At 69.2% G+C, this 53,449-nt stretch carries 44 protein-coding genes and 1 pseudogene; 21 read left to right on the top strand and 24 right to left on the bottom strand.

Annotated features, from left to right (window positions below):
• From HF203_RS16125 to HF203_RS13900, 3 genes are all read left to right on the top strand, one after another.
• Nucleotides 1–197 (top strand): hypothetical protein (locus HF203_RS16125; RefSeq protein WP_210424789.1); only part of this gene is annotated, 197 nt, incomplete at its 5' end.
• A 13-nt stretch (nt 198–210) separates the two neighbouring features.
• A complete protein-coding gene (gene bluB / locus HF203_RS13905; RefSeq protein WP_168670705.1) occupies nt 211–882 on the top strand; it encodes a 5,6-dimethylbenzimidazole synthase in 672 nt (223 codons plus the stop codon).
• An 8-nt stretch (nt 883–890) separates the two neighbouring features.
• The gene (locus HF203_RS13900) at nt 891–1,643 is read left to right on the top strand and encodes a cobalt-precorrin-6A reductase (RefSeq protein ID WP_343043930.1); all 753 of its coding nucleotides are present in this window, start codon (nt 891–893) and stop codon (nt 1,641–1,643) included.
• Nucleotides 1,644–1,711: 68 nt separating this feature from the next.
• On the opposite strand, the gene cobJ is transcribed toward HF203_RS13900, so the two are convergent.
• The 4 genes and pseudogenes from cobJ to HF203_RS13885 all read right to left on the bottom strand — a co-directional run bounded on the left by cobJ (nt 1,712) and on the right by HF203_RS13885 (nt 4,247).
• Complete coding sequence (gene cobJ, locus HF203_RS13895) at nt 1,712–2,527, bottom strand: precorrin-3B C(17)-methyltransferase (protein ID WP_425483210.1); 816 nt, start codon at nt 2,525–2,527, stop codon at nt 1,712–1,714.
• A pseudogene (locus tag HF203_RS16350) lies at nt 2,519–2,884 on the bottom strand (precorrin-3B C(17)-methyltransferase); the annotation flags it as partial. The pseudogene HF203_RS16350 and the gene cobJ, both read right to left, overlap by 9 nt.
• The gene (locus HF203_RS13890; protein WP_168670703.1) at nt 2,884–3,615 is read right to left on the bottom strand and encodes a precorrin-2 C(20)-methyltransferase; all 732 of its coding nucleotides are present in this window, start codon (nt 3,613–3,615) and stop codon (nt 2,884–2,886) included. The pseudogene HF203_RS16350 and the gene HF203_RS13890, both read right to left, overlap by 1 nt.
• 5 nt (nt 3,616–3,620) lie before the next feature.
• Complete coding sequence (locus tag HF203_RS13885) at nt 3,621–4,247, bottom strand: precorrin-8X methylmutase (protein WP_168670702.1); 627 nt, start codon at nt 4,245–4,247, stop codon at nt 3,621–3,623.
• 193 nt (nt 4,248–4,440) lie between these two features.
• Between HF203_RS13885 and cbiE the strand changes: the two genes are divergently transcribed.
• Nucleotides 4,441–5,688, top strand: coding sequence for a precorrin-6y C5,15-methyltransferase (decarboxylating) subunit CbiE (gene cbiE / locus HF203_RS13880; RefSeq protein WP_168670701.1), 1,248 nt, complete (start codon nt 4,441–4,443; stop codon nt 5,686–5,688).
• A gap of 50 nt (nt 5,689–5,738) precedes the next feature.
• A complete protein-coding gene (locus HF203_RS13875; protein WP_168670700.1) occupies nt 5,739–7,226 on the top strand; it encodes a GGDEF domain-containing protein in 1,488 nt (495 codons plus the stop codon).
• Here the strand turns inward: HF203_RS13875 and HF203_RS13870 are convergent.
• On the bottom strand, nt 7,145–8,467 hold the full coding sequence (locus HF203_RS13870) for a cobyrinic acid a,c-diamide synthase CobB (protein ID WP_168670699.1): 1,323 nt from the start codon (nt 8,465–8,467) through the stop codon (nt 7,145–7,147). The genes HF203_RS13875 and HF203_RS13870 overlap by 82 nt on opposite strands.
• Between HF203_RS13870 and HF203_RS13865 the strand changes: the two genes are divergently transcribed.
• A complete protein-coding gene (locus HF203_RS13865) occupies nt 8,466–8,864 on the top strand; it encodes a cobalamin biosynthesis protein (RefSeq protein ID WP_168670698.1) in 399 nt (132 codons plus the stop codon). The two genes, HF203_RS13870 and HF203_RS13865, sit on opposite strands and share 2 nt — an antisense overlap.
• A 17-nt stretch (nt 8,865–8,881) precedes the next feature.
• Here the strand turns inward: HF203_RS13865 and HF203_RS13860 are convergent, their stop codons facing one another.
• The 7 genes from HF203_RS13860 to prsT form a co-directional block, all read right to left on the bottom strand.
• Nucleotides 8,882–9,667: an ABC transporter ATP-binding protein gene (locus HF203_RS13860; RefSeq protein ID WP_168670696.1), complete on the bottom strand. Its 786-nt coding sequence runs from the start codon at nt 9,665–9,667 to the stop codon at nt 8,882–8,884.
• A complete protein-coding gene (locus HF203_RS13855) occupies nt 9,664–10,665 on the bottom strand; it encodes a FecCD family ABC transporter permease (RefSeq protein WP_168670694.1) in 1,002 nt (333 codons plus the stop codon). The genes HF203_RS13860 and HF203_RS13855 overlap by 4 nt, the downstream gene beginning before the upstream one ends.
• Nucleotides 10,665–11,537, bottom strand: a complete 873-nt coding sequence (locus HF203_RS13850; RefSeq protein ID WP_343043929.1) for an ABC transporter substrate-binding protein — start codon at nt 11,535–11,537, stop codon at nt 10,665–10,667. Before HF203_RS13850 ends, HF203_RS13855 begins: the two co-directional genes overlap by 1 nt.
• 8 nt (nt 11,538–11,545) lie before the next feature.
• Nucleotides 11,546–12,112 (bottom strand): bifunctional adenosylcobinamide kinase/adenosylcobinamide-phosphate guanylyltransferase, encoded by a 567-nt coding sequence (cobU, locus tag HF203_RS13845; protein WP_168670692.1) that lies wholly within the window; start codon nt 12,110–12,112, stop codon nt 11,546–11,548.
• Nucleotide 12,113: 1 nt separating this feature from the next.
• Entirely contained in the window at nt 12,114–15,878 is a 3,765-nt protein-coding gene (gene metH, locus HF203_RS13840; protein ID WP_168670690.1) for a methionine synthase, read from the bottom strand.
• Nucleotides 15,879–16,194: 316 nt separating this feature from the next.
• A complete protein-coding gene (locus HF203_RS13835) occupies nt 16,195–16,758 on the bottom strand; it encodes a GNAT family N-acetyltransferase (RefSeq protein ID WP_168670688.1) in 564 nt (187 codons plus the stop codon).
• Nucleotides 16,751–20,485: an XrtA/PEP-CTERM system TPR-repeat protein PrsT gene (prsT, locus tag HF203_RS13830; RefSeq protein ID WP_168670686.1), complete on the bottom strand. Its 3,735-nt coding sequence runs from the start codon at nt 20,483–20,485 to the stop codon at nt 16,751–16,753. Before prsT ends, HF203_RS13835 begins: the two co-directional genes overlap by 8 nt.
• 334 nt (nt 20,486–20,819) lie before the next feature.
• Between prsT and HF203_RS13825 the strand changes: the two genes are divergently transcribed.
• The 6 genes from HF203_RS13825 to HF203_RS13800 all read left to right on the top strand — a co-directional run bounded on the left by HF203_RS13825 (nt 20,820) and on the right by HF203_RS13800 (nt 29,359).
• A complete protein-coding gene (locus HF203_RS13825) occupies nt 20,820–21,692 on the top strand; it encodes a ThiF family adenylyltransferase (RefSeq protein WP_168670684.1) in 873 nt (290 codons plus the stop codon).
• A 79-nt stretch (nt 21,693–21,771) separates the two neighbouring features.
• Nucleotides 21,772–24,051 (top strand): efflux RND transporter permease subunit, encoded by a 2,280-nt coding sequence (locus HF203_RS13820; RefSeq protein WP_168670682.1) that lies wholly within the window; start codon nt 21,772–21,774, stop codon nt 24,049–24,051.
• A gap of 135 nt (nt 24,052–24,186) precedes the next feature.
• On the top strand, nt 24,187–25,020 hold the full coding sequence (locus HF203_RS13815) for an outer membrane lipoprotein-sorting protein (RefSeq protein ID WP_210424788.1): 834 nt from the start codon (nt 24,187–24,189) through the stop codon (nt 25,018–25,020).
• The gene (locus tag HF203_RS13810; protein ID WP_168670680.1) at nt 25,017–26,408 is read left to right on the top strand and encodes a hypothetical protein; all 1,392 of its coding nucleotides are present in this window, start codon (nt 25,017–25,019) and stop codon (nt 26,406–26,408) included. Before HF203_RS13815 ends, HF203_RS13810 begins: the two co-directional genes overlap by 4 nt.
• A gap of 191 nt (nt 26,409–26,599) precedes the next feature.
• Nucleotides 26,600–27,499, top strand: a complete 900-nt coding sequence (locus HF203_RS13805) for a PEP-CTERM sorting domain-containing protein (protein WP_168670678.1) — start codon at nt 26,600–26,602, stop codon at nt 27,497–27,499.
• A 957-nt stretch (nt 27,500–28,456) separates the two neighbouring features.
• Nucleotides 28,457–29,359 carry a PEP-CTERM sorting domain-containing protein gene (locus HF203_RS13800; RefSeq protein ID WP_168670670.1) on the top strand — a complete coding sequence of 301 codons (903 nt, stop codon included), beginning with the start codon at nt 28,457–28,459 and terminating at the stop codon, nt 29,357–29,359.
• A gap of 313 nt (nt 29,360–29,672) precedes the next feature.
• Here the strand turns inward: HF203_RS13800 and HF203_RS13795 are convergent, their stop codons facing one another.
• From HF203_RS13795 to nfsB, 3 genes are all read right to left on the bottom strand, one after another.
• The gene (locus tag HF203_RS13795) at nt 29,673–30,407 is read right to left on the bottom strand and encodes an LrgB family protein (protein WP_168670668.1); all 735 of its coding nucleotides are present in this window, start codon (nt 30,405–30,407) and stop codon (nt 29,673–29,675) included.
• Nucleotides 30,404–30,772 carry a CidA/LrgA family protein gene (locus HF203_RS13790; RefSeq protein ID WP_168670666.1) on the bottom strand — a complete coding sequence of 123 codons (369 nt, stop codon included), beginning with the start codon at nt 30,770–30,772 and terminating at the stop codon, nt 30,404–30,406. The genes HF203_RS13795 and HF203_RS13790 overlap by 4 nt, the downstream gene beginning before the upstream one ends.
• 234 nt (nt 30,773–31,006) lie before the next feature.
• Nucleotides 31,007–31,660 (bottom strand): oxygen-insensitive NAD(P)H nitroreductase, encoded by a 654-nt coding sequence (gene nfsB, locus HF203_RS13785; protein ID WP_168670664.1) that lies wholly within the window; start codon nt 31,658–31,660, stop codon nt 31,007–31,009.
• A gap of 322 nt (nt 31,661–31,982) precedes the next feature.
• Here nfsB and HF203_RS13780 point away from each other — a divergent pair, with 322 nt between their 5' ends.
• From HF203_RS13780 to HF203_RS13770, 3 genes are all read left to right on the top strand, one after another.
• A complete protein-coding gene (locus HF203_RS13780; RefSeq protein WP_168670662.1) occupies nt 31,983–33,596 on the top strand; it encodes a phospholipase effector Tle1 domain-containing protein in 1,614 nt (537 codons plus the stop codon).
• Nucleotides 33,597–33,604: 8 nt separating this feature from the next.
• Complete coding sequence (locus tag HF203_RS13775) at nt 33,605–34,159, top strand: GNAT family N-acetyltransferase (RefSeq protein ID WP_168670660.1); 555 nt, start codon at nt 33,605–33,607, stop codon at nt 34,157–34,159.
• Nucleotides 34,160–34,409: 250 nt separating this feature from the next.
• Nucleotides 34,410–35,669 (top strand): HD-GYP domain-containing protein, encoded by a 1,260-nt coding sequence (locus HF203_RS13770; RefSeq protein ID WP_168670658.1) that lies wholly within the window; start codon nt 34,410–34,412, stop codon nt 35,667–35,669.
• On the opposite strand, the gene HF203_RS13765 is transcribed toward HF203_RS13770, so the two are convergent.
• The 3 genes from HF203_RS13765 to bchE all read right to left on the bottom strand — a co-directional run bounded on the left by HF203_RS13765 (nt 35,666) and on the right by bchE (nt 39,350).
• On the bottom strand, nt 35,666–35,986 hold the full coding sequence (locus HF203_RS13765) for a cysteine-rich small domain-containing protein (RefSeq protein WP_168670656.1): 321 nt from the start codon (nt 35,984–35,986) through the stop codon (nt 35,666–35,668). The genes HF203_RS13770 and HF203_RS13765 overlap by 4 nt on opposite strands.
• A gap of 14 nt (nt 35,987–36,000) precedes the next feature.
• Nucleotides 36,001–37,569 carry a cobyric acid synthase gene (locus HF203_RS13760; protein WP_168670654.1) on the bottom strand — a complete coding sequence of 523 codons (1,569 nt, stop codon included), beginning with the start codon at nt 37,567–37,569 and terminating at the stop codon, nt 36,001–36,003.
• 140 nt (nt 37,570–37,709) lie between these two features.
• Nucleotides 37,710–39,350 (bottom strand): magnesium-protoporphyrin IX monomethyl ester anaerobic oxidative cyclase, encoded by a 1,641-nt coding sequence (gene bchE / locus HF203_RS13755; protein ID WP_168670653.1) that lies wholly within the window; start codon nt 39,348–39,350, stop codon nt 37,710–37,712.
• Nucleotides 39,351–39,873: 523 nt separating this feature from the next.
• Here bchE and cobF point away from each other — a divergent pair.
• Entirely contained in the window at nt 39,874–40,656 is a 783-nt protein-coding gene (gene cobF / locus HF203_RS13750) for a precorrin-6A synthase (deacetylating) (RefSeq protein ID WP_168670651.1), read from the top strand.
• Between the two features lie 63 nt (nt 40,657–40,719).
• The gene (locus tag HF203_RS13745; protein ID WP_168670649.1) at nt 40,720–41,157 is read left to right on the top strand and encodes a DsrE family protein; all 438 of its coding nucleotides are present in this window, start codon (nt 40,720–40,722) and stop codon (nt 41,155–41,157) included.
• On the opposite strand, the gene HF203_RS13740 is transcribed toward HF203_RS13745, so the two are convergent.
• Complete coding sequence (locus HF203_RS13740; protein ID WP_168670647.1) at nt 41,147–42,103, bottom strand: LysR family transcriptional regulator; 957 nt, start codon at nt 42,101–42,103, stop codon at nt 41,147–41,149. The two genes, HF203_RS13745 and HF203_RS13740, sit on opposite strands and share 11 nt — an antisense overlap.
• A 110-nt stretch (nt 42,104–42,213) precedes the next feature.
• Between HF203_RS13740 and metE the strand changes: the two genes are divergently transcribed.
• Nucleotides 42,214–44,505 (top strand): 5-methyltetrahydropteroyltriglutamate--homocysteine S-methyltransferase, encoded by a 2,292-nt coding sequence (metE, locus tag HF203_RS13735; RefSeq protein ID WP_168670645.1) that lies wholly within the window; start codon nt 42,214–42,216, stop codon nt 44,503–44,505.
• Nucleotides 44,506–44,645: 140 nt separating this feature from the next.
• Nucleotides 44,646–44,786 carry a hypothetical protein gene (locus tag HF203_RS13730; protein WP_160330969.1) on the top strand — a complete coding sequence of 47 codons (141 nt, stop codon included), beginning with the start codon at nt 44,646–44,648 and terminating at the stop codon, nt 44,784–44,786.
• Nucleotides 44,787–45,562: 776 nt separating this feature from the next.
• On the opposite strand, the gene HF203_RS13725 is transcribed toward HF203_RS13730, so the two are convergent.
• Entirely contained in the window at nt 45,563–47,878 is a 2,316-nt protein-coding gene (locus HF203_RS13725; RefSeq protein WP_168670643.1) for a heavy metal translocating P-type ATPase, read from the bottom strand.
• 88 nt (nt 47,879–47,966) lie between these two features.
• Between HF203_RS13725 and HF203_RS13720 the strand changes: the two genes are divergently transcribed.
• Both HF203_RS13720 and HF203_RS13715 read left to right on the top strand, forming a co-directional pair.
• A complete protein-coding gene (locus tag HF203_RS13720; RefSeq protein ID WP_168670641.1) occupies nt 47,967–48,383 on the top strand; it encodes a MerR family transcriptional regulator in 417 nt (138 codons plus the stop codon).
• Nucleotides 48,384–48,387: 4 nt separating this feature from the next.
• Nucleotides 48,388–49,023, top strand: coding sequence for an epoxyqueuosine reductase QueH (locus tag HF203_RS13715; protein WP_168670639.1), 636 nt, complete (start codon nt 48,388–48,390; stop codon nt 49,021–49,023).
• Nucleotides 49,024–49,095: 72 nt separating this feature from the next.
• On the opposite strand, the gene HF203_RS13710 is transcribed toward HF203_RS13715, so the two are convergent.
• The 4 genes from HF203_RS13710 to HF203_RS13695 are packed head-to-tail and all read right to left on the bottom strand — an operon-like array spanning nt 49,096 to nt 52,689.
• Nucleotides 49,096–49,998 carry an efflux RND transporter periplasmic adaptor subunit gene (locus tag HF203_RS13710; RefSeq protein ID WP_168670637.1) on the bottom strand — a complete coding sequence of 301 codons (903 nt, stop codon included), beginning with the start codon at nt 49,996–49,998 and terminating at the stop codon, nt 49,096–49,098.
• Nucleotides 49,995–50,204, bottom strand: coding sequence for a DUF1656 domain-containing protein (locus HF203_RS13705; RefSeq protein WP_168670636.1), 210 nt, complete (start codon nt 50,202–50,204; stop codon nt 49,995–49,997). The genes HF203_RS13710 and HF203_RS13705 overlap by 4 nt, the downstream gene beginning before the upstream one ends.
• Nucleotides 50,201–52,225, bottom strand: a complete 2,025-nt coding sequence (locus HF203_RS13700; protein ID WP_168670635.1) for an FUSC family protein — start codon at nt 52,223–52,225, stop codon at nt 50,201–50,203. The genes HF203_RS13705 and HF203_RS13700 overlap by 4 nt, the downstream gene beginning before the upstream one ends.
• A 5-nt stretch (nt 52,226–52,230) precedes the next feature.
• Nucleotides 52,231–52,689 (bottom strand): MarR family transcriptional regulator, encoded by a 459-nt coding sequence (locus HF203_RS13695; RefSeq protein ID WP_168670634.1) that lies wholly within the window; start codon nt 52,687–52,689, stop codon nt 52,231–52,233.
• Nucleotides 52,690–53,449 lie beyond the last annotated feature (760 nt).

Here is a 53,449-nt window from a genome sequence, read left to right as displayed (position 1 = left end):
GCTGCTGGCTGCTGGCTGCTGGCTGCTGGCTGCTGGCTGCTGGCTGCTGGCTGCTGGAAGCCACCGAACTGACCCATGCCCCTTGCGCGCCGGGATCGCGCGCGTCATCGCCGCACCAGCGCTCGACCCCGGGTATAATCCGCGCGCCGTACGGTCATCCAACCGTCATCCGGCCTCCCACCACCACAGCACGATAAGGAGGACAGAGCCTTGGCGCACAACCAATGGGCATTCACCGACAGCGAACGCGAGGCGGTCTACAAGGCGATCTTCTCGCGGCGCGACGTGCGCCGCGAGTTCCTCCCCGAGCCGGTCCCGGAGCCGGTGTTGCGCCGTCTGCTCGCCGCCGCCCATCACGCGCCGAGCGTCGGTTTCATGCAGCCCTGGGACTTCGTGGTGGTGCGCGACCGCGACACCCGCGCCGAGATCAAGGCGGCCTTCGCCCAGGCCCACGCCGAGGCCGCCGAGCAGTTCGACCCCGCATCGCGCGAGACCTACCGCGGTCTCAAGCTCGAGGGCATCCTCGAGGCGCCGCTGGGGATCTGCGTCACCTGCGACCGTAGCCGTCACGGCCCGGTGGTGATCGGGCGCACCGCCAACCCCGAGATGGACCTCTACAGCAGCGTCTGCGCCATCCAGAACCTGTGGCTCGCCGCGCGCGCCGAGGGCATCGGCGTCGGCTGGGTGAGCATCATCCACCATCAGCGGCTGCGCGAGATCCTCGCCATCCCCGAGGATATCGACGTGATTGCCTATCTCTGTGTCGGCTATGTGCGCTTCTTCCACGAGCGCCCCGAGCTGGAGAGCGCCGGCTGGCTCGAGCGCGCTGCGCTCGACGACCTGATCCACGAGGAACGCTGGCAGGGCGGGCAGGCACGATGAGGGCGACGGTGATCATCCTCGGTGGCACCACCGAGGGCTATGCGCTGGCCGAGGCGCTGGCCTCACGCCCCGGCGTGCGGGTCATCAGCTCGCTGGCCGGGCGCACCGACAACCCCAGGCTACCCGCCGGCGAGACCCGGGTCGGCGGCTTCGGCGGCGCCGAGGGGCTGGCCGACTTCCTGCTGACGGTCCAGGCCGATGCGGTGATCGACGCCACCCATCCCTTCGCCGCTGCGATGGGCTGGAACGCCCACGTCGGCTGTGCCGCCGCCGCGGTACCGCTGCTACGTATCGAGCGCCCGGCGTGGCAGCCGCAGCCCGGCGACCAGTGGTTCGAGGCCGACGACTGGGAGGGCGCGCGCGCGCGCCTGTTGGCGCGCGGCGCGCGACGCGTGCTGCTCGCGCTCGGTCGCCAGGAACTCGCGCCCTTCGCCGGGCTCGACGACATCCACTTCCTGATCCGCGCGGTCAGCGCACCCGATCCCATGCCGCCCTTCGCCGACGCCGAGCTGCTGCTCGCGCGCGGCCCCTTCGGCCTGGAGGACGAACGCGCCCTGCTCGCCGAGCACCGCATCGACACCATCGTCTGCAAGAACAGCGGCGGCACCGCCACCGCGGCCAAGCTCACCGCGGCGCGCGAGCGCGGTATCGAGGTGGTGATGCGCCGCCGACCGCCGCGCCCGCAACGCCCCACGGTGGCGCGGGTCGACGAGGCACTCGCCTGGCTCGAACGCAAGCTCGACCACCCGCCCGAGCACTGAGCGGTCACTGCAGGCGATCGTGTGGAGGCAGACGCCGCCCGCAGTGGCGACATCTGCCGTCGGCAGGTTCAGTCCTGCTCGGCCGGTTGCGGATACCAGCGCGGGGTATAGACCCAGTCGCGACCCTCGGGGGCGCTGAAGTGGCGGGTCTGGGAGGAGCCGACGATCACCACGGTGCGCATGTCGACCGCTTGCGGGTCGAGCGCGCCCAGGGTGGTCACCCGCACCCGCTCGGCGGGACGCCCGACGTCGCGACCGAGCACCACCGGGGTGTCGGCGTCACGCACCCCGCGCAGCACCGCCAGCGCCTCACCGAGCTGCCAGGGCCGCGCCCGCGAGATCGGGTTGTAGCAGGCGATCACCAGGTCGGCGCGGGCGGCCAGCTCCAGCCGGTGGACGATCTGCGACCACGGCTTGAGGTTGTCGGAGAGCGAGATGATGCAGAAGTCGTGACCGAGCGGCGCGCCGATGCGTGCGGCAGCGGCCTGCGCCGCCGAGATCCCCGGCACCACCGCCAGCTCCACCGCGTGCCAGGCCGGCTCGGCGTGCACCTCGAGCGCCTCGAGCACCGCCGTGGCCATGGCGAAGATGCCGGGATCGCCGGAGGAGACCACCACCACATGGCGCCCCTCGGCGGCCAGCGCGAAGGCGGCGCGGGCGCGATCCATCTCGCAGCGATTGTCCGAACCGTGGATGACCTGATCGGCGCGGAAGGGACCGGCCATCTCGACATAGGTGTTGTAGCCGATGATGTCCTGCGCCTGTTCGAGTTCGAGCCGCGCCGCCGGGGCCATCAGCGCGCGCGACCCCGGGCCTAGCCCGACCACCGCGAGCCGCCCCGGACGTGGACATGGCGACTCGACGGCGGTGACCGCCGCGCGCACCCCGAGCACCTCGGCAACGCGCCCGGCTAGGGCGTCGGCGCCACGCGTGGCGCCGAGTAACGGCACCACCGCCGAGCCGTCCTCGGCGACCACCACCACCGCGCCGGCGTGATCGCCACGGGCATCGAGTAGCGGCGCCAGGGTCACGGCCACGGCACCGACCTCGCCGAGCACCACGCACGGCAACCCGGCGCGATAGCACTCACGCAGCGCCTCGTCGCAGCCTAGCTCGGACTCGGTCGAGAACGCGCACGGGTGCGGGTTGATGTCGTCACAGGCGGCGGCAATGCGCGCGGCCGTCACTCGTCCCTGCGCGCTCGTGGCCAGCAGCAGCGGTCCCTGTTCGATTCGTTCCATCATGCCCCCTGCCAGCGTTCGCCGGGAATCAACACCATCGAGAAGTACGGTACCTGCTCGGGCTCGACCTCGGCAAAGGGACGCACCCGCTCGCCGTCCATGGTGGCGCGCTCGACATAGCGCGCGCGCTCGGCGATGCCGAGGCGCTCGAGCACCCGGCGCAGCTTGGCGAAGTTGCTGCCGAGCTTCATGATCGCCGCGGCCTCGACCCCGGCAAGCCGCGCCTCCAGTTCCGCCTCGGGGAGGGTGGCGGCGATCACCTGCAGCGACTGGTCGCGATAGACCAGCGGGGTGCGCAGCACCGAGGCGCTGGCCATCACCGAGCAGATGCCGGGCACCACCTCGACCGGATAGCGCTCGGCGAGGCGGTCATGCAGGTACATGAAGGCGCCGTAGAAGAAGGGATCGCCCTCGCAGGCGACGGCGACATCGCGCCCGGCGTCGAGGTGATCGGCGATGCGCGCGGCCGACTCGTCGTAGAAGGCGCGCATCACCCCCTCGTAGTCGTAGGGCGGCGGCGGGCGTTTGCCGGTCACCGGATAGACCAGCGCCAGGCGCTCCTGGGTCTCGCAGAGGTGTGGCTCAATGGTGGCGAGCGCGTTGCCGCGCTTGCCCTTGCCGATGTAGTAGGCCACCACGGGCGCGGTGCGCAGCAGGCGCAGCGCCTTGAGGGTGAGCAGTTCAGGATCGCCCGGGCCGATGCCCAGGCCGAGTAGACGGCCCTTGCCCATGTCGTTCACTCGTGCTCGCTGCCAAGGGCGTTGACCGCCGCCACCGCCATGGCGCTGCCGCCCCGCCGTCCGCGCAGGGCGATGTAGGGCACGCCGCGACTGTCGGCGGCGAGCGCCTCCTTGGACTCGGCGGCGCCGACGAAGCCGACCGGGAAGCCGAGGATCAGCGCCGGGCGCGGCGCGCCCGCATCGAGCATCTCGAACAGACGGAACAGTGCCGTCGGGGCATTGCCCACCACCACCACGGCCCCCTCCAGGTGCGGGCGCCACAGCTCCAGCGCGGCGGCGGTGCGGGTGTTGCCCAGCTCGCGCGCCAGCTCCGGCACGCGCGGGTCGTGAAGGGTGCAGATGATCGGGTTGTCGGCCGGCATCCGCGCCCGGGTGATGCCCTCGGAGACCATGCGACTGTCGCAGAGGATGGGGGCACCGCCCTGGAGCGCGGCGCGCCCGGCGCGCCCGGCGCCCTCTGAGAACAGCAGGTCCTCGACCACGTCGGGCATGCCACACGCATGGACCACGCGCACCGCGACCTTCTCGAGGTCGGCGGGGATGCGTGAGAGGTTCGCCTCGGCACGGATGATGGCGAAGGACTGGCGGTAGATGTCGTGGGCGTCGCGGTTGTATTCGATCATCGCAAATCTCTATCGAGCGGCAAGACGGGAGGGGCCGGAACCGCTCAGGGTCCCGGCGAACAAGCCATGGCCGAGGGTGGTCTGCCTGGGGGAAGAGGAAGGCATGTTCAGCAAAAGATTGATTATAATGCCTGCGCCAGCGGGCGGCCACTCCAGCGCCGCCGCACATCCACCCCGACCGACCGAGCCCGCGATGACCGACCCGACCCTCGCTTCCCCCTCCCCCACCAGCCCCTGGCTGACCGTCGTTGGCATCGGCGAGGAGGGCCTCGCCGGGCTCGGCGAGGCAGCGCGTGCGGCGATCGCCGGGGCCGAGGTGATCTTCGGCGGCGCGCGTCACCTCGGCCTGATCGAGCCGCGACCGGGGCAGGCGCTGCGCCCCTGGCCCAGCCCCTTCAGCGACGCCTATCCCCAGCTCGAGGCGCTGCGCGGACGAGCGGTCTGCGTGCTCGCCAGCGGCGACCCCATGTTCTACGGTGCGGGATCGAGCCTCGCGGCACGCTTCGGCGCCGCGGCGCTGCGGGTACTGCCGGCGCCCTCCTCGATCTCGCTCGCCGCCGCCCGACTCGGCTGGGCGCTGCACGAGATCACCGTGGTGCCCGCGCACGGTCGGCCGCTCGCCCGGGTCAACCTGCACCTCGCCCCGGGGGCGCGGCTGCTGGTGCTCTCGGCCGACGGCGCCACCCCTGCCGCGCTCGCCGCCGAGCTGGTGGCGCGCGGCTATGGCGAGAGCCAGCTGACGGTGTTCGAGCACCTCGGCGGTCCGGCCGAGCGCAGCCTGCAGGGGCGCGCCACCGATTGGTCGATCGAGCAGTGCGCCCGGCTCAACCTGATCGCGCTGGAGTGTCGCCCCGAGGCCGGCCGGCAATCGTACTCACGCCGCAGCGCGCTGCCCGACGTAGCCTTCGCCAACGACGGCCAGCTCACCAAGCGCGACGTGCGTGCCGCCACTCTGGCACGGCTCGCACCGCTGCCCGGCGAGTTGCTGTGGGACGTCGGCGCCGGCAGCGGTTCGATCAGCATCGAGTGGCTGCGCGCCGAGCCGACGGCGCGCGCCATCGCCATCGAGGCCGACGCAGGGCGGCAGGCGCTGATCGCCGCCAACCGCGAGGCGCTCGGGGTGCCGGACCTGGTGCTGGTGGCCGGGCGCGCGCCCGAGGCGCTCGACGGATTGGCCGCGCCGGATGCGATCTTCATCGGCGGCGGCCTGACCCGCGCCGGGGTCGCCGAGCGCTGCTGGGCGGCGCTCAAGCCCGGCGGGCGGCTGGTGGCCAATGCCGTCACCCTGCAGAGCGAGGCCTTCTTGGTCGAGCTGCGCGGACGCATCGGCGGCGAGCTGACCCGGCTCTCGGTGGCCCACGCCAGCCCACTCGGCGCCTTCGACGGTTGGCGCACGGCGATGCCGGTGACCCTGTTGAGCGCCGTCAAACCCGAGCAATGATCGACACCGGCCGCACCCGCCGGGTCCTGCCAGCGACCGCCTGAGTTCGGATGCGACACCGTCAGAACATCCACAACATTTATGCCATCGTCGGGTTCGCCGTGGCCCTGCTGGGCGCCAACTTCTACCTGCTGGGGATGCAGCCACTGATCCAGCATCTATGGACGATCCACGACGAGCGCATCGCCTTCCAGCTGCGCGAGAGCAGCGCACTGATCGGCAACATCCTCAGCGATCAGCGCAACATCGCCCGCCAGGTCGCCAGCCGCAGCGCCATCCGCCAGCGCCAGACGGCCTATCTGCGGGGCGAGATCGGCCGTGAGGCGCTGATCGATTTCAGCCGCGCCAAACTCGCCGATGCCGTCGCCGCACACCAGGACCTGATCTCGGTGACACGCTACGCCCCCGACGGCAGCCACCTCTACAGCGCCGGGACCCAAGCGCCAGCACGATACGCGACCAGCTGCGCCAAGCGGTCAGGCAAACAGGTCCACCTCCTCGCCGCCGACTCCAGACAACACCAGCTCTACTACTGCTCACCGCTGTTCGACCGTCACGCCCAGTACATCGGCACCGATCTACTGATCATGCGCGATCACCGACTGCACCAGGCCGTCGACCGCCAGGGTCGGCCGGCGATGGGACTGGCGCTGGCCTTCGGCACCAACACCGCTGGCTACTGGTCGACCAGCGACACCACCGCACCCATGGCAGAGGCACTGCGGCGCGCGCGCACCGGCGAGGCCCTACCCCCAGGCTTCACACTCGCCCAGCGCCGTCTCGCCGACGACCCGCGTTGGCGCGTGCTGGTGGTCGTCGACGAGGTGCAGCACAACCGCCCGATCGAGCGCCAGACCCTACCGCTGCTGCTGGCCATCCTGGCCTCGACGGCGGCGATCTATCTGCTCACTGTCATCACCCTGCGTCCGATCATCGCCGCGCTGCTCGAACAGAAGGCACTGCTTGCCCGCTCGCGCTGCGACGCGCTCACCGGGGCCTTCAACCATGGCCACATGCAAGAGGTGCTTGACCTGGAGCTGGCGCGCACCGCGCGCTATGAACGCCCACTATCGCTCATCCTGCTCGACATCGACCACTTCAAGCAGGTCAACGATCGTCATGGTCACCAGGCCGGTGACCAAGTACTGCGCACCCTCACCGAGCGCTGTCGCGAGGCGATCCGCCAGACCGATCTACTCGCACGCTACGGCGGCGAAGAGTTCCTGATCATCCTCCCCGAGACCGGCCGGACCCAGGCGATGACGCTCGCCGAGCGGTTGCGCCGACACATCGCCCGGGGCGCGTTCCCGATCCCCGGCGACAGCCTGCACATCACCATCAGTCTCGGGGTCGTCAGCACCGAGGGGCAGACCGAGGCAGTCGACAAATACAACCTGATCGAGGCCGTCGACCGCGCGCTCTATCGCAGCAAGCGCGAGGGCCGCGACCAGGCCAGCTACGGCGCCATCGTCTCCACCGCACCGCCCGCATCGGGGAGAAAGAGCGCTGCAGCCTCGCGCGGTGAAGAAGGGAAATAGAGATGCAGGTAGCTCGCACGGATCGGGCCGTGACGATAGAAGGGCTCGCCCTCGGCGCCATCGCGCTGCCGGGTGCCAAAGGCCGCCGGCGCAGGCGCGCCCTGCATCGTCGAGTGATGGAAGCTATGACCGCGCAGCCCGCCGAGCGCCTGCATCCCCAGCCCGGCGAGACGCTGCTGCATCCGCCCCTCGCCCGGCAACAGCGCGGCGAGCCGGGCACCCTGACCGGCCTTGTCGACCAACCGCTCGAGCAGATAGAGCATGCCGCCGCACTCGGCGTAGAGCGGCCTCCCGGCCTCGACATGGGCGCGCAGCGCCCGGTGCATAGCCCGGTTGGCAGCGAGCCGGTCGAGGTGCAGCTCCGGGTAGCCGCCGGGCAGATAGACGGCATCGGCCTCCACCCCGGCATCGACCAGCGGCGAGAAGAAGACAAGCTCGGCGCCCAGCGTCTCCAGCAGGCGCAGGTTGTCGGCATAAAGGAAGGAGAAGGCCGCATCGCGCGCCACCGCGATCCGGCGCCCGGCGAGCAGCCGGGGCGGCGGATCGAGCGCCGCCGGGGCATGGAAGGCGACCGGTTCGGGCAGGCGCGCCAGGGCGCTGTCGGCGATCTGCTCGGCGGCGGCGTCGAGACGACGCTCGAGATCCGCGATCTCGGCGGCCTGCACCAGTCCCAGGTGACGGCTCGGCAGCGCCGCCTCGGCCAGGCGCGGCAGCGCGCCGAGGAAGGGCACGGTCGCGGGCATCCCGGCGGCGATCATCTCGGCGTGACGGGCGCTGGCGACCTGGTTGGCCGCGACCCCGGCAAAGCGCAGCCCGGGGCGGTAACTCGCCAGCCCCAGCGCCAGCGCGCCGAAGGTCTGGCCCATGCCGCGGGCGTCGATCAGCGCCGCCACCGGCAGCCCGAAGCACGCAGCCAGGTCGGCGCCCGAGGGGGTGCCGTCGAACAGCCCCATCGCGCCCTCGACCAGGATCAGGTCGGAGGCGCCGGCGGCGGCATGGAGCTTGGCCTTGCATGCCGCCTCGCCGACCATCCACAGATCGAGCGGCTCGACCTCGGCACCACTGGCGCGGGCGTGGATCATCGGGTCGAGGAAGTCCGGTCCGATCTTGAACACCCGCACCCGCCTGCCCTGACGACGATGATGACGTGCCAGCGCGGCGACCAGGGTGGTCTTGCCCTGCCCCGAGGAGCAGGCGCTGAGGAAGAGTGCGGGACAGTGGTGGACGGGGGCGTTCGACATGGCTGAATCCGGACGGGCGATCACGATCGGGGTGGGTTTCCAGCGCGGCGTGGCGCGCGCGAGCCTGGAGTCTGCCATCGACGCCGCGCTCGGGCCACTCGGCGCGATCGAGGTGCGTGCCCTCGCCAGCCTCGAACACAAGTGCGCCGAGCCAGCGCTACGCGCGCTCGCCGCCGCGCGCGGCTGGCCGCTGCTCGGCCTCGCGGCCGCACAACTGGCCGAGATCGAGGTGCCAAACGGCTCGGCCCGAGTGGCCAACGCGGTGGCCACCCCGAGCGTGGCCGAGGCCGCCGCGCTGTACGCCGCAGGCGGCACACGCTTGCTGCTGCCGCGCCAGATCTACCGCGACCCTGCCAGCAAGGCAATTACCCTAGCCATCGCCGCCAGCACCGACTGAGCACACAGGACGACCACTCAATCGGTCTCGACACACCGCCACGGGATGAGATAACGCTCGCCCTGGTGGCTGCCGCCCAGCACCTCGATGCCATAGGCCGTACGTAGCTTGGCCGCATCGAGCACCTGCTCGGGCCGTCCCTGCGCCAGCACCTGCCCCTGGTGGAGCAGCAGCAGGCGATCGCAGAAGCGGCTGGCCAGGGTGAGGTCGTGGAGCACCAGCACCACCCCGGCACCGCGTGTGCAGTGCGCGCGCAACAGCTCCATGATACGTAGCTGGTGACGCGGATCGGCGGCGGCGATCGGCTCGTCGGCGAGCAGCAGCGGCGCCTCGACGGCGAGCGCGCGCGCCAGCCTGGCGCGCGCGCGCTCACCGCCGGAGAGGGTGTCGAGCCGGCGCTCGCGCAGCGCCTCGACCTCGGCGGCGTCGAGTGCGCGCTCGACGGCCTCGCGATCACGCGCCGCCGAGGCCCCGCCCCAGCCGCCGGACTGCCAGGGATGGCGCCCGAGCGCGACCAGGTCGGCTACCGAGGTCGGCCAGCGCACCCCGTCGTCCTGACCGAGATAGGCCAACCGCCGCGCCCGCTGGCGCGCCGACAGCCGCGCCAGCGAATCACCGTCGAGCCACACCGCACCGCGATGCGGCAGCAATTGGGCGATCGCCTTGACCAGGGTGCTCTTGCCCGAGCCGTTAGGACCGACCACCCCGAGCAGCTCGCCGGCCTCCAGGGCGAGCGCGACCTCGCGCAGCAGCACCCGCGCGCCGACCCGGACCTCCAGCCCCTCCACCCTCAGCAGGCTCATCCCGGCGCCCCCCGCGAGCGCAGCACCAGCGCCAGGAAGAAGGGCGCGCCGACCAGCGCGGTGACCACCCCGAGCATCAGCTCGCGCGGGGTGTCGAGCAGGCGCAGCGCGATGTCGGCGACCAACACCAGCAGCGCGCCGCCGAGCGCGCTCGGCACCAGCAGTGCGCCGGGACGGTGATGCACCAACCGACGCAGCAGGTGCGGCACCACCAGGCCAACGAAGCCGATGGTACCGCTCACCGCCACGGTCGAGCCCACTGCCAGCGCCGCGCCGAGCACGATCAGCCCGCGCAGCCGCGCCAGGTCGACCCCCAGGCTCGCCGCCTCGGCCTCGCCGAGGGCGAGCACCTCCAGCGCCGGCGCGGTGGCCAGCAGCAGCATGAGCCCCACCACCACGAAGGGCAGCGCCAGCAGCACGTCGTCGAAGCTGCGGTCGCTGATCGAGCCGAGCAGCCAGAGCACGATGTCCTGGACGTTGGCCGGGTTGGGCGCGAGGTTGAGCGCCAGCGAGGTCAGCGCCCCGGCGAGCGCCGAGAGCGCCACCCCGGCGAGGATCAGTGTCAGGTTACTGGCACCACGCCGGGTGAGCAGATAGAGCGCCAGGGTGGCGAGCAGCGCGAACAGCATCGCCGCTCCCGGCAACAACCACAGGCTGATGGCGGTGACGCCGAAGTGGAGGGTGAGCACGGCACCGAGCCCGGCGCTCGCCGAGATCCCCAGCAGCCCCGGCTCGGCCAGCGGGTTGCGCAACAGCCCCTGGAGCGCGGCGCCGGTGGCCCCCAGCGCGGCGCCGACCAGCCAGGCCAGCACCACCCGGGGCAGACGGATCTGCTGCACGATCAATCGCTGCTCCTCGCTGCCGGTACCGAATAGCCCGGCGAGCACCTCACCCGGCGTGAGCGGCGCGGCGCCGAAGCCGAGCGAGAGCAGGCTGGCGAGCGCGAGCAGCGCCAACAGCGCGAGGTTCAGCGACCAGGGCGCGAACAGCCGGCGCATCACCGCCCCACCCCGCCATCGACTGGCAACGCCTCGACCGCAGCGACGATGGCCTCGGCCGCCTCGACCAGCTCCAGCCCGCCGCAGCCCCAGGCATCGCCCGGCACCCGCACCGCAGGGATGCGCGCGAGTTGCTCGCGAAACAGCGGGTGACGGGCATAGGTCGAGGCGCTCGGCGGCTGGCGACGATCGAAATAGCCGAGCAGGAAGAGATCCGGCGGATTGCTCACCAGCCGCTCCAACGGGAAGCGCCCCCAACCGTGGTGCCCGGCCTCGGCGGCGAGGTTGACCAGCCCGAGATGACGCATCAGCCCGTCGACATAGGTCCCGGCCCCGGCGCTGCCGCCGCTCGGGCGCAGATAGAGCGCTCGCCGACCGGCGAGCCGGCCGGCGAGCGCGCGCATCCGCCCGCGCGCCTCGGCGACGAGCGCGGCCCCGGCCCCGGCGCGCCCGATCGCCTCGGCGACCGCGCGCGCCGTCTCCAGGGAGTCGTCCCAGTCACGCGGATAGGGCAGCTCGATCAGCCGTACCCCGCGCTCGGCGAGCAGCCCGGCGTGGCGTCGTCCGCCCCAGCCACTGTAGACCAGGGCGGTGTCGGGCTTGAGATGGAGCAACTCCTCGACGCGCCCCCGATTGCCGGGATAACGCTCGGCGAGCGCCGCGCGCGGCGAGCCCGCACGCTGGCTCTGTACCGAGACCGAGCAGATCTGCCGGGGCGCGGCGATGCTCAGCAGTAACAGGTCGGCACAGAGATCGGTGCTGGCCACGCTCGGCGCGACAGGGGCGGCGGCGAGCGGCGCGCGCCAGCAGAGCAACAGCGTCAGCAGCACGCACCACGCCACCCGGCGAGGGATGGAGAGGACAATGGACACCGCGTCGCTCAGTCGATGGGGATGCCGAGCCGAGAGAGGTCGATGGCATGGCCGGCGCTGACCAGATAGCTCGCCGCGCAACGCGGCCCGAGCTGACGGGTCAAGGCGCCGAGCCGGTCGCGAAACAGCCGCCCCTGCGGGTGGGCCGGGATCACCCCCCAGCCGGTCTCCTCGGCGACCAGGATCACCGGCGCACGGGTGCGCCCGAGCTGTTCGAGCAGATGCTCGACCTCGGCCTGCCAGGCCGCGGTGTCGACCTCGAGCAGATTGGCCACCCAGGTCCCGAGCGAATCGACCAGCAGGCAATGCCCGGCACGGTCGTGCTCGGCCAGGGCCGCGACCAGCGCGGTGGGGGCCTCACAGGTCTGCCACTCGGCCGGACGACGTGCGCGATGCGCGTCGATCCGCGTGTTCCATTCGGCATCATCGGGGTCCAGACGCGCGGTGGCGACATAGGTCACCGCGAGCCCGGAGTCGCGGGCCAGGCGTTCGGCCCATTCACTCTTGCCACTGCGCGCCGGGCCTGTGACCAGGATGGCGCCAGTACGGGTCAGGGGGGGATTGGTCTTGCTCATCCTAGCTATCATACCCCAGCACCGGCGAGAGCCAGCGTTCGACCTCCTCGAGCGTCATCCCCTTGCGCGCGGCATAGTCCTCGACCTGATCCTTCTGCACCCGGCCGACACCGAAGTAGCGCGACTCGGGGTGCGAGAGATACCAGCCCGAGACCGCCGCCGTCGGCCACATCGCATAGTTCTCGGTGAGGCTGAGATCGATGCGCCGCTCCGGCTCGAGCAGCTGCCACAGGGTGCCCTTCTCGGTGTGATCGGGACAGGCGGCGTACCCCGGCGCCGGACGGATGCCACGATAGCGCTCGGCGATCAGCGCGGCGTTGTCGAGGTCCTCGTCCGGGGCATAGCCCCAGAAGCGGGTGCGCACCAGCTGGTGCAGCCGCTCGGCGAAGGCCTCGGCCAGCCGGTCGGCCAACGCCTTGAGCATGATCGCGCTGTAGTCGTCGTGATCGGCCGCGAAGCGTTCGAGGTGCGGTTCGATACCGTGCCCGGTCGAGACCGCGAAGGCGCCGAGATAGTCGGCCCGACCCGAGTCGTGCGGGGCCAGATAGTCGCTCAGACAGAGATTCGGCTGGGTGCCGTCCTGGGCGCGCAGCATCTGCTGGCGCAGGTGGTGGAGCACCACCTCGGGCTCGCCGCGCGCCTCGTCGGCATAGAGCGCGATGTCGTCCTCGCCCCAGGCGTTGGCGGGGAAGAAGCCGAACACGCAGCGCGCGCGCAGCCAGCGCTCGCGTACCAGTTGGTCGAGGAAGGGCAACGCCTCGGCATAGAGCGCGCTCGCCTCCTTGCCGACGACCTCGTCCTCGAGGATCGCCGGGAACTTGCCGGCCAGCTCCCAGGCCTTGAAGAAGGGCGTCCAGTCGATGCAGCCGACCAGGTCGGCGAGCGGATAGTCCTCGATCACCGCGATCACCGCGTCGCCGACGCGCTCCAGACGCAGGTCGAGCCCCTCGGGGGCGGTGAACGCGGGATCGAGCAGCGCCGGGCGCGGCGGCTGGTAGGCCGCCCAGTCGAGCGCGAGGCGGTTGGTGCGTGCCGCCTCGATCGGCATCGCCTTGCGCGCCGTGCGCTTGCCCTCACGCTCGGTGCGCACCCGGGCGTACTCCTCGCGGATGCCGGCGACATAGCCCTCGCGCAGCCCCTCGCTGAGCAGGCTGGCGGCGACACCGACGGCACGCGAGGCATCGGGGACATAGATCACCGGGGCCTCACGCTGCGGGGCGATCTTGATTGCGGTGTGGAGCTTGGAGGTGGTCGCGCCACCGATCAGCAGCGGCATCTCCATACCCTGACGCTCCAGCTCCTTGGCCACGTGCACCATCTCGTCGAGCGAGGGGGTGATCAGCCCCGACAGCCCGATGATGTCGACCCGCTCCTCGCGGGCGCGCTGGAGGATGGTCTCGGCCGGGACCATGACGCCGATGTCGATCACCTCGTAGTTGTTGCACTGCAACACCACGCCGACGATGTTCTTGCCGATGTCGTGCACGTCGCCCTTGACCGTGGCCATCAGGATACGACCGTTGTGCTGCTCCTCGGCGCCGGAGGCGGCGCGCTCGGCCTCGAGGTAGGGGAACAGATAGGCCACCGCCTTCTTCATCACCCGCGCCGACTTGACCACCTGCGGCAGGAACATCTTGCCGGCGCCGAACAGGTCGCCGACGTGGTTCATGCCCGCCATCAGCGGTCCCTCGATGACGTCCAGTGGCCGCCCCAGGGCCTGACGCGCCGCCTCGGTGTCCTCGTCGATGTACTCGGTGATGCCCTTGACCAGGGCATGCTCCAGGCGCTTCTCCACCGGCCAGCTGCGCCACTCCTGATCCTGCTGGCGCGACTCGCCGTTGCCACCGCCGCCGGCCTGGTAGTCGGGGGCGATGTCGAGCAGCCGCTCGGTGCCGTCGGCGCGGCGGTTGAGGATGACGTCCTCGACCGCCTCACGTAGCGCCTCGGGCAGGTCGTCGTAGATCGCCAACTGGCCGGCGTTGACGATGCCCATGTCCATCCCGGCGCGGATGGCGTGATAGAGGAAGACGGCGTGGATCGCCTCGCGCACCGGGTTGTTGCCGCGGAAGGAGAAGGAGACGTTGGACACGCCCCCGGAGATCTTGGCGTGCGGCAGGGTGCGCTTGATCTCGGCCACCGCCTCGATGAAGTCGACGGCGTAGTTGTCGTGCTCCTCGATACCGGTGGCGACGGCGAAGATGTTGGGGTCGAAGATGATGTCCTCGGCCGGGAAGCCGACCTGCTCGGTGAGCAGCCGGTAGGCACGGGTACAGATCTCGATCTTGCGCGCGCGGGTGTCGGCCTGACCGACCTCGTCGAAGGCCATCACGATCACCGCCGCGCCGTAGCGCCGGCACAGCCGCGCCTGGTGGAGGAACTTCTCCTCACCCTCCTTGAGCGAGATCGAGTTGACGATCGGCTTGCCCTGGACGCATTTCAGCCCGGTCTCGATCACCTCCCACTTGGAGGAGTCGACCATCACCGGCACCCGGGCGATGTCGGGCTCGGCGGCGACCAGGTTGAGGAAGCGACGCATCGCCGCGACCGCGTCGAGCAGGCCCTCGTCCATGTTGACGTCGATCACCTGGGCGCCGTTCTCGACCTGTTCGAGCGCCACGCTCAGTGCGGTGTCGTAGTCCTCTTCCTTGATCAGCCGACGGAAGCGCGCCGAGCCGGTGACATTGGTACGCTCGCCGACGTTGACGAACAGCCCATCGGCGCCGATGTTGAGCGGTTCGAGCCCAGAGAGCCGACAGGCCGGGGCGATCTCGGGACGGCGCCGCGGCGTGAGCCCGGCGACCGCCGCGGCGATCGCGCGGATGTGCTCCGGGGTGGTGCCGCAGCAACCGCCGACGATGTTGAGAAAGCCGCTGCGCGCCCACTCCGAGACCTGCTCGGCCATGGTCTCGGGATCGAGGTCGTAGCCGCCGAGTTCGTTGGGCAGCCCGGCGTTGGGATGGGCCGAGACATGGCACTCGGCGATGCGCGAGAGTTCCTCGACATAGGGGCGCAGCTCGCTCGGGCCGAGCGCGCAATTGAGCCCGATCGAGAGCGGCTCGGCGTGACGCAGCGAATTGTAGAAGGCCTCGGTGGTCTGACCGGTGAGGGTGCGCCCGGACTGGTCGGTGATGGTGCCCGAGAGCATGATCGGGCGCTCCACCCCGTCCTCGTCGAACACCTGACGCACCGCGAACACTGCGGCCTTGGCGTTGAGGGTGTCGAAGATGGTCTCGATCAGGATCAGGTCCGCCCCGCCCTCGATCAGCCCGCGGGTCGACTCGGCATAGGCCGCCACCAGGGTGTCGAAGTCGATGTTGCGCTTGCCCGGATCGTTGACGTCGGGCGAGATCGAGGCGGTGCGGTTGGTCGGGCCGAGCACACCGGCGACGAAGCGCGGACGCTCCGGGGTCGAACAGGCGTCGGCGGCGCGACGCGCCAGTCGCGCCGCCTCGACGTTGATCTCACGGGCGAGCGACTCCATGGCGTAGTCGGCCATGGCCACCCGGGTGGCGTTGAAGGTGTTGGTCTCGATGATGTCGGCACCGGCCTCGAGATAGGCGCGATGGATGCCGACGATGACCTCGGGCTGGGTGAGCACCAGCAGATCGTTGTTGCCCTTGAGGTCGCAGGACCAATCGGCGAAGCGCTCGCCACGATAGTCGGCCTCGGTGAGACCATGCCGCTGGATCATGGTGCCCATGGCACCGTCGAGGATCAGGATCGAGCGCTCGAGACGCTCGCGGATGAGGGCATTGGATTCGGTCATGGGTGCTCGCGGATATGCAGTGGGAACGCGCGCCGGCTCATCGCGTGTCCCGGCACCCGCAGTGGCGGGACCGACCCCTAACGCGACGCCGCACGGACGTCCGCTGTTGATGTCCATCCCGGACCTGCGGACCGCTCCATCCGCATCCGGGGTGGAGGCCCATACGGCGCGACGGCCGTCGAGAGGAGCCCGGCATGATGCACGCGTGGTGTTCGTTACCGGGCCAGTCGGTGAAGACCCAAGGGGTCCGGGACACTCGTAGGCGAGGGCCAGACGATACCAGAAAACCGAGGGGAGTTCCGCACTCGCACCAAGCTCAGACGAGTGGCTTCCACAGCCAGATATCAGCATACCCCGTGCCGCTATCGGGCACGATCCCCACGATCCGATAACCGCATCGTTGATAGAAGACGAAGGGGTGACGTTTCAGGCTGCGCAGCACGCGCAGCTGCTCACAGAGATCGAAGGTCGCCGCCGGCACACCGGACAGACTCGTCTCGCCCCCCTCGTCGTCGGCCCCCAGCAGGATCGCGCCGATCCCGCGCGCGGCAGCATGACGCTCCAGGTGGGCGAGGAGCCTGCGCCCGACCCCGCGCCCCTGCGCCGAGGGGCGTACCACCAATGGTTGCAGCTCCCAGGTGTGCTCGTACAACGGCCTGAGCCCGACCCAGCCGAGCAATTCGTCGGCGTTGGCCAGGCCGAGGCACAACCACCCCTCGGTCAGACACTCGTCCACCTCGGCGCGTGCCGCCGCCGGCGTCGACCAGCACGCCACCCCACGCGGGGCGAGCGCCTCGCGCAGCACCTCGGCGGCCTGCTCGCACCAGCCCCGGGTCGAGCCAATCTCGACCAGCCGTTCGGCGGCGGCGAGGTCAGCCATCGCCCAATCCTTGCAACAGCGCCTCGGCCTGCCCGCGCTCGGCAAAGTCCTCGGTGTCCTGCAGCAGCGCCTGGAGCAACACCCGGGCCTCATCGATTTCCCCGGCCGTTTCGAGGATGCGTGCCTTGTGGAAACGCATGGTGGCATCGTCCGGCGCGCTGGCCAGCGCCTGGTCGATCAACGCGCGCGCCTCGTCGAGTTCGCCGGCGCGCCACAGCAACACCGCCAGGGTATCGGCGATCGGCGCGGCCTCGGGGGCGAGTTGGTGGGCGCGTCGGGCGAGGCTCAGGGCGCGCGCCGGCGCCTGCTCCTGAAGCAGCCAGGCGAGGTTGTTGAGCGCGACGAGGTTATCGGGCTGGGCCTCGAGCACCTGTTCGAATTGCGCAATCGCCGCCTCGGGCCGTTGCAGCTCATCGAGATAGAGCTGGGCGAGCACGAAACGCGACTCGACGTCGTCGGGGTGGGCGTCGAGCCAGCGCAGCATGGTCGCGACCGCCTCATCGGAGGTGCCGGCGGCCAACTGCGCCTGGACCAAGCGCCGCAGATTGACCCCGGACGGGGCGCGTTCGAGCAGCTTGCCGAAGCGCTGCTGCGCCACCGCATACTCTCCCTGGCGCAGCGCCAGACGGCCCTCGAGCGCGAGCACATCGGGGTGCTCGGCGCCGAGTAAGACGCGCAGCTCGGCGATGCGCTCGGCGGCCCGCTCGGGCTTGCCGGTGACGATCGCATACTGCGCCAACCCGCTGAGCGCCGGCACCGACTCGGGGTCGAGTTCGAGCGCCGCCTCGAGCGCACGCGCCATCCGCCGCGGTGCGTCGAGACCGGCCTCGGCAAAGGCGAGCGCGACGAACGACTTGGCCGTCGGCGCCAACCCAGTGAGCCGCTGAAGACTGGCACGGGCCTCTTGATAGCGCCCCAGCGCAAGCTCGGCCTCGCCGCTCAGGGCCAGCAGGTTGAGGTCATCGGGATGGGCCTCGCGTACCGGGTCGAGCACCGCCAGTGCCGCAGCCGGATCGCCCGCACGCAGCGCGAAGGCGGCGAGATAGAGCCGTGGCTGGAGCAGTGTTGGGTTGGCCGCCACGGCGCGCTCGAGATAGTCCTGCGCGGTGGCGCCATCGTCGCGCAGCTGGGCCACCCGTGCCAGCCCGACCAGGGGAGCGATGGCCTCGGGGTGGGTCTGATGGGCCGCTTCGAACAACCGCTGCGCCTGCGCCAGGTCGTCCCCGGCCAGCGCCAGCTCGGCCAGCCCGGCGCTGGCCGCGACATTGCCGGGGTCGTGTTCGAGCGCCAGACGCCAGGCGTGCGTGGCGGCCGCGTCGCGCCCGAGCTGCTGCAGCAACTCTCCCACCAGCACATGACCACGCGCCGCCTCGGGCTGCTGCGCCGCCAGCCGCTCGGCCGCCGCCAGCGCGGCCTCGGGATCACCGCCGCGCAGATACCCGGAGATCAGCTGCTCGGCCGCCCGCCAGCGCGGACCTTCCGGCGCGATGACACCATCCCCGGACCCGAGCAGCCGGGTGAAGGCGGCCTGCGCCGCGGCGCCATTGCCTTGGAGCTGCGCCACCCGCCCGGTGAGCAGGAGGGTGTCGGGGTGATCGACGCCGAGCTGCGTGGCCAGCGCGCGCAGCCAGCGCTCGGCGGCCACGACATCGCGCTCGACGATGGCCAACTGCACTAAGCCCCGCAGTGCCGGCACGAATTCGGCATCGAGCTGTTGGGCCTGCCGCAGCGACTCACCGGCACCGGCCAGATCGTCGACGCCGAGCTGTGCCGAGGCCAGCGAGACCAGGACCCGCGGATCATCCGGGGTGAGCCGGCCGAGTCGTTCGAGGGTGGCGATGGCGCCAGCGTAGCGCTGCAGCGCCAGCTCGGCACCGGCGAGCAGGCGCAACACTCGGGGGTCCTCCGGGAAGTCCTGGCGCGCTGCGGTGGCGGTCCGCAACGCCTGCTCGGGCTCGGCGATGCGCAGGTGGTAGGCGGCGAGATAGAGCTGCGGCTCCAGGGCATCCGGGGCGCTCGCGCGCGCGCGCTGCAGATATTCGGCGGCGGCGTCGAGATCGTCCTCGGCGACGGCCAACTTGGCCAAGGCGACGAGTAGCTGCACGCTGTCGGGACGATGACCGAGCCCCTGCTCGAGCTGCGCGCGCGCCCCGGCCAGATCCCCCGCCCCCAGCCGGATCATCGCCAGCCCGTTGAGCGCGGCGAGGTTGTGCGGCTCGCGTTCGAGGGCGGCGCGCAACACCTCGTTGGCGGCCGCCGGCTCCTGGCGGCGCAGATGCACGGCGCCGAGTAGCACCAGCGCACGTACCGAGTCGGGTTCGCGATCGCGATAGTCACGCGCGGCCTCGAGCGCGGCGTCCAGGTCGCCACCGCGCAACAGCCCCAGGATCAGCTGCTCGCTGGCGTCGCTGAACTCGGGATCGCGCGCAATCGCCTCCTGCAACGCCTGCAGCCCCTCATTAGCATCGCCCTGATCGAGCAACGCGGCACCGAGCCGGGCATTGACCACGGCCGACTCCGGGATCTCGGCCTTGACCTGGCGCAGGTAGTCGACCCCCTCGTCGCGTTTGCCCTGGCGCATCAGCGCCGAGGCCAACAGGTCCATCATCGCGATGTCCCCGGGGCGTTGTTCGAGGACCTGTCGCGCCTGGCGCTCGGCCCCCGGGGCATCCCCCAAACGCAGCAGCGCGGTTGCCAACAGACGGCGCGCGGCCAGGTCATCGGGACGTTCGGAGACGGCACGTTGGAGATGGATCTGCGCCAGCTCAGGCTCGTTCAGGGCAAGCCGGGTGGCGCCGGCGAGATAGAGCGCCGGGGCAAAATCGGGGCTGGCACCGAGGGCGGCATCGAGCGACTCGATGGCGCTGGCGAAGTCACGATTGCTGTAGTCGAGCATCCCCTGCGCATAGTCGACCAACGGGCTGTCCTTGAGCAATCGGCGCAACCGGTCAATGTCGGCCTGCGCGACCTCGAATTTGCCGGCCTGGATACGCACATAGGTTCGCCCGAGCTGCGCCCGGATCCGCTCGGTGGGGGCCGAGAGCGCCTTGCCGTAGGCCGCCTCGGCCGCGTCCAGGTCGCCGGCATCGCGTGCCAGCTCGGCCAACAGCACCCAGGCCCCAGCGGCGACCGCCGGGTCCTCGGCACTACTCGCCTGCTCGGCCAGGGCGCGCGCGGCGTCGATCTCCGCGGCCTCGAGGAGGACCCTGGCCATCGCCAACTGGGCCCGTGGCGAGGTCTGATCGGCGGCGAGCGCCGCCTCCGCCCGAGTCGCCGCACCCTCGTCGTCACCGGCCAGCAACGCGGCCTGCGACTGGATGGCCAACAGCTCGGCACGCAACGCATCACTGGCCTGCTCGGGGATGGTCAGCGCCTCGATGCGCGCATGCTCGCCCTCGCTCAACCAGGCCAGCGCCAGCCAGGGCTGCAGGCTCAGCGGCTCGGCGCCGAGGCGTTGGGCGCGCTCGAACGCCTGGCGGGCCGCCGCCACATCCCCCAGACGCAGCAGGGCACGGCCCAACAGGGCGCGCGCCTCGGCATTCTGCGGCTGGTCCTGCAGCAGGTTCTTGAAGGCGATGACGGCGGCGCGCCATTCACCCTCGGCGAGCGCGGTCTGGCCCTCGGCCATGAGTTCATCGGCAGAACGCCCGGCCTCACAGCCGGCCCCGAGCGGGGCCAGGATCAGGGCGATCAACCACCACTTCCGCAATACCGTCGAACGCGTCATCGCTCTCCCCCAACGACCGAATTCAATGGGATGGATCGCGCCTCGCTGCCCCCCCCGGAATATATCGCGAGGCACAAAAAAACACGAAACGACAAACAATCCATAGGGCGCCAATCATCCTGGATCGGCCTAACGAACTCAACACGGGCGCTTGAAAAAACCCTCGAAACCACGACCCTGGAGACGCAACCCTCTGTAAAAATAGCCACAAAGCACTCGTGGAATCTGCAGGAGCACGGCAGGGCAAAGGTGACCGCCACTATCTCCAGAGCGCAAAATGCATGAGCGCACGCACACGCGTCATGCACGAAAAGACACCCGAGCCGAGATCACCATGCCCCGACACGACTTCCACTTTGACACTGCCTTCAGCCGCAACATCGGCTGGCTGACCCCTCAGGAGCAACAGCACTTCCGTCATCGACGGATCGCCATCGCCGGACTCGGCGGAGTCGGCGGCAGCCATCTGCTGACGCTCACGCGGCTGGGGGTGGGCGCCTTCAACATCTCCGATTTCGACACCTTCGGTCTGGTCAACTTCAACCGTCAGGCCGGGGCATCGCTGCGCTCGATCGATCGTCCCAAAATCGACGTCGTCGCCGAGATGGCGCTCGACATCAACCCGGAACTCGATCTCCGCACCTTCCCCGATGGGGTCAGCACCGATAACGTCGACGCCTTCCTCGACGGCGCCGACATCTATGTCGACGGCCTCGACTACTTCGCCGTCACCGCTCGTCGCCAGGTCTTCGCCGCCTGTGCGCGACGCGCGATCCCGGCGGTCACCGCCGCGCCACTCGGCATGGGTGCGGCGGTACTGGTGTTCGTGCCCGAGGGGATGAGCTTCGAGGACTATTTCCAGCTCGAGGGCAGGAACGAGGACGAGCAACTGATCCGCTTCCTCCTCGGGCTGTCGCCGGCGATGCTCCAGCGCAGTTATCTAGTCGCCCCCGAGGCGGTGGACTTCGACCACCATCTCGGCCCCTCGACACCGATGGCCTGCGAGCTCTGCGCCGGCATCGCCGCGACCCAGGTCCTCAAGCTGCTCACCGGGCGTGGGCGGGTGATCACCGCTCCCCGGGCGCTGCACTTCGACGCCTACCGCAACAAGCTCAGCATCACCTGGCGTCCCGGCGGCAACCGCAACCCGCTGCAGCGGCTCGGCTTAGCCATCGCCAAATATCAGTTGCAACGAATGCGCGCTTGAAACGGATGCGCGGCGCCGTATCCTGCAGCCGCAGACGCCGGCGCGCGTCAGACATCGACCAAGGAACAAGGACACCGGTATGACCGTCGCTCGTCTCTCCGGGGTGCTCGCACTCACGCTGCTGCTGTTGCTCGGTGCAATCTCGGGCGCCCTGCTCTCCAGGATCCATCTCGACAACGCCCCCGAGGCCTACTTCCCGAGCGATGCCCCGGCGGTACGCTTCGAGTCCAGGCTGCGCGAGGACTTCCCCCCGGACCAGGTGCTGATCGCCCTGTTCGAGGGCGACGACCTGTTCAGCGACGCCGCGCTCCAGCCCTTGTTCGGACTGGTCGAGGCGCTCGAGCGCAACCCCAAGGTCGAGCGCGTACTGGCCGTCTCCAGCGTCGACCACATCGGCGCCGCCGCTGAAGGCTTCGTCGTCGAGCCGCTCCTCGACGACGACATCGCCGCCGGACTCGACAGCGAGCAACGGCGCCAGCGGGTACTCGACGACCGACTCGCCGCCTCCTACCTGGTCGCCGACGACGGCCAGGCGATGGCGCTGATCGTGCGCCCGATCGAACTCGGCGACAGTCTGCAGCGCCTTGCCCTCGAGCGCGACACCCGCGCGGCCATCGCCGCAGCCGGGCTGGAGGGGCGACTGACGGCCCTCGCCGGACAGGTGGCGCTCGATGTCGCGCAGTTGCGGGCGATGATCCGCGACACCCTGACCTTCGTGCCGGCGACCATGGGGCTCGGCCTGCTGATCATCTGGCTGTTGTTTCGGCGGGTGCTGGCGGTCGCGGTCAGTGCCCTGGTGATCGCCGTGGTGGTCAATCTCACCGTCGCGCTGCTGGTGCTCGCCGGCAAGCCCTATACCCTGGTCTCGGCGATCCTGCCGCCGCTGATGTCGGCGCTGACCATCGCCTCGCTGATCCACTGGCTCAATGCCCTCAGTCAGGCGGCACAGCGCGGATTGAGCGGACCGGCACGGGTCGACTGGGCGCGCCGCCGGGTCGCCCGCCCCACCCTGTTCACCGCCCTGACCACCGCCGCCGGACTGGCCTCGCTCGGCTTCAGCTCGATCCAGCCGATTGCCGCCTTCGGCCTGGTCGCGGCGGCGGGGATGCTGGCGCAGAGCGCGATCGTGATCGGGCTGGTGCCACCGATCTTTGCGCGCTGGGACCGGGGCAGCTGGCACAGCGGCCACGCGCTGCGCCCGCTCGATCATGCCGTCGCCTGGCTGCGTCACCTCGGCATGCGTCACGCCGGTTGGGTGCTGGCCATCGCCGCCCTGGTACTGGCGCTGGGGGTCCCGCAGATCTGGCGCATCCACACCGAGACCGACATGCTGCGCTTCTTCCCCGAGGCGCACCCCATCACCCAGGCCAACACTCGTATCCAGGACCGACTGATCGGCACCACCACCCTGGAACTGGTGTTCCATGTCGGCGCACGCGATGCGTTCAAGCGCCCCGAGCACCTGGCGGTGATCGACACCGTTCAGGACTGGCTCGAAGACCAACCCGAGGTCAGCCATACCCTATCGATGGTCGACCTGATCGAGGAGATGCACTGGGGCTTCCACGACGAACGCGCTGACTACCGCACCTTGCCCCGAGATCCCCGGCTGATCGCCCAATATCTCTTCATCTACGACGGCACCGATCTCTACGAGTTGGTCGACCGGGAGTTCGCACGCACCCGCTTGACGCTCAATCTCGACATCCGTGGCGCGCGCGCGATCAATGCCTTCATCGCGCGGACCGAGGCACACCTTGCCGATCTCGACCTGCAGGACATGGAGGTGCGGGTGGCCGGCTTCGGCCGATTGTTCGCCGATCAGGAACAGCTGCTGATCGATGGTCAGATCCGCGGCCTGGCCGCCGCCGTGGTGCTGATCTCGCTGTTCATGCTGGCGATGTGGCGCCGCCCCGGCGACGCCGCGCTGTGCATGGTGCCGAATCTGGCCCCGATCCTGTTGATCTTCATCGCCATGGGGGTGCTCGGGATCTGGCTCGACATGGCCACCGCGATGATCGCCAGCGTCACCGCCGGCATCGCCATCGACGATACCATCCACCTCTTCCATGCCTATCGTCGCCACCTCGCCGCGCACGGCTCGCGGGTGTGGGCACTGGCCCGCGCCTATCAACACACCGGTCGCGCGGTGGTGGCCACCACACTGATCCTGTGCGGCCAGTTCCTGTTGCTCGGCACCTCGGCATTCGTGCCGACGCGTGAGTTCGGCCTGCTCACCGCCGTCGGCCTGCTCACCGCGCTGGTCTTCGATCTGCTGCTCTTGCCGGCATTACTGATCGCCGTCGGCCGATTGCGCGATCACCGCCACCGTGTCCGACCGCACTGGACAAGGCACTGAAACCCAAAGCAGACTAGCCGCAACGCAGGCGAGAACGAACACATTAAGCGGACGACATCGTGTTCGGCCCGGCGGCACACCAGGTCCGCGCGGCCCCCTGCACACCGCCGGGCCAAGCCTGAAACGAGGATGCCTATGCCTTTCCCATCGCGCCCTCTCCCGCGCCGCGCGCCATTCTGGCGAGTCCTATTACCGCTCGCGCTGACCTGCGCCACCCTGGGACCAGCTCAGGCCGACCCCGAGGGGACGCGCCTCGCCCAGCAGGTCTACGACCGCCCCGATGGGCGCGACCTCACCACCCGCGGCACCATGGTGCTGCAGGAGCGCGGCCACGCCCCGCGCACCCGCGAGATGTTTATCTACCGTCGCGACCAGGGCGGCGGCGAGGTCTCCACCCTGATCCGCTTCACCGCGCCGGGCGACATCGCCGACACTGGGTTGTTGACCATCGACCATCGCGCCGGCGAGAGCGATCAATGGGTCTACCTACCCGCGCTCGGCAAGCCCAGGCGTATCCCCGCCGCCCGCCAGGGCGGGCGCTTCGTCGGCTCCGACCTGTTCTACGAGGACCTGCGCGATCGCCGCGTCGCCCTCGACGAGCACCGCTGGCTGCGTCAGGAGACCTACGAGGGGGTCAAGACCGAGGTGCTCGAGAGCACCCCGGTCGACCCCGCCAACTCGGTCTATGGCAAGCGGCTGAGCTGGATCCACCCCGAGGCGCGGGTGGCGCTGCGCATCGACTTCTTCCGTCCCGGCCAGAACCAACCCTTCAAGCGCTTCACCGCCCGCCGGCTGGAACGCATTCAGGGCTACTGGACGGTGACCGACAGCCTCATGACCGATCTCGGCAGCGGCCACCAGACACGGATGACCAGCACCCTCACCCGCTATGACCGCGGGCTCGACCCGGTGCTGTTCTCGCGCCGCGCGCTCGAGGACCCGGCGTTCGAGTCCAGGTTCCGGCCATGAGTCCCCGCGTCCTCGCACCGCTGCTGCTCGCGCTCGCCGCAGCCCCCATCCAGGCGCAGGAGGTGCTGATCATCGGCACGCCCGAGCCGCCGGCCACGACGCTGCCCGAGCCAGCGGCCACGACCGAGCAGGACGGGCTGCAACTTGGTGTCGATCGGCTGTGGACCGAGTTCGGCGCCTTCACCGAGGGCGAAGCGCGCGCGGCCACCAACGTCCATTTCACCGGGGTGGTCGCCGCCGCGTGGCGCCCGGCGCCGGCCTGGACGCTGCGCGCGGCACTGCGTCTCGATGCCGATGCCCAGTCCGGCGCCGACCGGTTGCGCGCGCTCGCGCTCGACTACGACGAGAGCTATCTGCGCTACAGCAACCCGCAGCGACGCCTCACCCTCGGTGCCCAGACCGTGCTCTGGGGGCGGGTCGACGAGATCCCGCCGACCGACCGGCTCTCGGTGCAGGACATCAGCCGCTTCGCCATCGACGAACTCGACGACCGCCGCCGTGCCGTGCCGCTGCTGCGCTGGGAGGAGTTCGGCACAGACCACAAGCTCGACCTGGTGGTGATCCCAGAATTCCGCCCCGCCGAGTTGCCCGACGACGACAGCGTCTGGTACCCGGTCGACCGTGACCAGGGACGACTGCTGGGTATCCGCCCCGATCCACTGCTCGCGGCCCTGGTGCGCGGCGCCAGCACGGGCGACGATCGCCCCGGCGGCGCCGGCGCCGGTCTGCGCTTCAGCCAGAGTCTGAGCGGTCTCGACTACGCCCTCACCGTGCAGCACACCCGTCACTCACTGCCCTACTACGAACTCGACCCGGCGGTGCGTCGTGCGCTGCTCGCCGGCGCCGATGTCGCCAGCGCGCTCGCCGCCGGCGGCGAGCGCCCGACCTTCCTCGGGCGTCACCCTTACACCACCATCCTCGGCGGTGACCTCGGGGTGGTGATCGGCGGCGCCACGCTGCGCCTCGAGGCCGCCTGGCTCAGCGACGTCCCGGTGACCACCCGTGACCTGCGTCTCGACACCGTCGCCGGGCTCGACTGGGTGGCCGGGATCGAGTTCTACCCGGGCGACGCCGACACCCGCGTCAACCTGCAACTGGCCGGGCGTCACCTGCTCGACGCGCCACCGGTGATCGACTGGGTCGACACCCTCAGCCTCAACGGCCAGCTCGAGAGCGAGTGGGGCCAGGGTCGCTGGCGCGGTCGGCTGCGTTTCGCCGCCGGACTCAACCGCCACGACCTCTATCTCAACCCCGAGATCGCCTACATCGCCCGCGAGCCCCACGAGTTCTATCTCGGCGCGCACTACTTCGACGGCGAGGACGGCACCTTCGGCGGTTTCTATGCCGACGATACCCTCATCGCCACCGGCTGGCGGGTGCGTTACTGAGCCCAATGCCGTCGAAGCGTTTTACACATCCTCATCCTCGCGCCACTCGACACCTAAAGATGAAAACCCAAGATACTGAAAAACAATAATAAAAAAAGTTGGCTCAAGATCTGCAACTAGACCGTCGAGGACAACTCCAGCACCGGATGCTGCCAACCACATACCGACAGCAACCTCGCAGGAGTGGACGCATGAAGACCTTGACGATCTCCCTGGCCGTGGCCAGCGCCCTGAGTGCCAACGTCGCCACCGCCAACCTGATGTACCTCAACCTCCCCGACAACAGCTACGACGCTGGACGCTTCATCGGCGCGCCCGATGCCGACACCACGACAGGGATCTTCTCCGAGTTCGGCTACAATCAGCTGCTCGCGACCTCGATCTACGACTTCACCGACGGCACCATCCTCGGGTCCTTCTTCGATACCAACGACCCGGCCACCCTCGCGGCCTACGGCATCCCCACCTCCGGCACCGCGTTCGATGGCATCACCACCGTTGACCTGACGATGCCGGACTGCCCCAACGGTCAGTGCGACATCGACGCGCTCAGCCCCCTGGTCCCGCCACTCGGCACCGACAACGAGGGCTATCTGCAAACCTGGGACATGCAGATCGAATACACCTTCTTCGGTGACCTGGGGGCCAGCGGTCCCACCTATAGCGGTGGCACCTTCGACGTCTACTTCAACGACCTCGTCGACGACACCAACGACCGATTGATCCTCACCGGCGACCTCACCGGCTCACTGCTGACAGGTGCCAACCTCGATCTGTTCTTCGACATCACCTTCGTCGAGGACGACTTCCTCTTCATCCAGAACGACAAGGGCGTCTTCTTCGACGCCTACGACCAACTTCTGGCAGGCGGCACCCCCAGACTGGTGCTCGACACCAACGTCAACCCGCCGGTCCCGACCAGCGACGAACTCCTGCTCGTCGCCGGCCCGAGCGGTCCTGCCGCCATCCGCCAGACCACGCTCGACGGTTCGGTCACCGGCACCATCCCCGAGCCCACGATCCTCGGTCTGCTCGGCATCGGCCTGCTCGGCATCGGCTTTGCCGGCACCCGACGTCGCCAACACGGCTGAGCACCGGCCCGGCGTCTCACTGAACCGACGGCGGCCCCAGGCCGCCGTCGGCGTTTGGGTAACCCCAGCAGCCAGCAGCCAGCAGCCAGCAGCCAGCAGCCAGCAGCCAGCAGCCAGCAGCCAGCAGCCAGCAGCCAGCAGCCAGCAGCCAGCAGATTGAACCGCAAAGGCGCGAAGGGCGCGAAGGGATTCGATGTTGCTCGACGCTCACCGTTGCAGGCTCTCTCGGCGTCTAGCTGCCAGTCGCCAGCGATCAGCTTCCCGCCTCCAGTCGGCGAGGCTGGTGTGCAGGATCGGCGATTGACGGGCAAGACGATATCTTCGCGGTTCAACCCGCTGGCGGCCGCCTGGTGGCGATCTTGGGTTGCCCGTCCTGGAGTCCCGAGGATTCGTCGATCGGTGGTGTATGGGCAACCCAACCGACGGGCTGAAGGCTGGTCGCTGAAGGCTCTTCTCCCCTTTGCGCGCTTCGTGTCTTCGCGGTTCAACCCGCTGGCGGCCGCCTGGTGGCGATGTTGGGTTGCCTGTCCTGGAGTCCCGAGGATTCGTCGATCGGTGATGTATGGGCAACCCAACCTACGGGCTGGAGGCTGGTCGCTGAAGGCTTTTCTCCCCTTTGCGCGCTTCGTGTCTTCGCGGTTCAAACCAGCTTCCAGCCTCCAGTCGGCGAGGCTGGTGTTGCATGATCGTCGATTGACAGGCAAGACGGTATCTTGGCGGTTCAATCCTTCCGGCTGGCGGCCGACAAGCCCTGTCGAAAAACTTTACGCCTGGGACGGACGGCGTCAGGAAAAAGGCTTCTGAGACCGTTAACAATCTGAAAAAAATGGATAAAACAATCACGGCTCAACACTTGCTTAAAGCCATATCGAGGCCACCTGTCGTGACACCCGAGACAGCCGACACCGACAGCACCTCGACCATGAGCTCATAGCAACCTCGCAGGGAGAGAGCCCCATGAAGCGCTTGACGACCTCGCTGGCAGTCGCCGCCATGCTCGGCGCCACTGTCGCCAGCGCCAGCCCGATGTACATCAACCTTCCTTCCAACAGCTACGACGACGGACGCCGCAACGGCGGCCTCGACCCCGACACCAGCACCGGCATCTTCGAGGAGTTCGGTTATAACCAGCTGTTCGCCACCTCGATCTACGACTACTCCGACAACAGCGTGTTCGGGTCCTTCTTCGACACCAACGATCCGGCCACGCTCGCCAGCTACGGCATCCCCGCCTCGGGCACCTCGCTCGACGGCTCCAAGGAGGTCGATCTGGTCCTGCCCGATTGTCCGCGCGGCCAGTGCGACATCGACGCACTGAGCCCGCTGGTCCCGCCGCTCGGCTCCGACAACGAAGGCTTCCTGCAGACCTGGGACCTGCAGGTCGAATACACCTTCTTCGGCGACCTCAGCGCCAGCGGACCCAGCTATCACAGCGGCACCTTCGACGTCTACTTCAACGACCTCGACGACGACACCAACGATCGACTGGTCTTCAGCGGTGAACTCACCGGTTCAGTACTGAGCGGGGCCAACCTGGATCTATTCTTCGACATCACCTTCGTGGTGGACGATTTCCTCTTCATCCAGAACGAGAACGGCGTCTTCTTCGACGCCCACGACAAGCTCGCCGCCGGCGGCACCCCGCGCCTGGTGCTCGACACCAATGTCAACCCGCCGATCCCGACCCCAGACGAGCTGCTCTTAGTCAGTGCGCCGAACGGCGATGGCGCCGTGGTGCGCCAGACCACACTCGACGGCTCGATCACCGGCACCATCCCCGAGCCGGCAACCCTCGGGCTGCTCGGCGCCGGCCTGCTCGGCATCGGCTTCGCCAGCACCCGCCGGCGCAAGCACGCCTGACCTCCCGACACCACTTCGACCAGCATGATCCGACGGCGGCCTCCGGGCCGCCGTCGGCGTTTGGGGCACCAGCAAACAGCAGATGGTGAGCCACCAAGACCCAAGGCACGCAACGGGATTCGATGTTGCTCGGCGCCCACCGCTGCACCCCATTGCGGACCCCCTCGGCTCTAGCCACCAGCGGGCCCATGCAAGCGCCAGCGGCTGATGTCTTGGGCCAACGGCGGGAGGAAGAACACCCACTGCTAGGCTAGTTGTTTTCCCTTCGCGTCCTTCGCGACTTGGCGGTTCAATCCGCTGGTCGCCCCACACCCTACATCCCGAGCAGAGCCAAGCCGCGTGGCAGCAACGGCAACAGCAAGGCGGTGAGCACCGCCGAGAGGCCCATCGCCAGACCCGCCATCGCGCCCTCACGATGACCGAGCTGAAAGGCCCGGGCGGTGCCCATGCCGTGCGCCGCGGTCCCCAGCGCGACCCCGATCACCGCCGGGTCGCGGATCCCGATCCCACGCAGCAGCCCGACCCCGAACAGCGCCCCGATCAACCCGGTGAGCACCACCAGGGCGGCGGTCAACGCCGGGATACCACCGAGCTTCTCGGCGATCCCCATGGCCACCGGCGTAGTCACCGACTTGGGCGCGAGTGAGAGCAGCACTGCATGATCGGCGCCGAAGAGCGCCGCCAGCCCCACCGCGCTGACGATCGCCACCACCGCGCCAACGATCAGTGCAACGGCAATCGGCAGCGCCAGCACGTGCAGCTCGGCCCGCAAGCGATAGAGCGGGATGGCCAGGGCAACGGTCGCCGGCCCCAGCAGGAAGTGGATGAACTGGGCACCGTCGAAGTACTGCGCATAGGGGGTGTGGGTGAGCTGTAACAGCGCGATCAGGATGGCAATGGTCAAGACCACCGGATTGAGCAAGGCCATCCCACCACACCAGACCTGGAGCCGGCGCGCGCCGAGCCAAACCAGCAGGGTGAGGGTGAGCCAGAACAGCGGACGCGCGGCGAGATAGACCCACAGGGTCTCGAGCGGGATCTCGGTCACGACCGCCCCCGAACCGCACGCACCCGGCGCACCAGCCACAGGGTGACCTGCATGGCCAGGGCGGTGGCCACCAGGGCAATCAGGGTCCCGAGCAACAGCGCCGCCCCCAGCGCCTGCCAATGGGCACGCAGCAACGCCCAGTGGACCATCACCCCGACCCCCGCGGGGATGAACAGCAGCGGCAGATGGGCGAGCAACCCGTCAGCGGCCTCGGCCACGGGTACCGAGACACCGCCGCGCACCAGCAACCACAGGAACAGCAACAGCATCCCCAGCACCGGGCCGGGAAGTGGTAGGTCAAACAGCAGGACGATGCTCTCGCCGAGCAGCTGGCAGGTCAGGATCAGGGTCAGGGCCTGAATCATCGTGGTGGAAGATCTCGATCAGGACAAGCGTTGACGAAGCGATCGGGCCCCGGATCGGGACCCGATCATCAGCGGATCAAGGCCGGGGTGACGGCCCCCAGCACCCTGGCCCCGCCCGAGGTCTGGGGCACCAGACACGAGACGATGGCGTACGGGTGCCTGCGGCAGTCGGCCCCAGACGCCGAACCCTTTTACAGCACATCGACAAGGGGTGAAGGACCTCGCCCGGCGCGCTCAGAGTTCGCTGAAGAGCGTCTGCTCGGGCAGGCGCGACTTCGGCAGTCCGGCGTTGAAATCGGCCTCGGCGCGATAGCCGAGCGCGACCAGCACCACCGCACTCAGGCCCTGCTCACGCAACCCCAGTTCGGTATCGAGTACGGCCCGATCGAAACCCTCGATCGGACAGGCATCGAGTCCCAGGGTGGCGGCGCCGAGCAGGAGCGAACCGAGCGCCAGATAGACCTGCTTCTCGGCCCAGTGATCGAGATCGCCCAGCTCATCGCGATGGAGCCCGACGTAGAAGCCTCGGGTGGCGCGCTGACGGGCCTCGGCCTCGGCATCGACGAAACGCCCATCGGCGCGCTCCTGCGCCAGCAGTCGTTCGAGATGGGCCTCGTCGATCTCGGTACGGGCGCAGAGGACGATCACGTGCGAGGCATCGACGATCTTGGGCGTGTTGTAGGTGTGCCCGGCCTCGGTGGAGCGGCTCACCCGCGCCTTGCCGGCCTCGGTGGCGGCGATGACGAAGTGCCAGGGCTGCGAGTTGACCGACGACGGGGCATGACGCAGCAGGGCCCGCAGGGCCTTGATCTCGGCCTCGGGGATGCGGCGCGAGGCATCGAAGGCCTTGGCGGCATGACGGGTCTGGGCGTAATCGGCAATGTTCATCGATATCGAGCACGCGCGCGGGCGTGCCTCCTGGAGCAGGGTCAACAACAGACACCGCGCATCAACGGCGAGGCGGCGCACCGCCGGCCCCCTCCCCGGCACATCGCACCCACCGGGGCGGGCGGACGGGCCGGGCACGAGGATCCGGAATCGGCGAAGGCTACCAGATCCATCACCGACACGGCGACACCTCACCGGCGCGTGCGCCAGCGCCTCCCAGCGCATCGCGACCGGGCAGCGGCTTACCGCATACTCGGCGTGTATCAAAACCCCGCAAAGAATATGCTTTCAGGTCCCGACGGACACACCCTGCGAGCACTCCATGAAACGACTCATCGTTTGCTGCGACGGCACCTGGCAAGACCTCGAATCCGACTACCCCACCAATGTCGTCCAACTCGCCCAGGCGACTCAGCCACGAGGCGGCGCCCCGGAGACCGATCAGTTGGTCTATTACGACGAGGGCCTCGGCGCCGAGGGCGGGGTCGGCATGATCACCCGTGAACTCACCGCAGTGATCGGCGGGGCCTTCGGGCGTGGCATCGACAAGAACATCATGGACGCCTACCGCTTCCTGGTCCTCAACTACCGCGCGGGCGACGAGATCTATCTGTTCGGGTTCAGCCGGGGGGCCTACACGGTACGCAGCCTCGCCGGCTTTATCGGCGCCGCCGGCCTGCTCCAGCGCCAGCAGTTGCGCCATATCCGTGAGGCCTATGAGTTCTATCGCGACCCCGAGGCCGATAGCGCCGAGGTCGAACGCTACCGCCACCTGCGCGCACAACACGCCCCGCCACCGGCCCCCATCCGCCTGCTCGGCTGCTGGGACACGGTCGGCAGCCTCGGCTTCCCCGACATCATCCCTGGGCTGACCCTCGACCGCGCGCTCAATCGCCGCTACCGCTTCCACAACAACCGTATCGGCGCACACGTCGAGCACGTCGCCCATGCCGTCGCACTCGACGAGGCCCGGGCGCAATTCATGGTCACCCTCGCCGACGCCGAGGACCCGATCCGGACCCAGGTTCGTGAGACCTGGTTCCCGGGCGATCATGGCTGCATCGGTGGCGGCTGCTTCGAGAAGCGCGGGCTCTCGAGCATCGCCCTGCGCTGGATGCTCGAACAGGCCGCCGATCTCGGGCTCGGGATCGACACCGCGGGCATTGAGGTCGATGTCAGCGGCCACTTCAAGCGTCCCGGCCCGATCATCGAGGGTCTGGCCCCGGCGGACCCGAGCATCTTCGTCGACGACAGCGTCTCACCACCCTATACCCCCGCCGCGCGCACGCCCCTGCAACTCCATCACGACACCCGGCCCCGGCTGCGCGCCCACGCCCCGCAGCAATCTCTCGACCTCCACCCCTGCGTCGCCCAGCGCTGGCGCGACTGCGCCTGGTGGCGTCCGGCCCCACTGGCCCCGCTCACAGACAGGCTCGATCGCTGGGCCGAGGACAATCCCAACCCCCAGGCCGAGCTGCCGGCTGACGGCCGACTCACGCCCGGCCAGGGGGTCGAGATCGAGGTCGACGCCCGCACCCGCAATCTCGCCCAACAGCCCTGGCGACTCCACCTCGAGGCCGGCGCGCGCTACCGCATCGCGCTCGCCCCGACCCAGGTGTGGCAGGACGGCACCCTACCGCCCTGCTCGGCCGACGGTTGGGACCGCGATGATCTGCACGGCCTGCGCCGGCTGAGCGCACCGCTGGTGCGCTTGATCGAGCACCAACGCCAGCACCCCGAGGCACGCTGGTTCGAGCTGGTCGGGGAGATCCACGAGCAGGATGGTACCCGCCACCCCTTCCGCCTCGGCGCCTTCCCGCCGCCGATCATCCAGCCGCCGGCCAGCGGTGAGCTGCTGTGCTATGCCAACGACGTGCAGGAACATTACGACAACAACGCCGGTCGAATTCGACTCAGCATCCAGCGTCTGGAGTGAACGAGGAGATGGATCGAACCGCGTCCAGCACGATCAACACCATCAGGGTCAGACGCGCCAAGCGCAGTGACATCGCCCTACTCGCCGAGATTCAGGGGGCTGCAGTGCGGCGGGGGTGCACGGCCTGTTATCGCGCCGAGACCCTGAGCGCCTGGAGCGCCTGCCTGACCCCGGCACGCTATCGCAAGGCGATGGCCGACTATACCTTCATGATCGCCGAGGACGTCGTCGACGCCCGGGCGCTCGGCTTCTCCGCCTGGCGCCATCGGTTCGAACGCGCCTGCACCGAACTTGCTGCACTCTATGTCCACCCCGACAACGGCAAGCACGGCGTCGGACGCCGGCTGCTGCTGGCGATGGAACACAGCGCCCAGATCAACGGCAGCAGCCGCATCGAACTCGACGCCACCTTCAATGCCGCTCCCTTCTACGCCCGTCACGGCTATCACGTCCTCCACCACCACTGGTGCCGAGAGCCGGAGGAAGACGTCGCGGTGAAGGTCATCCGGATGGCGCGCCCACTCCCCAACGATGGCGTCATGGCCGCCTGCACAGCAGGCTGAGCGAGCCCGGCGGACCGCGTCGCTGGCGGCGCGGTCCGCCCCACCGACGAGCGAGTATCTGACCGAGCCCATGCTCCCGCCCTGAAACCGCCCCTATCGGTTTGTCTCCACCAGCCGCCCGCAGTGGTAAGATGGGGTGGCTACCCCCGCTCGGGGTGCAGTGACGGCAAGATGCCGCCCCGCTCAAGCCAACACGACACGGATGCCCAGTGCCCCGCCTCGCCCCACAACCCGCGCCCAAGTCCCGACCATGAGGGTCGACGAGTCGGTCTATATCCGCCGCCTCGCCGAACTGGGCGAGTCGCACGAGGTCGCCGCCAGCGCCGACATCCGCGCCGCCAACGGCGCCAAGCTGCTACGCCGCGGCGCCCGCATCGACCGCGCCGTGCTCGAACGGCTGCTGCGCCAGAAGCTCCTCGAACCGATCGATCACACCACCCGAGTGGCCGAGCGGATCGAGCGCACCACCCTCATCGAGGACGCACAACGACTGCTCGAACGCGACCAGCCGCTGCGCGTCCTCGTCACCGCCCTCGGCGGCGCTCACCACGATCCCACCCAGATCCCAGCACAGCTCGATCTCCCCGGGGTGCTCGGCAACAAGCTCGGTGTCGCCCGCCCGCTCTACCCGGAGCTGTTCGAGCACAGTGTCGCCACCCTACTCACGGCCGTCGCCCTGGCCACCGCCTGCGGGTTCGAGCCGCGCGATCAGGCACGACTGGCGTTGGCCGCACTCTGTCACGACATCGGCATCCTCCATCTCGAGGCCGCCGCCCTAGCCCCCTCTCAGCCACTGCGCCCCGAGCACTGGAGCCAGTTCTATGCCCACCCAAGGATCGGCGCACTGATCCTCGAGGGCGAACCCCACACCCGAGGCCGGGTCGCCCGAGCGGTACTCGAGCACCACGAACGACTCGACGGCAGCGGCTATCCCCATGGCCGCGGGCACAACGCCCTGAGCCGACTCGGCACCCTACTCGCCTTCACCGAGTTCGTGGTCTCCACCACCCAGCGCCTCGGCATGCACGACATGCTCACCATCGCCAAGACCCAGGGCACCGGATTCGGCCGGGCGCTGATCGGACGACTGATCGCGGCGATGCGCGAACAGATCGGACAGCTCCCGCTCCCGCCGCCGCAGTTCGAGGCCGAGCACCTGCTCGAGGCCCTCGACGCGCTCTGGGCGGTACTCGATCCACCGCCGGGCGCCCCCGGGCTGGTCGTCGCCAAGCTCGCCGAGATCAGGCTGATGCTGGTCCGTGCCGGACTCGCCCCCGGCGCTATGGGCTCGGATCTCGAACTGCTCGGCGACGACCACCGGGTCCGACTCGAACAGGAGCAGCTGCTGCGCGAGGCGCTGTTCAGGCTGCGGCGACTGCGCCTGGAGACACTACGACGGGCCGGCGCCCGTTCGGCGCCACTCGAGACCTGGGTCCGTCACTCCGGTGAGGTCCTGATCGCGGTTCGCCAGGCACTGCAGGGCGTGGCACCACCGGCACTCGCCGGCTAGCGCTCGGAGCGAGTCCGGCGCCGCTGCGGCTGACCATCCCAGGGACGGGGATCATCGAGCCACTTCTGGATGAACGACCAGGCGGGATGATAGCCCTCGTGCGGCAGGCGGCAGGCGGTGCAGTCCTTGCGCCGGTTGCCGTGACGGTCGGTGTAGATGCGATAGGGGCCGGGACAGTCGTAGGCGATCAACGGGCAGTAGCAGAACAGACAGTTGAACGTTCGCCGCACCCCGGGGTGACAGGGGTAGAAGGGGCAGTCGTGGTTGGTGAAACCCTTGAAGGACGGGTTGTCGGTCAGCTCCTTGGGTTCGGTCACGATGCCCCTCCGCCTCAGCGCGCCAGTGTCAGCAGGGCGTCGAGATCGAGGTTGGCCTCGCAGTGATCGGCCAGGGCGTCGAGCGCGGCCTCGATGCGTGCCTCGAAGTCGATCCGCGCGGCCTGGGCGCCAACCTGGTCGAGCCAGTGGGCGCGGAACGCGTCACCAGCGAAGAGGCCGTGGACATAACCGCCCATCACCCGCCCGTCGGCGCTGATCGCGCCCTCGGCGCGCACCCCGCCCTGGCCATCGTCGAGCATCAGCCAGGGGCGTTCGAGCCCGGCCCCGGCGGTGCGCCCCATGTGCATCTCGTAGCCGGTGAGGCGACAGCCGCTGCGCTGATCGTGGCCATCGATCTCGACCAGACGCTTGTCGCCGCCGATCTCGGTCTCGATATCGAGCAGCCCGAGCCCGGGGGTCTCGCCCGGCTCGCCCTCGATACCCTGGGGGTCACGCACCACGCGCCCGAGCATCTGGTAGCCGGCGCACAGCCCCACCACCCGGCCGCCACGGCGCACATGGGCGATGATGTCGACATCCCAGCCCTCGCGGCGCAGACAGTCGAGGTCGGCGCGGGTGGCCTTGGAGCCGGGCAGGATCACCACGTCGGTCTCGGCGGGGATCGCCTCGCCGGGCTGGATCCAGCGCAGGTTGACGCTCGGCTCGGCGGCCAGCGGGTCCATGTCGTCGAAGTTGGCCACCCGCGACAGCCGCGGGATGGCGACGTTGAGCACGCCGCCGCTGGTCTCGGCCGGGCGCTCGAGCGCCAGCGAGTCCTCGGCGGGCAACCGCCCCGCCCCCTCGAACCAGCGCAGCACGCCCCGGAAGGGCCAGCCGGTGATCTCGGTGATGGTCTCGCAGGCCGGTTCGAACAGCGAGAAGTCGCCGCGGAACTTGTTGACGATGTAGCCCACCACCCGCTCGCGGTCGGCCTCATCGAGCAGCAGCCAGGTGCCGACCAGCGAGGCCATGGTGCCGCCCTTGTCGAGGTCGCCGAGCACCACCACCGGCACCTCGGCGCGCTCGGCGAAGTGCATGTTGGTGATGTCGCAGTCGCGCAGATAGACCTCGGCGCCGCTGCCGGCGCCCTCGACCAGCACCAGATCGGCCTCGGCACAGAGCCGCTCGAAGCTGTCGAGCACCGCCGGCATCAGCCCCTGGCGCATCTCGTGGTAGACCCGCGCCGGACAGTTGCCGAGCGAGCGCCCACGCAGCACCACCTGGGAGCCGACGTTGCTCTGCGGCTTGAGCAACACCGGGTTCATGTGGATCGAGGGCGCGACCCCGCAGGCGCGCGCCTGCAGCGCCTGGGCACGACCGATCTCGCCGCGCGGCTGCTCGCCGTCGACTTCGGGGGCGGCATCGGTGTCGGTGGTGACCGCCGCGTTGTTGCTCATGTTCTGCGCCTTGAACGGGCGCACCACCAGACCACGGCGGGCATAGGCGCGGCACAGGCCGGCGACCAGCATGCTCTTGCCGACATCCGAGGCGGTGCCCTGGATCATCAGCGTGCGGGCACGGCGCGGACCACTGTCGCGCAGCGGAGGGAGGTCGATCTTGATCGTCGGTGCAGAATCGGTCATGCGATGAATCTCGGAACGACACGGCCCGCATTCGCCATCCGACGAAGCGGGCCGATGCAATCAGAACGGGGGGTTGAGCGAGGCGCCGCGCAGCGGGCGAGGCCCGGCACGCAGTGCCCCGACTCGGGGCAGATCGCCGATCAAGCGTTCTCGTACTGCTTGATCTGCTCCTCGGTCATCTGCTGATCACCACCACCACAGGCCTTGGGCCCGGCACAGGCCTGGGGCGCGGCACCGGTGGCCGCCACCGCCGGGCGCTTGGCCGGCGGTGCCTTCTTCCAGGCATTGTGATCCGGCTCGACGATCTTCGCCTTGCTCTTGTCGTAGTCGAACTTGATCAGCTTTTTGAACATCGGCCCCCAGTAGTTCTGCTTACCGAGCTGGTAGAAGCGACGCTCCATGGCGCTCTTGAGGAAGGCCTTGATGCAGCCGATCAGATACTTGCGACGGAAGGGATCCTTCACCCAGGGGTACTGGAACAGCATCCGCTTCATGTAGAAGCGTCGGTAGTTGGACATCACCCCGTCGAGCAGCTCGGCGCGGTCGATGTTGTCGGGCTTCATGATCGGCGAGACGAAGTTGTACTTCGAGTAGTCGAAGACCTCCACTCGATCGCTCATCTCGGCGAACATGTCGGCGAATGGCCAGGGGGTGTACATCGACCAGTTGGCCATGTCCGCGCCCCAGTCCATGACCATCTGATAGGTCTCTTCCAGGGTCTCGCGGGTCTCGTTCTCGAGACCGACGATGAACTGCGCCTCGGTGACGATGCCGTTTTCCTGCAACAGCTGGATCGCGCGCTTGTTCTGCGCGACCGTGGTCTCCTTGACGAAGCGGTCGAGGTTGAGCTGCGCGGCCGCCTCGGTGCCGAGCGAGACGTGCACCAGACCGGCCTTGCGATAGAAGGGCAACAGCTCCTCGTCGCGCATGACGTCGGTCACTCGGGTGTTGATGCCCCAGTGGATGCCGAGGTCGCGATCGATCAGCTCCTGGCAGAAGGCGACGAACTTGTTCTTGTTGATCTGCGGCTCTTCGTCGGCAAGGATGAAGAAGCCGACGCCGTGGACCTTCACCAGCTCCTCGATCTCGTCGACCATGCGCTTGGGATCACGCACGCGATAATCGCGCCAGAACTTCCACTGCGAGCAGAAGCTACAGGTGAAGGGGCAGCCGCGCGCCATGTTGGGCGTGGCCACCGGCACCCCGAGCGGGATGTAGATGTACTTCTTCCAATCGAGGATGCCCCAGTCCGGCCAGATCGAGTCGACGTCCTTGATCGAGGGCTCGGCGGGGGTGGCGACCACCTGACCGTCGCCGTCGAGGAAGGCGATGCCCTTGACCTGATCGCGCTCGGTCAGCCACTTCCCCTGATCGATGCAGCGCACCAGGTTGAGGGTGACCGCCTCGCCCTCACCGCGCACGATGGCATCGATCCAGGGCGCCTCTTCGAGCACCTGTTGGAACATGAAGGTGGCGTGGATACCGCCGAGCACGGTGATCGCCTGCGGACGCTCCTCCTTGGCGACCTTCAGCAGGTGCTGCGCGGCGTAGATCATCGGCGTCATCGCGGTGGTGGCGATGATATCGGGTTCGATCTCGCGGATGGCGGCACGCAGCTGATCGTCGTCGAGCTTGTCCACCATCGCATCGAGGAAGTGGTAGTCCTCGTAGCCGCCGGACTTCAGATAGCCAGCCACATAGGCAACCCACGCCGGCGACCAGTTGCCGGCGATATCGGCGGCACCGGCGCTATAGTTGGGGTGGACAAAAAGGATTCGCATTGTCAGCTCCGGGTTATCTCGATCGTCGGACTCAGCTGGGCTCTGCTGAGTGTAGTGAAGCCCCGCCAGACTGCGACAGTAAGCACAGAGACCGTCGACCGGCGTAACACGCCACGGCCGGGGCGAACGAAGCGCTCGGCGGCGTGCGGTGGCAATCGATCATGACGGGAGTCCTGTGACGGGCGAGCGCTTGGCCAAATTCGAAACAGTCGGTGTAGATGACGCATGGGCCAGCATCGACCACGATCCGCGAGCATGCGTCAGCCCCTTCGGTGCTGCCAACCACAAAACCCTTGTGGGAAAAACTCTCGCCCGCATCATGTCTGCAAAAAGCCGGTATCACGTCGGGCAGGCATCTTACCAACGGATCCCCGAATGCGCCACGATCGATACGGCTGACGGTCCGACACCGATACTGTTACCATCGGCCACCGTCGACGCCGCTGCCTGTCACCCGCCGAATCATGGGGTCAGAAGGCGCGTCACTCAGGCCGCGAGGCCAGGTTGGTCGCTGGTTGCACACATGAAGACGCTCTATCTCATCGGCATGGGTCCGGGGGACCCGAAATATCTCACCCTGCAGGCGATCGAGACCATGCGGAAGACCGACGTCTTCTTCATGCTCGACAAGGCCGGACGCGGCAAGGAGGACCTGCTCGCGCTGCGCCAGCAGATCCTCGACGCGCACTGCGAGCCCGGCAGCTATCGGGTGGTCACCGCCGAGAGTCCCAAGCGCACCATCGAGAACGGCGACTACAAGGAGGGCGTGCGCCGCTGGCACCAGCGCAAGCGCGAACTCTTCGCCGAGCTGATCGAGCGCGAGCTGGCCGACGGCCAGTCCGGCGCCTTCCTGCTGTGGGGTGACCCCGCGCTCTATGACCAGACCGTCACCAACATCGCCGAGCTGGTCGCCGCACAGCCCGAGCGGCTGCGCTTCGAGGTCATCCCCGGGATCACCTCGGTCCAGGTCCTCACCGCCCGGCACAAGATCCCACTCAACCGCGTCGGCGAGACGATCACCATCACCACCGGACGCCATGCCGAGCACTGCGACCCGGCCACGCTCGACAACGCCGTGGTGATGCTCGACTACAACGCCTCCTATCAGCGCTTCACCGGCCAGGACATGGATCTCTACTGGGGCGGGCTGGTCGGCACCGCCGACGAGCGCCTGGTCGCCGGAGCGCTCGACGAGGTGCTCGACGAGGCGCTGCGCGCCCGCGCCGAACTCAAGGCCGAGAAGGGCTGGCAAATGGACATCTACCTGCTGCGCCGGCGGCGCGCCCAACAGCAGGACGAGGACTGAAGGGCCGGCGCGCCCGCACGGGCGCGCCGGCGCAGGATCCCACCCACGACAGGAGGTCGAACCATGTCCGCTCGCACCCCGCGCCTCGGCGCGCTGCTCATCGCGCTGCTACTCTGCATCCCCGCCAGCGCCCTCGCCGCCCCCGATCGTCACGTCTTCTACAACCTCACCAGTGACGAGGCCTGGCGTGCCGGCATGGCACTCGGCCACGCCACTCGGGCGATCGAGGCCGGCTACGCCGTCACCGTCTTTCTCAACGTGCGCGGTATCTATCTCGCCCAGCAGGGCTTCGCCACCGACCGCGCCGGCGGCGCCCCCGACGACCTGCGCGGCCAGCTCGTCGGGCTGATCGACGCCGGCGCCGAGGTGATGCTCTGCGGCATGTGTCTGCGCAAGGCCGGGCTGGAGATGACCGACATGCTCCCCGGCACCGTCAAGGTCGACTGCACGCGCAGCCTCGCGGCGATGAGCACCGAGAATACCATAGTGCTCAGCTACTGAGCCGACCGAGCGGCGGCACCACGCCGCCGCGTGCCGGCACCACCCCCTCGAGCACCCGCTGCGCGCTCGCCCGGGCCTCGCCGATGAAGGCGGCGAGATAGGCGCGGTCGTGGTCGCGCGCGCGGGTCGCAGCATAGAGCGTCGACCACAGCCCCTCGGGGCCGAGCCGCGCTGCGGCGATCTCGCGCGCATCGAGCGCGCTGGCCAGCACCCAGTTGGGCAGCGCCGAGACCCCCCGCCCGCTCTTGACCAGTTGCAGCAACATCACCGACAGCTCCGAGGTCCGCACCCCCGCTGGCTCCACCCCTGCCGGTTCGAGGAAGCGACGGAAGACGTCGAGCCGCGCGCGCTCGACCGGATAGGTGATCAGGGTCTCGGCGCGCAGGTCCTGCGGACACAGCCAGGGGCGCTCGGCGAGCCGGTGACCGCGCGCCATCGCCAGCAGGATCTCGAAGCCGAACAAGGCATCGAAACGCAGCTCGGGGTCGTCGATCGGATCGGAGGTCACCACCAGGTCGACCTTACCCTCGGCCAGCGCCGGCAGCGCGGCGAAGCTCTCGCTGTTGATCAGGTCGAGTTCGACCTCGGGCCAGTCACGCCGATAGACATCCATCGCCGGCAGCAGCCAGTCGTAACAGCTGTGACACTCCACCACCAGGTGCAGCCGCCCACTCATCCCCTCGCCGAGCAGCGCGATGTCGGCCTCGGCGCGCCGTACCTCGGGCAGCACCCGCTGCGCCAGCTCCAACAGCCGCAGCCCCGCCGGACTGAGCCGCAACGGACGGCGCTTGCGCTCGAACAGCGGTTGACCGATGCGCTGCTCCAGCCCCTTGAGCTGATGCGACAGCGCCGATTGGGTCAGGTGCAGCCGCTCGGCGGCGGCGGCGAGCGAGCCGGTCTCGTGCAATTCGGTCAGGGTGCGCAGGTGCTTGAGCTCGAGGATCATGAATAAAATTCAACTAAAACGCATAATTCATCAATTTACCTCATCAACACGCCCCCCGATACTCCTGCGCCATCCATCGAGCCACCTATCGAGCCACCTCAGGAGCCAGCATGACCCTCGCACACAACCTCGGTTTTCCCCGTATCGGCGTCGCCCGTGAACTGAAGTGGGCACTGGAGTCCTACTGGAAGGGCGAGCAGGACCAGCAGGCGCTGCTCGCCGTCGCGCGCGAGCTGCGTGCCCGACACTGGCGCATCCAACAGCAGGCCGGGCTCGACCAGGTCCCGGTCGGTGACTTCTCGTTCTATGACCAGGTGCTCGACCACAGCGCCATGTTCGGCGTGGTGCCGCCGCGCTTCGGTCACGACGGCGGCGCGGTCGACCTCGACACCTACTTCCGCATGGCCCGTGGTCGCGCCCCCTCGGGCGAGGCGGCCGCCGCCTGCGAGATGACCAAGTGGTTCGACACCAACTATCACTACATCGTCCCCGAGCTGCACGCCGACCAGACCTTCAGCCTCTCCACCGAGCGGCTGTTCGACGAGGTCGCCGAGGCCCAGGCGCTCGGCATCGACGCCCGTCCGGTCCTGATCGGCCCGCTGACCTATCTGTGGCTGGCCAAGACCCGTGGCGAGGCGTTTGAGCGCCTCGACCTGCTCGAACGCCTGCTGCCAGTCTACGGCGAGATCCTCGCACGGCTACGCGGCCAGGGCATCGAGTGGGTGCAGATCGACGAGCCGATCCTGGTCCTCGACCTGCCCGCCCCCTGGCGCCAGGCCTTCGAGTCGGCCTACACCCAGCTCGCCGTCAACCGCCCCAAGCTGCTGCTGACCACCTACTTCGGCGCCCTCGACGACAACCTGCACCTGGCCGCGCACCTGCCGGTCGACGGGCTGCACATCGACCTGGTGCGCGCCCCCGAGCAGCTCGCACAGGCCGCCGACTGGCTGCCCGCGCCCAAGGTACTCTCGGTCGGCGTGATCGACGGTCGCAACATCTGGCGCGCCGACCTAGCCGCCATCCTCGACCGCATCGAGCCGCTCAAGGCACGACTCGGCGAGCGACTCTGGGTCGGTCCCTCGTGCTCGCTGCTGCACACCCCGGTCGACCTCGACGAGGAGACCCGTCTCGACAGCGAGATCCGCGACTGGCTGGCCTTCGCGGTGCAGAAGGTCGAGGAGATCCGGCTGCTACGCGATGCCCTCGACCAGGGCCGCAACGGGGTCAGCGATGCCCTCGCCGCCTGCGCCCGCGCCGTCGCCGCGCGTCTTGAATCACCACGCCTGCACCGCGCCGAGGTGCGCGAGCGGACCGCCGCGATCGACGCGGCCATGGCCAGCCGTCACAGCCCCTATGCCGTCCGCGCCGAGGCCCAGCGCGCGCGGCTCGCGCTGCCGACCTACCCCACCACCACCATCGGCTCCTTCCCGCAGACGGCCGAGATCCGTGGCGCGCGCCGCGCCTTCAAGGCCGGCCAGCTCGACGCCGCGGCCTACGAGCAGGCGATGCGCGAGCAGATCGCCCACGCCGTCGCCGAGCAGGAGCGCTACGGCCTCGACGTGCTGGTGCACGGCGAGCCCGAGCGCAACGACATGGTCGAGTACTTCGGCGAGCAGCTCGAAGGCTTCGTCTTTACCCGCAACGGCTGGGTGCAGTCCTACGGCTCGCGCTGCGTCAAGCCGCCGGTGATCTACGGCGACGTCGCCCGGGCGGCGCCGATGACCGTCGCCTGGACCCGCTACGCCCAGTCGCTCACCGCGCGGCCGATGAAGGGCATGCTCACCGGCCCGGTGACCATCCTGCAGTGGTCCTTCGTGCGTGACGATCAGCCACGCGCCCAGACCTGCGCGCAGATCGCCCTCGCCCTACGCGATGAGGTCTGCGACCTCGAGGCCGCCGGCATCGGCGTGATCCAGATCGACGAGCCGGCCTTCCGCGAAGGTCTGCCGCTGCGGCGCGCCGAGTGGGACGCCTATCTGGCGTGGGCCGCGCGTTGCTTCCGCGTCAGCGCCAGCGGGGTCGCCGACGCCACCCAGATCCACACCCACATGTGCTACTCGGAGTTCAACGACATCATCGCCGCGATCGCCGATCTCGACGCCGATGTCATCACCATCGAGACGGCGCGCTCGGACATGGAGCTGCTCGACGCCTTCGGCGACTTCGACTACCCCAACGAGATCGGCCCCGGCGTCTACGACATCCACTCGCCCAACGTCCCCACGGTCGAGCAGATAGTCGAGCTGATGCGCAAGGCCGCCGAGCGCATCCCCGCCGAGCGGCTGTGGGTCAACCCCGACTGCGGACTCAAGACCCGTGGCTGGCCCGAGGTCGAGGCCTCGCTACGTCACATGGTCGCCGCCGCCGAAGCGCTGCGCGCCCAGCACCAGCAGGCGGCCTGAGGACGTGCACCGGGTCTCACCCCGTGAGGCTAAGGGTTTTGCCCCCTTGAACCGGGGCGCGAAAAGCCCGATTCTCGATCGCGAGGGTCGGGCGCGCTGGTCGCCCGGCATGTGACCCACGATCACGCGAGGACAGCCCAATGAGCGAGGCACTCCTGACGACACTCCAGCTGGCGCTCTTCACCGGCGCCCTGGGCGCCATGGCCTGGCAGCTCCAGCATGCCCGGCGCCGTGCCCGCCAGACCGTCCCGGTCAGACGCACCCGCACGCGCATCCGCTGACCCGCGCCCCTCACCGCCACCTCAACCACAACGGCCAACCGCGACGCGGTTGGCCGTTTTTCGTCCAGCCGCCAAGAGATTGAACCGCAAAGCCGCGAAGGGCGCGAAGGCAGGAGAGATTCCAGCTGCCAGTCGCCTCGACTGGAGGCTGAAGGCTGATCGCTGGAAGCTGATTCGAACCGCAAAGACTCAAAGGACGCGAAGGCGGGGGGGATTTCAGCCTTCGGCCGTCAGCGATCAGCTACACCTCTCCTCTGCGCTCCGTCCGACAAGCCCGCTGCTCTCAAGCCCCCTTTGGACAAAGGGGGTTGGGGGATTCGACGGCGACGACACCCGGCGCCACGGGCGCTCGCAATCAACGAGGGGCCGGAGGCTGATTCGAACCGCAAAGCCGCAACGGACGCGAAGGCGGGAGGGATTCCAGCCGCCAGCCGCCTCGGCTGAAGGCTGATCGCTGGAAGCTGATTTGAACCACAAAGCCGCGAAGGACGCGAAGGCAGGAGGGATTCCAGCCTTCGGCCGTCAGCGACCAGCCACACGCCTCCCCTGCGCTCAGTCCGACAAGCCCGCTGCTCTCAAGCCCCCTTTGGACAAAGGGGGTTGGGGGATTCGACGGCGATGACAGCTAACGCACCTCGACCGCTCGGGATCACCGACCGGTGACAGAGAGACCCGCTCCGGCTGGAGGCTGGCCGCTGACGGCTAGCTGCCCCGGCAGTCCACGCCCACACCAGAGACCTCAACCCCTTCGCCGGGCACGCTGCGCTTTGCCCGGCCTACGGAAAGGCGCTCCCCTCCGACTGGAGGCTGGCCGCTGGCGACTGGTCGCCGTCCCGGCAGCATTCGTCCGGCCTCGCACCACTGGCCGCCTGACGGCCCGAGGCCCCTGCCGCTGGCTCGACGACCTGCGCCCGCAGCAGTCGCAGCGAGTTGGCGGTCACCAGCACGGTGGCGCCGGTATCGGCGAGCACCGCCGGCCACAGCCCGGTCACGCCGAGCAGGGTGGTGAGCATCAGCCCGAGCTTGAGCCCGATGGCGAGGGCGACGTTCTGGCGGATCACCCGCAGGGTACGGCGCGACAGCCGCACCATCGCCGCGACATCACCGACCCGAGCGTGCAGGCTGGCGGCGTCGGCGGTCTCCAACGCCACCTCGGTACCGCCGCCCATGGCGATGCCGATCTCGGCGGCCGCCAGCGCCGGGGCGTCGTTGATGCCGTCGCCGACCTTGGCGACCCGCTCGCCGGACTCCTGCAGCTCGCTCACCAGCCGTTGCTTGTCCTCGGGCAACAACCCGGCGTGGGCGGCGATGCCCAGCGGCCCGGCCAGGGCCGCGACCGCCGGGCGCTGATCGCCACTGAGCACCAGGGCGCCGATCCCCAGCCGGTCGAGCGCCGCGATGCCGGCGGCGGCATCCTCACGCGGGGCGTCGTGCATCGCGATCAGCCCGAGCGCACGCCCGTCCTCGACCACCACCGAGAGGCTGCGCCCCAGCGCCTGCTGCGACTCGGCGGCAACGACCAGCCCGGCAGCATCCTCTGCGATCAGCTCGCGCGCCGCCGTCAGCGAGCCGAGGAAGCAGTCACGCCCCTCGATCTCGCCACGCACCCCGCGGCCGGGGAGCGCGCGCACGTGCTCGGGGGCGACGGCGGCGACTCCCGCCGCCTCGGCGTGGGCGAGGATCGCCCGCGACAACGGGTGCGACGAGCCCTGACTGAGCGCGGCGGCACACTCGAGCAGGCGCGCGCGCTCACCCTCCAGGACGACCACCTCGGTCACCCGCGGCTGGCCCAGGGTCAGGGTGCCGGTCTTGTCGAAGGCCACCCGGGTGATCCGCGCCAGCCCCTCGAGCACCGCCCCGCCCTTCATCAGCAGCCCCTGACGCGCGCCGGCGGCCAGCCCGGCGGCGATCGCAGCCGGGGTCGAGATCACCAAGGCGCAGGGGCAACCGATCAACAGGATCGCCGCGCCGCGATAGACCCACTCCGACCAGAGCGCGCCCAGGAACAGCGGCGGCACCACCGCCACCAGGGTGGCGAAGAGCACCACCAGCGGGGTGTAGACGCGGGCGAAACGCTCGATGAAGCGCGCGCTCGGCGCCTTGCGCGCCTGCGCCTCGCGCACCAGCCGGGTGATCCGCGCGATGGTGTTGTCGGCGGCATCGGCGGTGACGCGCAGCCGCAACCGGCTCTCCAGGTTGACGCTGCCGGCAAACACCGCATCGCCCGGACGCCTGAGCTGGGGCAGGCTCTCGCCGCTGAGCGGCGACTCGTCGACGCCGCCGACCCCCTCCAGCACCTCGCCGTCGGCGGGGATGCGCTCGCCCGGGTGGACTTCGATGCGATCATCGACCCGCAACCGCTCGGCGGCAACCGTCTCCAGCGTGCCGTCGGCGCGCAGCCGGCGCGCGTTGCGCGGCAACAGCTCGATCAGGGCACCGATCCCGGCGCGCGAGCGCCGCGCCGCCAGCCCCTCGAGCGACTCACCGACCTGGAACAGGAAGAGCACCGCCGCCGCCTCGGCCTCGGCGCCGACGGCCACCGCGGCGAGCGCCGCCAGGCTCATCAGCGTCTCGATCGACAGTGGCGAGCCGAGCCGCGCCGCCGCCCAGGCGCGCCGCGCCACCGGGATCAACCCGAGCAGCACCGCGGCGAGGAAGATCGGCCGCGCGAAGGCCGGGAACAGGCTCGCCGCGCCATAGGCGGTGAGCATCAGCGCCCCGGTGCCGAGGGTGAGCAGCCCCTGACGACTGCGCCACCAGGGCGTGGGCCGATCGGCGCCCGTCGGCACCGTCTCCGGGGCAGCGCAGGCCGCCGCACCACAGCCGCAGGCCGGGGCCTCGGGTGATGCGGCCTCGCGTGGCGTGAAGCCGAGTTGCGACAGGGTCTCGGCGAGTCGCGCCCGCTCGATTCCGGGCAGATGCTCGACCCGTACCTCGGCGGTGGCCAGCGACACCGTCACCGCCCGCACCTCGGGCAAGCGGCCGAGCGCCGTCTCCACCCGGCTCGCGCAGGCCCCGCAATCCATCCCATCGACCCGCAGCCGGGTCTCCACGGGCGCCGTCAGCGGCACCCCGACAGCTTGGCTAGACATCTTCGGACTCACCTCATCGATACCATCGTGTCGTCATCGATGAGGCTACAATCTCTAGTGACTAGAGCATCAAGTGAGAATCAGAATCATGCTTGGAATCGGTGAGCTCTCCCGCGCGACCGAGGTCAAGGTCCCGACCATTCGTTATTATGAGGAGATTGGGCTGCTGCCCGCCCCGGCGCGCACCGCGAGCAACCGCCGTCGCTACCCGCCGGAGGCGGTGCAACGGCTGCGCTTCATCCGTCATGCCCGCGAACTCGGCTTCGATATCCCCGCGATTCGCGCGCTACTCGCGCTCGAGGGCGACGGCAAGCCCCTTTGTCATCGCGCCGACGCCATCGCCCGCGCCCATCTCGACCAGATCGACCAGCGCATCGCACGTCTCACCGCGCTACGCGACGAGATCAGCCACATGCTCGCCGGCTGCGACCGCGCCTGCGACGACCGCTGCCGGGTGCTCGAGGTGCTCGCCGATCACAGCCACTGCCGTCACCAGGAACACTGACCCCATGTCACCGCGTATCCCACTCACCCCACCGGTCGCGACCGACCAACTGCTGCTCCACACCTGCTGTGCGCCCTGCTCGACGGCCATCGTCGAGTGTCTGCTCGACAACGGCATCACCCCGGTGCTCTATTACTTCAACCCCAACATCCACCCCGAGCGCGAGTACCGGCTACGCAAGGCCGAGACCATCGCCCACGCCGAGCGCTTGGGGCTGCGCTTCATCGACGCCGACTACGACCCCGCCGACTGGGTCGCGCGGATGCGCGGGCTCGAACAGGAGCCCGAGCGCGGCGCGCGTTGCGCGCGCTGCTTCGACCAACGACTGCGTGCCACCGCCGCCGAGGCCGCGGCCCAGGGACTGACCCTCTTCGCCACCACCCTGTCGACCTCGCGCTGGAAGGATCTGGCCCAGATCGACGCCGCCGGCGCGGCGGCGGCCGCCGCCAACCCGGGCGTCCACTACTGGGCGCGCAACTGGCGCAAACAAGGACTCACCGAACGGCGCAACCAGCTGGTGCGCGAACTCGATTTCTATCAGCAGACCTATTGCGGTTGTCTCTACAGCCTGCGCGACGCGCGGGCGCGCGAGCGCCGGCAGCAGCGGACGACGGCGACCCGGGCCGACACTGACACCTGAGCGCACGACAGCGATCACGGCCGGCGACGCGTCAACTCGGGTAGAGACCGCTCACGACGCGGACGGCGTCGCTCATCGCCCGGCCGCCTGCTCGAACGGCAACACGATCACCGTTGCGGTACGCCCCACCACCAGCCCGTCCTCGGGCAGGGCGTCGAGGCGGATACGCACCGGCACGCGCTGGGCCAGGCGCACCCAACTGAAGGTGGGGTTGACGTCGGGTAGCAGGCTGTCGCCGGCACCACGGTCGCGGTCCTCGATGCCCATGGCGATGCTCTGGACATGACCGCTCAGGGTGCGCTGCTCGCCCATCAGCCGCACCAGCGCGGGTTGACCAACCTCGATCCGACTCAGCTTGGTCTCCTCGAAATAGCCCTCGACCCGGTAAGAACGGGCATCGATCAACGCCAGCACCGGCGTGCCCGCGGTGACATAGTCGCCGACGCGCAGCGCAAAGTCCGACAGCACCCCATCGGTCGGGGCACGCACCGTGGTACGGGCGAGATCGAGCGAGGCCAGATCGCGCGCCACCTCGGCGCGGGTCAGCGCCGCCTCGGCGAGGATCTGGCGCGACAGGCTATCCTCACGATCCTCCGTCGAGATGACGTCGCCGAGCGCCAGCGCGCGCTCGGCATCGCGCCGCGCCTGCTCCATCTCGGTCCGCCGCGCCAACATCTCGGCGGCGGTCTCGCGCAACGCCAACACATAGCGCCGGCGATCGATCTGGAACAGCGGATCACCCTCTTCCACCCGCTGATCATTGGTGACGAAGACCTCGGTGACCAACCCGGAAACGTCCGGGGTGATGCGCACAATGTCCGCGCGCACCCGCCCGTCGGGGGTCCAGGGTTCGACCTGGTAGTGGATCCACAGCCGCTGGCCGGCGAAGAGCGCGAGCACGACGGCGGCAAGGGTCAGGCCGACCCGGCGCAAACGCTGCCAGGCGGCGGTCGAGAACAGGGGGAGTCTTGTCATAGCAACCAGGACGAGGAGAGTTTCACCACCAGGGCCCAGAGGATCACGAACACGGCGACCTCGAACAGGGCCTGATGCCAGAGATGACGATAGAGACCAAAGTGGATCAGCACCCGGTTGACGACCAGGGTGAGCGCCAACGCGATGGTGCTGGTCACCAGCTCCGCGTGCAGATAGACGCCGAACAGGTTGAGTTCACCGCTCATGCCGCGCCCTCCACCACCGGCGCCGGGGGCGCGGCCTCGGGGAACAGGTTGCGCCGCAGCCCCACCAGGGCGCAGAGCCCGCGCGCGCCGGTGGCGGCCAGGTCGCCCCGCGCCAGCCGTCCGAGCAACCGATCGAGGTGCGCGCGCAACGGCTGCTCGGGCGGCACCGGCACCCCCAGGGCGCGCGCCTGATAGCGCGCACCGACCCCATCGAGCAAGACCTCAAGCTCGGCGGTCACCGGCGGTGGCAAGCGCGAGCACAGTGCGCGCAGGCTCGCCAGATCGATGCCGACACGCAGCTCGCGGAGGATGTCGAGCCCCTTGAGGTCCCCGGCGCGGGCGGCAGCGAGCTTGGGGCTGAGCAACCCTACCCGGTCGACCAGCCGCGAGGCGAGATCCACCGTCGAGTCCTCCTCGCGCCCCGCAGCCACGCGGGCGAGATCGCCCCAGGTATGGCGCAACAGGCGCCGGGCGCTGACCTCGGCGCTCATCGAGCGCAGGGTACGGGTGACCAGCACCGCGGCGAAGACGCCGAAGAACTGCGAGAGGTTGATGTTGACGAAGCGCGCGAAGTCGGCGGAGAAGTGGTCTTGGATCACGAGTGTATTGACGAGATTGACGATGACGGAGAGCGCCGGGAAGGCCAGACGCGGATCGGGGATCATCGCGCCTACCACCAGCAGGGTCGGCGCGAGCACCAGTACCAGCATCGGGAAGCCGCTGATCGCCGGCATCAGCACGAACAGATAAAGCGCGCCGAGCACCATCGCGGCCACCAGATACAGACCGAACTTGCGAATCGCCGGCACCGGATCGTCCATCGCGGCGAACAGACAGCAGGTGATCGCGGCAGTGATCGCCGCCGACTCGCCCTCCTGCCAGCCGCTCCAGATCCACACCACACAGCACAGCAACACCGCCCCGAACGCCGCCGCCCCGGAGAGCGCCGCCAGCCCAAGGTCACGGTGCAGCGGCCGGTGCTCGCTCGCGCGATCGGCGCCGAACAGCCGCGGCGGCGGTCCCTCGGGGTCTTGCAGATAGGCGTGCAGGGCGTGGGCATCGGCCTGTGCGCGCACCAGTTCGATGGCACGCGTGAGCAGGCTCGAACGGTTGAAACCGTACCAGTCGCGCACCGACATCGACGTCCGTGCCGTCTCGAGCTCGGTGATCAAGGCCGCGCCCCGGGCGCGCGGCGCGCCGGACTCGATCCACGCGGCCAGCGCCGCGAGCAGGCCGCGCAGCTCAGGGTCGAGTTCGGGCGTGATCGCACGCAGCGCCGCGAGGCGGTCCGACAGGCTCGCCAGCACCGGGATCAGCACCAACACCCGATCGCGCAACTGGCGCACCACCGCGGTGGTCTCGCGCAGGAACGAGGTATCGAACGGCAGGTGCCTGGCCATCAACTGGATCTCACTGGCGGCACCGGCAAGCCGCCCGCGGTCGCGATCGAGCTGGGCCAGCTCACCGCGCAGCAGATCGAGCGCCCAGCGATCGGCCTCGCCGAGCCAGTGACCGATACGCCCCCGCAACGCCGTGCCCACCGGGCGCGGGAACACCAGGCTGTGCACCAGCGCGGCGCAGGCGATGCCGATCAGGATCTCCTCGACCCGCGCCGCGGCGATGTCGAAGATCGCCGTCGGCTGGTTCACCGCCGGGAAGCCGATCATCGCGCAGGTATAGCCGGCGAGCATCAGGATGTAACTCGGCGGCGAGCGGTCGAGCACCGAGAGCGCCAGACACCCGCCCACCCACAGCGACATCGCCAGCGACAGCAGCAGCGGCGCGTGCACCAGCAACGGCACCAACAACACCGCGCCGGCGGCGCCGACGAAGGTGCCGAGAAAGCGATAGAGCGCCTTCGAACGCACCGCCGCGGCCAGCGGACCGCTGACGATATAGACGGTCATGATCGCCCAATAGGGGCGCTCCAGGCCGATGCTCATGGCCAGATAGAGCGCCAGCATCGCCGCCACGAAGGTGTTGACCGAGAACCGCTGCTTGTCGCGATCGAGCCTCGGCATGGTCTTCAGCGCCGCCCCTCGGCACGCGCCGCCAGCCCCTGCTCCAGGGTCTCGAGTACCCGCAACGTCAGCGCCAGATCGGCATCGGCGACCGGCGCCAGCAACCCCTCGCGCAACCGCCCGAGCGCGACCTCGACACGCTCGGCCAAGGCCTCACCGGCAGCGGTGAGATGCAACGTCTTGGCGCGACGGTCGCTGCCATCGTCACGCCGTTCGACCAGCCCGCTCGCGCACAGCTGATCGAGCAGCCGTACCAACGACGAGCCGCGGATACCGATCTCCTCGGCGAGCGCGTGCTGACGCATGCCACCGCCGCCGCGGGCGATATGCAGCACCGGCACCGCCTGGGCGTCGGAGATCCCGTAGCGGGCCAGCTCGCGGTTGACCTCCTGACGATAGAGCCGCGACAGCCGCACCAACCGTGTCGTCAGCGCACGCTCCCGCTCCTGTCTGTGCTCGGTCACGACAGCTTCCACAAAATCAATAGATGCCTAAATATTAGTTAGCATGCTAATTATTGTCAAAAGGGTCGGCCAATCACCCTAACGCCCACGGCCCGGGAGGAGCGCGCGACATGCCGGATGGAGCACCCCGTCAAGGCCCGCCCGGCCCACGCCCACGACGAGCGAATCCGGTCGATGCCATCTAGGTTGGGCTACCGACGGCAACCCAACATCACCGCCCTCACCCGCCTGAATCGAGCCCCGCTGTTGGGTGCCCCCTCGGTCTCATCGCCCCATCGATGGCTCGGCGGGAAACGGCGAGAAACGGGGCACCCAACCTACGAAGCTGCCCCCTGTCTGTACGACATCGAACAGAACGTCCGGCGCCAGATCCAAGCACGAGCCTCGGCCCTCCTCTCCAGCAGCTGACAACTGATTGGCCAGCCGCCAGTCGCCATACGACATCGAACAGAACGTCCGGCGCCAGATCCAAGCACGAGCCTCGGCCCTCCTCTCCAGCAGCTGACAACTGATTGGCCAGCCGCCAGTCGCCAGTCGTCAGTCGCCAGAAGGCGCCTCCTCCCAAGTCCCCCTTTGGCAAAGGAGGATCTAGGGCTGGGGTATCCCCTCTTTTTTCCTTTATTTGTTAGTGCTTTACATGTTTTTTTGAGGCGTAAACGAACATGCACAGAGGGACGTGGTCCCTGACAAGCGACCAAACCAGTCAGGAGTCCCCCTGTGCATGCGACTGCAATTTTACACCGATGCCTCGATCCGCTGT

The organism is Marichromatium bheemlicum (assembly GCF_012276755.1).
GTDB lineage: Bacteria > Pseudomonadota > Gammaproteobacteria > Chromatiales > Chromatiaceae > Marichromatium > Marichromatium bheemlicum.
Note: the sequence above shows the minus strand (reverse complement) of the source record. Positions and strands in the feature narration are given on the sequence as shown.

Bases quoted from the DNA above. Each gene is read 5' to 3' on its own strand.
- HF203_RS13800 (WP_168670670.1), top strand. From the start codon at position 28,457: ATGAAGCGCTTGACGACCTCGCTGGCAGTCGCCGCCATGCTCGGCGCC.
- HF203_RS13730 (WP_160330969.1), top strand. From the start codon at position 44,646: ATGAGCGAGGCACTCCTGACGACACTCCAGCTGGCGCTCTTCACCGGC.
- cobU (WP_168670692.1), bottom strand. From the start codon at position 12,112: ATGAGCAAGACCAATCCCCCCCTGACCCGTACTGGCGCCATCCTGGTC.
- HF203_RS13790 (WP_168670666.1), bottom strand. From the start codon at position 30,772: ATGATTCAGGCCCTGACCCTGATCCTGACCTGCCAGCTGCTCGGCGAG.
- HF203_RS13705 (WP_168670636.1), bottom strand. From the start codon at position 50,204: ATGAGCGGTGAACTCAACCTGTTCGGCGTCTATCTGCACGCGGAGCTG.
- HF203_RS13720 (WP_168670641.1), top strand. From the start codon at position 47,967: ATGCTTGGAATCGGTGAGCTCTCCCGCGCGACCGAGGTCAAGGTCCCG.
- HF203_RS13860 (WP_168670696.1), bottom strand. From the start codon at position 9,667: ATGAGCCTGCTGAGGGTGGAGGGGCTGGAGGTCCGGGTCGGCGCGCGG.
- HF203_RS13815 (WP_210424788.1), top strand. From the start codon at position 24,187: ATGCCTTTCCCATCGCGCCCTCTCCCGCGCCGCGCGCCATTCTGGCGA.
- HF203_RS13805 (WP_168670678.1), top strand. From the start codon at position 26,600: ATGAAGACCTTGACGATCTCCCTGGCCGTGGCCAGCGCCCTGAGTGCC.
- HF203_RS13870 (WP_168670699.1), bottom strand. From the start codon at position 8,467: ATGTCGAACGCCCCCGTCCACCACTGTCCCGCACTCTTCCTCAGCGCC.
- HF203_RS13810 (WP_168670680.1), top strand. From the start codon at position 25,017: ATGAGTCCCCGCGTCCTCGCACCGCTGCTGCTCGCGCTCGCCGCAGCC.
- HF203_RS13725 (WP_168670643.1), bottom strand. From the start codon at position 47,878: ATGTCTAGCCAAGCTGTCGGGGTGCCGCTGACGGCGCCCGTGGAGACC.
- cbiE (WP_168670701.1), top strand. From the start codon at position 4,441: ATGACCGACCCGACCCTCGCTTCCCCCTCCCCCACCAGCCCCTGGCTG.
- HF203_RS13700 (WP_168670635.1), bottom strand. From the start codon at position 52,225: ATGCCGAGGCTCGATCGCGACAAGCAGCGGTTCTCGGTCAACACCTTC.
- HF203_RS13715 (WP_168670639.1), top strand. From the start codon at position 48,388: ATGTCACCGCGTATCCCACTCACCCCACCGGTCGCGACCGACCAACTG.
- HF203_RS13780 (WP_168670662.1), top strand. From the start codon at position 31,983: ATGAAACGACTCATCGTTTGCTGCGACGGCACCTGGCAAGACCTCGAA.
- HF203_RS13865 (WP_168670698.1), top strand. From the start codon at position 8,466: ATGGCTGAATCCGGACGGGCGATCACGATCGGGGTGGGTTTCCAGCGC.
- HF203_RS13760 (WP_168670654.1), bottom strand. From the start codon at position 37,569: ATGACCGATTCTGCACCGACGATCAAGATCGACCTCCCTCCGCTGCGC.
- prsT (WP_168670686.1), bottom strand. From the start codon at position 20,485: ATGACGCGTTCGACGGTATTGCGGAAGTGGTGGTTGATCGCCCTGATC.
- cobF (WP_168670651.1), top strand. From the start codon at position 39,874: ATGAAGACGCTCTATCTCATCGGCATGGGTCCGGGGGACCCGAAATAT.
- HF203_RS13855 (WP_168670694.1), bottom strand. From the start codon at position 10,665: ATGCGCCGGCTGTTCGCGCCCTGGTCGCTGAACCTCGCGCTGTTGGCG.
- HF203_RS13835 (WP_168670688.1), bottom strand. From the start codon at position 16,758: ATGGCTGACCTCGCCGCCGCCGAACGGCTGGTCGAGATTGGCTCGACC.
- HF203_RS13775 (WP_168670660.1), top strand. From the start codon at position 33,605: ATGGATCGAACCGCGTCCAGCACGATCAACACCATCAGGGTCAGACGC.
- HF203_RS13770 (WP_168670658.1), top strand. From the start codon at position 34,410: ATGAGGGTCGACGAGTCGGTCTATATCCGCCGCCTCGCCGAACTGGGC.
- nfsB (WP_168670664.1), bottom strand. From the start codon at position 31,660: ATGAACATTGCCGATTACGCCCAGACCCGTCATGCCGCCAAGGCCTTC.
- metE (WP_168670645.1), top strand. From the start codon at position 42,214: ATGACCCTCGCACACAACCTCGGTTTTCCCCGTATCGGCGTCGCCCGT.
- bchE (WP_168670653.1), bottom strand. From the start codon at position 39,350: ATGCGAATCCTTTTTGTCCACCCCAACTATAGCGCCGGTGCCGCCGAT.
- HF203_RS13875 (WP_168670700.1), top strand. From the start codon at position 5,739: ATGCGACACCGTCAGAACATCCACAACATTTATGCCATCGTCGGGTTC.
- HF203_RS13745 (WP_168670649.1), top strand. From the start codon at position 40,720: ATGTCCGCTCGCACCCCGCGCCTCGGCGCGCTGCTCATCGCGCTGCTA.
- HF203_RS13890 (WP_168670703.1), bottom strand. From the start codon at position 3,615: ATGGGCAAGGGCCGTCTACTCGGCCTGGGCATCGGCCCGGGCGATCCT.
- metH (WP_168670690.1), bottom strand. From the start codon at position 15,878: ATGACCGAATCCAATGCCCTCATCCGCGAGCGTCTCGAGCGCTCGATC.
- HF203_RS13885 (WP_168670702.1), bottom strand. From the start codon at position 4,247: ATGATCGAATACAACCGCGACGCCCACGACATCTACCGCCAGTCCTTC.
- HF203_RS13740 (WP_168670647.1), bottom strand. From the start codon at position 42,103: ATGATCCTCGAGCTCAAGCACCTGCGCACCCTGACCGAATTGCACGAG.
- HF203_RS13825 (WP_168670684.1), top strand. From the start codon at position 20,820: ATGCCCCGACACGACTTCCACTTTGACACTGCCTTCAGCCGCAACATC.
- HF203_RS13710 (WP_168670637.1), bottom strand. From the start codon at position 49,998: ATGACAAGACTCCCCCTGTTCTCGACCGCCGCCTGGCAGCGTTTGCGC.
- HF203_RS13820 (WP_168670682.1), top strand. From the start codon at position 21,772: ATGACCGTCGCTCGTCTCTCCGGGGTGCTCGCACTCACGCTGCTGCTG.